The organism is Candidatus Hydrogenedentota bacterium, from assembly GCA_019695095.1.
In the GTDB taxonomy this organism is placed as follows: domain Bacteria; phylum Hydrogenedentota; class Hydrogenedentia; order Hydrogenedentales; family SLHB01; genus JAIBAQ01.
Window position 1 is genome coordinate 1 of sequence record JAIBAQ010000033.1, and the last position, 41326, is coordinate 41326.

36 protein-coding genes are annotated in these 41326 nt (G+C 58.4%); 25 read left to right on the forward strand and 11 right to left on the reverse strand.

Annotated elements, in window-relative coordinates; genetic code table 11:
• Positions 1-356: 356 nt before the first annotated feature.
• On the forward strand, positions 357-2024 hold the full coding sequence (locus K1Y02_07845) for a hypothetical protein (protein ID MBX7256260.1): 1668 nt from the start codon (positions 357-359) through the stop codon (positions 2022-2024).
• Between the two features lie 98 nt (positions 2025-2122).
• On the opposite strand, the gene K1Y02_07850 is transcribed toward K1Y02_07845, so the two are convergent.
• Together K1Y02_07850 and K1Y02_07855 are read right to left on the reverse strand one after the other, a co-directional pair.
• Complete coding sequence (locus tag K1Y02_07850; protein MBX7256261.1) at positions 2123-3655, reverse strand: long-chain-fatty-acid--CoA ligase; 1533 nt, start codon at positions 3653-3655, stop codon at positions 2123-2125.
• 95 nt (positions 3656-3750) lie between these two features.
• The gene (locus K1Y02_07855) at positions 3751-4470 is read right to left on the reverse strand and encodes a DUF1080 domain-containing protein (protein ID MBX7256262.1); all 720 of its coding nucleotides are present in this window, start codon (positions 4468-4470) and stop codon (positions 3751-3753) included.
• A 389-nt stretch (positions 4471-4859) separates the two neighbouring features.
• On the opposite strand from K1Y02_07855, the gene K1Y02_07860 reads away from it, so the two are divergent.
• Positions 4860-5828 carry an SGNH/GDSL hydrolase family protein gene (locus tag K1Y02_07860; GenBank protein MBX7256263.1) on the forward strand — a complete coding sequence of 323 codons (969 nt, stop codon included), beginning with the start codon at positions 4860-4862 and terminating at the stop codon, positions 5826-5828.
• Between the two features lie 45 nt (positions 5829-5873).
• On the opposite strand, the gene K1Y02_07865 is transcribed toward K1Y02_07860, so the two are convergent.
• Positions 5874-8162 carry a hypothetical protein gene (locus K1Y02_07865; protein MBX7256264.1) on the reverse strand — a complete coding sequence of 763 codons (2289 nt, stop codon included), beginning with the start codon at positions 8160-8162 and terminating at the stop codon, positions 5874-5876.
• A 13-nt stretch (positions 8163-8175) separates the two neighbouring features.
• Positions 8176-8988 carry an AAC(3) family N-acetyltransferase gene (locus K1Y02_07870; protein MBX7256265.1) on the reverse strand — a complete coding sequence of 271 codons (813 nt, stop codon included), beginning with the start codon at positions 8986-8988 and terminating at the stop codon, positions 8176-8178.
• A 227-nt stretch (positions 8989-9215) separates the two neighbouring features.
• Here K1Y02_07870 and K1Y02_07875 point away from each other — a divergent pair, with 227 nt between their 5' ends.
• The 3 genes from K1Y02_07875 to K1Y02_07885 all read left to right on the forward strand — a co-directional run bounded on the left by K1Y02_07875 (position 9216) and on the right by K1Y02_07885 (position 11084).
• Complete coding sequence (locus K1Y02_07875; protein MBX7256266.1) at positions 9216-9464, forward strand: hypothetical protein; 249 nt, start codon at positions 9216-9218, stop codon at positions 9462-9464.
• A gap of 157 nt (positions 9465-9621) precedes the next feature.
• The gene (locus tag K1Y02_07880) at positions 9622-10137 is read left to right on the forward strand and encodes a hypothetical protein (protein MBX7256267.1); all 516 of its coding nucleotides are present in this window, start codon (positions 9622-9624) and stop codon (positions 10135-10137) included.
• A gap of 53 nt (positions 10138-10190) precedes the next feature.
• The gene (locus K1Y02_07885) at positions 10191-11084 is read left to right on the forward strand and encodes a DUF1559 domain-containing protein (GenBank protein ID MBX7256268.1); all 894 of its coding nucleotides are present in this window, start codon (positions 10191-10193) and stop codon (positions 11082-11084) included.
• A 288-nt stretch (positions 11085-11372) separates the two neighbouring features.
• Here K1Y02_07885 and K1Y02_07890 read toward each other — a convergent pair whose 3' ends face one another.
• The 4 genes from K1Y02_07890 to K1Y02_07905 form a co-directional block, all read right to left on the reverse strand.
• The gene (locus tag K1Y02_07890; protein ID MBX7256269.1) at positions 11373-12752 is read right to left on the reverse strand and encodes a DegT/DnrJ/EryC1/StrS family aminotransferase; all 1380 of its coding nucleotides are present in this window, start codon (positions 12750-12752) and stop codon (positions 11373-11375) included.
• Positions 12753-12789: 37 nt separating this feature from the next.
• Positions 12790-15009, reverse strand: a complete 2220-nt coding sequence (locus K1Y02_07895) for a formylglycine-generating enzyme family protein (GenBank protein MBX7256270.1) — start codon at positions 15007-15009, stop codon at positions 12790-12792.
• Between the two features lie 53 nt (positions 15010-15062).
• Positions 15063-15968, reverse strand: a complete 906-nt coding sequence (gene xerD, locus K1Y02_07900) for a site-specific tyrosine recombinase XerD (protein ID MBX7256271.1) — start codon at positions 15966-15968, stop codon at positions 15063-15065.
• A 294-nt stretch (positions 15969-16262) separates the two neighbouring features.
• The gene (locus K1Y02_07905) at positions 16263-16934 is read right to left on the reverse strand and encodes an OmpA family protein (protein MBX7256272.1); all 672 of its coding nucleotides are present in this window, start codon (positions 16932-16934) and stop codon (positions 16263-16265) included.
• Positions 16935-17301: 367 nt separating this feature from the next.
• Between K1Y02_07905 and aspS the strand changes: the two genes are divergently transcribed.
• The 14 genes from aspS to K1Y02_07975 all read left to right on the forward strand — a co-directional run bounded on the left by aspS (position 17302) and on the right by K1Y02_07975 (position 32813).
• Positions 17302-19077, forward strand: coding sequence for an aspartate--tRNA ligase (aspS, locus tag K1Y02_07910; GenBank protein MBX7256273.1), 1776 nt, complete (start codon positions 17302-17304; stop codon positions 19075-19077).
• An 86-nt stretch (positions 19078-19163) separates the two neighbouring features.
• Positions 19164-20093 (forward strand): prolyl oligopeptidase family serine peptidase, encoded by a 930-nt coding sequence (locus K1Y02_07915; GenBank protein ID MBX7256274.1) that lies wholly within the window; start codon positions 19164-19166, stop codon positions 20091-20093.
• A 1096-nt stretch (positions 20094-21189) separates the two neighbouring features.
• Positions 21190-21552 (forward strand): hypothetical protein, encoded by a 363-nt coding sequence (locus K1Y02_07920; GenBank protein ID MBX7256275.1) that lies wholly within the window; start codon positions 21190-21192, stop codon positions 21550-21552.
• On the forward strand, positions 21549-23468 hold the full coding sequence (locus tag K1Y02_07925; protein ID MBX7256276.1) for a hypothetical protein: 1920 nt from the start codon (positions 21549-21551) through the stop codon (positions 23466-23468). Before K1Y02_07920 ends, K1Y02_07925 begins: the two co-directional genes overlap by 4 nt.
• A 62-nt stretch (positions 23469-23530) precedes the next feature.
• Positions 23531-23854, forward strand: a complete 324-nt coding sequence (locus K1Y02_07930) for a F0F1 ATP synthase subunit C (protein MBX7256277.1) — start codon at positions 23531-23533, stop codon at positions 23852-23854.
• A gap of 11 nt (positions 23855-23865) precedes the next feature.
• Positions 23866-24459 (forward strand): hypothetical protein, encoded by a 594-nt coding sequence (locus K1Y02_07935; protein ID MBX7256278.1) that lies wholly within the window; start codon positions 23866-23868, stop codon positions 24457-24459.
• On the forward strand, positions 24459-25520 hold the full coding sequence (locus K1Y02_07940) for a V-type ATPase subunit (GenBank protein ID MBX7256279.1): 1062 nt from the start codon (positions 24459-24461) through the stop codon (positions 25518-25520). The genes K1Y02_07935 and K1Y02_07940 overlap by 1 nt, the downstream gene beginning before the upstream one ends.
• Positions 25513-25833, forward strand: coding sequence for a hypothetical protein (locus tag K1Y02_07945; GenBank protein MBX7256280.1), 321 nt, complete (start codon positions 25513-25515; stop codon positions 25831-25833). Before K1Y02_07940 ends, K1Y02_07945 begins: the two co-directional genes overlap by 8 nt.
• A 4-nt stretch (positions 25834-25837) precedes the next feature.
• A complete protein-coding gene (locus tag K1Y02_07950; protein ID MBX7256281.1) occupies positions 25838-27628 on the forward strand; it encodes a V-type ATP synthase subunit A in 1791 nt (596 codons plus the stop codon).
• A gap of 45 nt (positions 27629-27673) precedes the next feature.
• Positions 27674-29062, forward strand: coding sequence for a V-type ATP synthase subunit B (locus K1Y02_07955; protein ID MBX7256282.1), 1389 nt, complete (start codon positions 27674-27676; stop codon positions 29060-29062).
• A 64-nt stretch (positions 29063-29126) separates the two neighbouring features.
• Positions 29127-29792 (forward strand): V-type ATP synthase subunit D, encoded by a 666-nt coding sequence (locus tag K1Y02_07960; GenBank protein MBX7256283.1) that lies wholly within the window; start codon positions 29127-29129, stop codon positions 29790-29792.
• Entirely contained in the window at positions 29792-30274 is a 483-nt protein-coding gene (locus tag K1Y02_07965; GenBank protein MBX7256284.1) for a PTS sugar transporter subunit IIA, read from the forward strand. Before K1Y02_07960 ends, K1Y02_07965 begins: the two co-directional genes overlap by 1 nt.
• A gap of 172 nt (positions 30275-30446) precedes the next feature.
• Positions 30447-31814 (forward strand): MBL fold metallo-hydrolase, encoded by a 1368-nt coding sequence (locus tag K1Y02_07970; GenBank protein ID MBX7256285.1) that lies wholly within the window; start codon positions 30447-30449, stop codon positions 31812-31814.
• 6 nt (positions 31815-31820) lie between these two features.
• Positions 31821-32813 carry a lysophospholipid acyltransferase family protein gene (locus tag K1Y02_07975; GenBank protein MBX7256286.1) on the forward strand — a complete coding sequence of 331 codons (993 nt, stop codon included), beginning with the start codon at positions 31821-31823 and terminating at the stop codon, positions 32811-32813.
• A 97-nt stretch (positions 32814-32910) separates the two neighbouring features.
• On the opposite strand, the gene K1Y02_07980 is transcribed toward K1Y02_07975, so the two are convergent.
• Positions 32911-33879, reverse strand: a complete 969-nt coding sequence (locus K1Y02_07980; protein MBX7256287.1) for a 2-oxo acid dehydrogenase subunit E2 — start codon at positions 33877-33879, stop codon at positions 32911-32913.
• Positions 33880-34003: 124 nt separating this feature from the next.
• Entirely contained in the window at positions 34004-35068 is a 1065-nt protein-coding gene (locus K1Y02_07985; protein ID MBX7256288.1) for a Gfo/Idh/MocA family oxidoreductase, read from the reverse strand.
• Between the two features lie 418 nt (positions 35069-35486).
• Here K1Y02_07985 and K1Y02_07990 point away from each other — a divergent pair, with 418 nt between their 5' ends.
• From K1Y02_07990 to K1Y02_08015, 6 genes are all read left to right on the forward strand, one after another.
• Positions 35487-36071, forward strand: coding sequence for a hypothetical protein (locus K1Y02_07990; protein MBX7256289.1), 585 nt, complete (start codon positions 35487-35489; stop codon positions 36069-36071).
• A gap of 2 nt (positions 36072-36073) precedes the next feature.
• Positions 36074-37186, forward strand: coding sequence for a hypothetical protein (locus tag K1Y02_07995; protein ID MBX7256290.1), 1113 nt, complete (start codon positions 36074-36076; stop codon positions 37184-37186).
• A 29-nt stretch (positions 37187-37215) separates the two neighbouring features.
• Positions 37216-37842 (forward strand): PHP domain-containing protein, encoded by a 627-nt coding sequence (locus tag K1Y02_08000; protein ID MBX7256291.1) that lies wholly within the window; start codon positions 37216-37218, stop codon positions 37840-37842.
• A gap of 14 nt (positions 37843-37856) precedes the next feature.
• Positions 37857-38534: a signal peptidase I gene (lepB, locus tag K1Y02_08005; GenBank protein MBX7256292.1), complete on the forward strand. Its 678-nt coding sequence runs from the start codon at positions 37857-37859 to the stop codon at positions 38532-38534.
• 254 nt (positions 38535-38788) lie between these two features.
• On the forward strand, positions 38789-39457 hold the full coding sequence (gene lepB / locus K1Y02_08010) for a signal peptidase I (protein ID MBX7256293.1): 669 nt from the start codon (positions 38789-38791) through the stop codon (positions 39455-39457).
• A complete protein-coding gene (locus K1Y02_08015; protein MBX7256294.1) occupies positions 39454-40260 on the forward strand; it encodes a UDP-2,3-diacylglucosamine diphosphatase in 807 nt (268 codons plus the stop codon). Before lepB (K1Y02_08010) ends, K1Y02_08015 begins: the two co-directional genes overlap by 4 nt.
• Here K1Y02_08015 and K1Y02_08020 read toward each other — a convergent pair.
• The gene (locus K1Y02_08020; protein MBX7256295.1) at positions 40183-41112 is read right to left on the reverse strand and encodes a protein phosphatase 2C domain-containing protein; all 930 of its coding nucleotides are present in this window, start codon (positions 41110-41112) and stop codon (positions 40183-40185) included. The genes K1Y02_08015 and K1Y02_08020 overlap by 78 nt on opposite strands.
• Between the last annotated feature and the right edge of the window lie 214 nt (positions 41113-41326).

Consider the following 41326-nt stretch of genomic DNA (forward strand, 5'->3'; position numbering starts at 1 on the left):
CAGGTAGCGAACGAAGCGACTCCAGAAACGTAGGGTAGGCCAGAACACGAAAAAGGGGGGTGCCCTTGTGCGGGAAAGGGATTTGGGCAGAGCGCCGGAGTCCGGTCTTGCATGCGCTGCGGGCCGGAGGGATGCCTCTGTACTTTTGACCTTTCGTACGTCCATAATACTTGGAAATTCCGGATAGGATCCGGGATTGGTGTGCGCGAAACAAAGGTAGACGCGTGACAGTAGCTGTGTTGGGGCTCCGGAAAGTACGCAATTCCGGCAGTAAGCGAGCGTGACGCGAGAATGCTTGGTATATCGTCCGCCGGTGATACCACGGCGGATCGGGTAACATGACAGAGAGGATAATCATGGGGCGTGGTAGTGTTCTGAAGGTCATGGCGATCGCGGCATTTGCGGGTATCCTCCCATTGTCGGCGTATGCTTGGGGACCAACCTCCAAGCGTGCCATCGTGGGAACTAGCTTCCAGGTGCTGGAGCAGTCCTTTAACAACCCCTTTAAGAATGTCAACGTGGACTATGAGCCGGACGTCATCCGAGGTGCGCTGGCCAATCTGGACGTGCTGGGCGGAGACGTTCCCCTGGGATCGAAGGCGGAAGTCGTCAATGCGATCGGTACCCAGATTCAACTGCTTCGCGAAGCGCGTAAATTTGGCGCGGGCAGCTACTTCGCATTTCGCATGGGAGTCCTGGCAGGTCTCGTTGCCGATGTCTGCCTTCCGTACGCCTACGAAAACGATGCCGCTTCGCAGCAGACGCTGGAGCTCATCGAAAAGGATATTGACGAACACATCACCGGATACACCTACCGTACGCGTCGCACGCGTCTCGAATACGTGCGAAACCCCACCTTGTACTTCACCAAGGCCGACGAACTGCACGGCGACGCGCGCACCTTAATCGCCTCGGACTACAAGCGCGGGCTGGGGTACGACGGATTCTTGAAGCAAGGCGGCCAGGTGTTCTTTAACGATGCCGTGCAGGCCGTATCCGATGTTTGGTACACCGTGCTGCTTCCCGAAGGCGACTCGGCGGACATAAAGCCTTCCGACCAGGCGTTGACCCGCTATCTGGTCGATCAGATTGAGTATCTGCTCAAGGTCAAGAAGAACGTGAAGGAGGCCGAGCGCGTCTACGACCAGTTTGCGAAGCAGCGGTCCACCCTGCTCGGCGATTATGAGCGTATCGCGGACGCGTTCTACGCTACCGGCGACAAGAAAGGCCGTGAGCGCGGCGTGTCGGAGTGGACATCGGCGCTGCAATACAGCGGAAACGAGCGTGACCGGATTCTCAAGAAGCTATCTCAGCATTACATGAGCGAAGGCAATCGCTTGTTTCAACTGGCTTCCAACAAGGATGCGCCCAACGATACGCTTCAAAACGCTCTAGGCAATTTCACGAAGGCCCTTGAGTTCGATCAATCGAATCAAGAAGCGGCAAAGATGATCAATAGCACGCAGGTCGCGATTACCGAGCGCGACCAGCGCTTGAAGCTCGCCATGGAAACCGTTGCCGCCGGTCAGAGCGTTATGAAGAAGGCCGAGATTGATATGACCGACAACCAGAATGAGCGGGCGCTCGCGAATTTCCGTACGGCCATTGTGGTGTTCTCGCAGGTTGGCGACGAGTTTAAGGAACAAGAAACCAGTGCCAACGAGGGCTCGGAAGAAGCCCGCCGCATGATCAACCGCATCATCAACAAAGTGCTCGACGAGGCGCAAGACCGTATTGACGAAGGTGACCGGCTTGTGTCTGACAACAAGTTCGATGCGGCCGTGGACGCGTATAAGGGTGTTCCAACGGTACTCAATGTTGTGCCTGATGACGCGCCGCGCACGCAGGGGCAACAGAAGGCAAAGCTCATTGAGCTTTCGCAGAACAAGGTGAAAGACGCAGAGACCGCCAAGCGCGCGTTTGAAGAGGCCGAGAAGGCACGCAAAGCCGCCGCTGAGGCCGCGAAGAATGCCCCGGCGGGTGCGGCTCCCGCAGCTCCCGCGCGGCCAGCGCCTCGCAGGTAGAGCCTAACTTTTGCGCATGAGGCGGGTTGTAAAGACCCGCCTCATCTGTTTTTTATCAAACCAATTGCAGGGACCAAGAACACTTACGGAGTCTGCTCTTACGAAGGTTTCCTGCGGCTGACCAAGTCGGCGAACATCTCGGCAATTTCTGGCTTCTTGATCTTGCCTGTCGCGGTCTTCGGAAGTTCATCCATGAACTCCACGAAGCGTGGACACTTATACGTAGCCAGATGCTGACGGCAATACTCGATGACATCCTGTTCACTCAAAGCAGAGCCGTTTGCCCGCTTCACGACCGCCAACACCTCTTGCCCCCAGCGCTCTTCATGCACGCCCACAACACAGCATTCCTCAACACCCGGCATAACGGAAAGAACATTCTCCACCTGAGCAGGGTAGATGTTCTGCCCGCCCCGGATAATCATGTCTTTCAGGCGGCCGACGATGTAGAGATAACCGTCTTCGTCGAAACGCCCCAAATCTCCGGTGTGTAACCAACCGCCTTTGAGGACTTCGGCGGTAGCCTCCGGGTCCTTGTAATACCCCTTCATCACGGTGGGGCCCGCGATGAGAATCTCGCCCACCTCGCCGACCGGAACTTCAAACCCGTCGTCGCCGACGATACGAATGGACGTGTAGCGCAGGGGCGGTCCAACACTGTCCCATCGAATCGGGTCGCGGTAGTCGGCAACCGCGCTCGCGCAGGTGGCTTCGGTCAGGCCGTATCCCATGATTAAGGGCTTCTTAAGGATTTCCTGGGTGGCGAGGTAAATGCTCTCGGGGAGTGGAGCCGCGCCCGACGCGAACAGACGAATCGAACTGATGTCTCTTGGCTCTGCCTGCATCATGCGGCACATAACCATGTAGATCGTGGGAACAGCGCTCATTACGGTAGCGCGATACTTCTCAATGAACGGCAGAATGGAAAGCGGCGCAAACTTGCGCGTCATGATGACCGTGGCTCCAGCGGACAAGGGGACCAGTACGGACGTCAACTGAGCATTTACGTGAAAGAGAGGCAGCACCATGAGAAAACGATCGTCGGGAGCCATGGGAATCACGTGCATCAACATGCGAGTATTTGACAGATAGTTCCGGTGAGTCAGCACGACTCCCTTGGGGGTGCCCGTAGTTCCCGATGTGTAGATGATCGCCGCCTCGTCCTCGGCCGTGATGGGTATTGCCGGAAATTCGGACACCGGCTCCAGCAGCACATCAAAGCAATCCAACCCTTCCGCGCCGTCGCCGGTGATGAAGATGTGCTTGAGCCTCGGAACCAGCTTCTTCGCGTGTTCGCACAACGGCGCGAAATCCGCGAGGGTCACGAGTGTCTCCGCGTCGCTATTGTCGAGTATGTAGGCGATTTCTTGAGGTTTCAGAAGCGGATTGACAGGAACCATCAGCGCGCCGATGCGCCCCAGTCCCAGCATCAGGTACACGAACTCGACACAGTTGCCGAGTACGATCAGTACTTTGTCGCCCTTCTTCACCCCTCTTGCGGCTAAGTTGACCGCAACGCGGTTCGCCATCTCGTTCACGAGCGTGTACGAGTATTCTTCACCGTCGCATATTAGAAAGGCCTTGTCTTTGAGCGAACACGCGCGCTCTTCCAGTAAGTGCGTGATAGTCACGGTGGTCAGTCTCCCCCTGGCTCAAGGGTCTCCGGATCGTGCACCGGATTTTCCTTGTTACGTCTATGTCAGTACGCTTCCGCGTTGATCCCGGTTTAAGGTTGCGCGGCTGCCGGAAACGCGCGCAGTCTCACATTTCGTATGGCACCCGTAGTCTGCCAAGTCGCGATTCCCAACGGGCACGACTTCTCGACTTCCCATCGAATGCCGATCTTCCGGCCTTCCGTCGATTCGTCAATCACGTTCTCTTCGTCAATCCATGCTTCAATCTTCTTCGGAGTGACCCGAAGACGGATGGAGTACCACTTGCCGTTCTCGAAATCCCGCCACGTGGCTGAGCCGTTTTCAGATGCGTCCATATGGTCGAAGGAGGATAGCCCCACCAACCTGCCACCCCAGCCACCGAGAATTAACGAACAGAAGTCGTCGTTGTACGGGAACGTCAAACCGCAGAAGAAATCCGAGCCTTCAACGCGCTTGGCCTCGAGTGTGATCTCGTAATTCATCTTCGCCAGCGGGCCCTTCCAGCGAATACCGGTCATGTCATTACCCGTACCGATCACGACCGTATCGCCTTCCAACGTTACTTTGCCCTGTCCATAGAAATCGGAAGTCTCCCAAGCCTTGCCCTCTTCAAACTGCCCTTCCGGCATCGTCTTTCCGTCTTTGTCGACGTTGCACTTCATCGTGAAGTCGATGGGCACCGACTTGGGCTTCTCGTCCTTCGCATAAACCGTCATACAGCAGGTCGTCACCGCGGCCAATGCAATTACCGCCCGGCTCACCGCCCTGCTCCGATCCTGACTTGCGCGCATACTGTTCTCCTTTATGGGCGCATCCACGCTGCCGCAGAGTCCCTTAACGGCCTCCCATCCCGCAATTCGCACCGGCGCTAATTGCTCACGTGCAAGACTTTGAGGTTATGCCATGAGGATTCCTCACGAGCACACTCTGTCTGTGGATATCCGCTCTGTTCTTTGCTGCAAGACTCTCATTTCCACTGGTTACAGAATATGTTCACGTGTGTTCGTGAGAAATCCAGACTATGATACTCCATTCGCATTCCCCGACACACACGCGCGAAGGTGCGGCTTACGCGCAGTATATTGTGATCAGTACAGTGAGAATTGACCATCCTGTAGGTGCAACCTCAGAATGCGCTCGGTCAGGCAGGAGTGCGGCGCTGCAACACCGGAGATCAGTCATGAGCGATTTGGCCAACGAATCCCGTACTCGGCGAACCTCGGCCCCCCGCATTGCCGTATTGGCCCTCGCATCCGCCGTCCTGATTGGCGGTGCGCTTGGGTATTACCATTACTATCTGTCCCGCCCAATTGGAAGTGGCCCGGCAGGGCCTTCCGTACCGCTGGAACCGTTTCAGAAGACATGGGGGGACGGCCCTGTCGTCTTGCTGGGATTGGGCGACAGCGTTACGGCGGGTTACGGCGCATCACCGGGACTCTCCTATGTTGAGCGATTGGCGAAGAATCCACCGGATGAATTCGCCGACATGCAAGGTCGTTCACTCGCGGCAGTGTTTCCAATGCTGACGCTGCGCAACGAGTCCGTGTCCGGAAGTACTTCCATAGACTGCATCGAATCACAGATTCCAAGACTCTCGCCGTTCGACGCGAACACCAGGGGCGTGGTCGTGGTGACGACCGGCGGGAATGACCTCATCCATATGTACGGGCGCATTCCACCGCGCGAAGGGGCGATGTATGGCGCGACGATGGAGCAGGCCAAACCGTGGATTGCCAATTTCGAATCGCGCATGCACACGATTCTGGAGCGCATCACCGCACTGTTTCCGGGCGGGTGTCACATCTTTCTGGCGACCATCTACGATCCGACCGACGGATCGGCCGATGCGCCCGCGGCGGGCTTACCGCAATGGCCGGACGGCGTGGCGATTCTCGCGGAGTACAATCGCATCATCAAGGCGTGCGCGGAGAAGTACTCCAATGTGCATGTCGTGGATATGCATGAGGCCTTTCTCGGGCACGGCGTACATTGCGCGCGGCCTTGGAAGCCCCATTACCGCAGCGACGACCCGCACTACTGGTACTACGATAATCTCGAGGACCCCAACGATCGGGGGTACGACGCAATACGCAGGTTGTTCTTAATGGAGATGGTCGAGGTGTATGCGCAGGGGACGCAACGGACGTAAGCAGCAATTCGTCGAATACCCAGATGCAAACGACTTGGAGTCCTGCTATTTCTTGTTGAACTCGATAACACGGGCCTCACGTGGAGCCAGGTGGAGGTCGAGCGTATAGTCGCCGCCCTTGTAGTATCCGATGAGCGTGCGAGCCGTGCCGTCGTTGGCGAAGATATCCGCATGACTTGGAATGGCGTAGTCTTTTTCCGGCAAGGGAATGGATACGCGAAGTTCTTGCCCCGTGATGCTCACGATAGCGACGGCTACGTCACCGTCGGGCGCGCGCCACGCTGACGCCATGACAACAGGGACGGTCTTGCGAGATTCTTTGAGATGCTCGCGTTGGCCAGCGTATATAGACAGGCGCGAAATATCGAGTTCGTCTTCAGGTGCATGAAATGAAGGGGGACGAAGGTACGCACCTCGCAAAAGGTACTTGCTCATCTCCCGGTGCATCCGCGCGAGCTTGAACACGAAGTTCATTTCATCACCACGCGAATCGCAGAGGTCGGGGCGATAGTTCGCGATCGACGGTTGTTGTCCCCACACAAACGTGCGTGCCTGTTCAAGCATGAACTGCCGCGAAAACTTCCTGTCGAGAAGTCCCAGGGGTTCCGCGGGCGCGAATTCTGCGGGCCACAACTCGTCATAAGGCGGCATGGTAAGCGAACCGTACGTGCCGAAGAACACCGCGTGATCGTGATACACGGCGTGGAAGAACGGAACGGGCTCCCAGAGGTCGCGAGCCATGAAGCGCTCGGTGCTGACCTGAAGATTGAGCATCAGGTCGAGGTAAGGGAGCCAGGCCTCGCCGCAACCCTCGCCAGCCAGCGCCACGGGTTTGGAAGGTTCGCACCTCGTGCGAATGTCCGCTTGCAGCATGCGGAATCCGTTCATCCAGTACGAGCCCCCGCCCAAGGGGTGGCCGTGCGTGGAGTCGTAGCAGGCTAAGCTTGAACACGCCTGATCCATGTAGATGCCATCGACGCCCAAATTCCGCACGGCCTTCTCCGCAATGCCTGCGTAGGTGTCGCGCCAAAAGGCTGTGCCCATGCACATCGATGCGCACGGGACGTTCATGAAGATGTTGTATACCTCGGGCCGTACGTGGCCCTCCGCGTCTTTGACGGCATACCGCTCGGCGTTCTGTGTCTTCCAGCTTTCCGTGGTCATACCCCATAGGCGCTGGTTCATGTAGACGATTGCGTGTACGCCCTTTGCCTGCGCGGCGGATAAGGCTCGCATGAAGGGCTCGTCGCCATCGCGCGGCGGCAGGTATTCGGGGAATCCCGCGTCGTAGGGGCAACCATGCCACCAGTGCCATAACACGCTGACCGGGAGTTGGGAGCGCTCGGAGAGGTCTACGGCAGGTTCCAACACCCCCGATGCTTTGCCACGGTTCCAAATCCAAATTCCAGTATCGGTGACCCACGCAGGCGTGACCCCGAGCTTTAGCCGGCTTTGCTTGGCCCAGGGCTGCTCGATGGCCCATGCGCGATACATCTCCGCGGCGGTGTACCAGTCGCCTTGGTACGCGCCAAGGATGACATCGTAGGGCATGGCATAGCGCGCGGCATCGGCCCCGCTCTCCGGGAGGTGGACGATCTCAACGCCAAGACTGCCTTTGCCATTGCCGAAAACGGCGAAGCGCTTCTGGCGCGTTTCCGAATCGTTGCAGGCCACATAGAGCCCGGCGCCTTCCCCGTCATAGAGCGCGAGGCATTGCATGGAGAGGATGCCCGGATATCCCCACTCGTTTCGTTTGGGAGTCCCATCGGCCCCATTCATGGCTTTGCGCGGCTGGCCGGTGAGTTCGCCCATCCACATCGGGACAACAAGAGTTTCGTTCGGTTGCGGCGCAATGTTCTCGATGTGCGGAAAGTGGACAGCTTTGATAGGAATGCCGGTGGCATTCTCGATGCGGAGCCGCCAACGGCTCATCGGCTGATCCTCAGCCAGCGCAATCGACGCGACGACCCGCAGGTCCGGAGCGGAAGCCAGGCCGAAGTCGGACCAGACCCATTCGAGCGTTTGCGGATCTCCGGACGAGCGGCCTGCCCTGAACGTCTTTGCGGTATCCGCGTCGAATCCCGGGACAGTAGCGTTCAAGGTATCGACGGACCAGAGTGGCGATTTGAAGGCGAGGTCAACGAATTCATGTCCGCTGCGCGGGTCCGCAAAGCCGACAAGACGCCCATGTTCCGGGTCGGCGGCGATACGGAGCGGATCGGCGAAGGCAAGCGTTGAGGCAAGGAGTAGGGCCGCGAGTAATAGGGCAAGGTAAAGACGACGTAGCCCAGGACAATCACACCAACGATAAGGACTGTTGCATGAATAAGACATTTCGCTTGCCTCGCTACGTCCGGTTGGCCTCGAACCAACGAATCGCATAATCGACTAATGCGCGTTGTCGCATGAGGACCGCAGCCGCTGCTCCCGCGTTGCCAAAGACAGCCTGTCCGGTCTCGTTAAAGGCGCGGCCGAGGGAATCAAAGTCACTCGAATCGCAGTTGAGACCGTCAAAGGAGACCCACACGCGTTGGTCATCCTTGCGTATCGGAGCCCATTGAGTCACGACTCGTTTGGCTGCGTAGTCCGCTCGATGCTCCGCGAGGTGGAGCGACGTGTTGTTTTCGTGTCCCACGCCAAGGAGAAGCACCCAGCCGTCAAGCTCGTAAATGCGGGCAAGGGGAGAGCCCTCGCCAAGCCCATAGGCGAGAGAATGCTCGGAAACGACGGCCGATGCATGCGGTCCTCGCGCCGCGAACGAAACATGCGGATGTGCGCTTCGGACCACGCCGGTTTGCTTGCGGAAACACTCCGGAATAGACCCCATGCTTCGGGTGGGCGTGAGATCGGGGTCGTATGCCGGTAGTGACTCGCGTATAACCGGCCACCATTCGCGGGGCACCGGCGGAGAACCCCACGGCGCAGGGTCCGAAAGATGTGTCGAGTGGGTTGGCATGACCAACGTGCCGGACGGCCCCAGTGCCTCTTCGAGCGCCAGAACCACCGCCTGGGCCGCACCACACACCCACCCTATACTGCCCATCGAAGAATGGACGAGCAGCACATCGCAGCGGTCAATTCCCAGTTCACGAAAGTCGTGCGCAAGGGAATCGACGGTGTTGGGACGGTTGGAGTGAATGACGACATGCTCTTCTGACATGGAACCTACCCCGTAAACCTCCATTGTACGCATAGTTGGACCACGTTTTGTATCGGCGAGACTTGGAGTGGGCGCAAAACGCAAGCTGCCGTTTTCGCCAATTCCGCGACTTTCATTCTGGGAAAGGATGGGGTATAGTGAATAGGGTGCGCAAATAGCGCGTCTAGTTGGATGTAATGCAAGATGGCTGTCGAGCCACCCTGTAGGTAAAGACCATGGAGGATACGATGCGAAATCACCCCACATCGCGACTGCTAGCCGGCGCGTTGCTGGTGCTTGTGGTGACCGCTCTGGGCTCGTACTGGATCGGAAGCACGGGCGGAACTCCCACGCCGATGGCCATGAATCTGGTGAAGGCCAACAGCGGTTCCGAGGTTCCTCAGCTTGCTCCGGGACAGCAAGTCGGCATGCCGCGGTTCATCGTGACGGACATTCAGACGCGGCCGTCTGCGCCCAAACCTAAACCCAAGAAATAACCCGGGGACTTCCCGGTAGTTTCGGAGATCTTTCGCGCTCGTGGACGATTCGGTTCACGGGCGCAGTTGTTTTTGGACGAAAGTTCACATTCGGGCGCTCCTCGGGTACCATGTCCTCCTGGCGACGTTGTACCGGAGATACAAGAGGGACATATCCATGGTGAACAGGCAATTGACACTTTCCCTGGTGACTGCGGTAGTCGCAGGCGCCCTTTCGGCAGTCGCAACGGTTTATCTGCTGAAGGGCTCGCCAGCCGAGGCGGCCAGCTATGGGCTGGAAGCCCCGGAGTTCCGTCTGGTGGACAACACCGGCGTGGTGCGCGGGCGAATCGGCGTGGATTCGGATGGCAATACGCGGATGACGCTACTGGATTCGAAAGGCGTGGCGCGGTTTTGGAGCGGTGTTACGGCGGATGGTACCTCCATCATCACGCTACGCGACAAGGAAGGGAAGCCGCGGTTTTTCATGCAAGTGGACGACAAGGAGCCGCTGCTCAGCATGCGTGACGCGAACGACAAGGGACGCATCTACATTCAAATCAAAGATCAGGAACCGTTGATAACCCTTCGGGACAAGAATGACCAAGGACGCATCTTCTTGCAGGTGACGGACCAAGGGCCGGTAATGTGGTTTGCCGACGAGAAGGGGGCGCCTGCGTTCACGCAGCGGTAGACGCGTCTGCGGAAGGCAGGCGAGAATTTCGGAGCGGAAGGAATAGAGAGCTAATGAAGGGGAAGCGAGGGTTCACGTTAATCGAATTGCTCGTGGTGATAGCCATAATTGGCATACTGGCGGCGATTTTGCTGCCGGCGCTGGCGCGCGCGCGTGAAGCGGCAAGGCGGGCGTCGTGTCAGAACAATCTGAAGCAAATGGGCCTTGCGCTGTTCATGTACGCGAGCGAACACAAGGGCCGGTTTCCGCAGCGGCAGGTGTTTCGGTACAACGGCCAGTTGCACCGCGACATGATGTTCAACGGACCCGCGATGATTCCGGAGTACATCAACGACTACAACGTGATTTGGTGTCCGTCGTGGGGCGCGAACGCGGACCCCGTTTCGCGATACGACGGCGGCAAAGGCAACGGCGACGGCGTCATCGAGCCTACGGAGATCGGTCAGGAACCGTATCACTACACGGGGTGGTTGCTGCTGGACGATGTGAACATACTGGGGCCATTGCTGGGAACTCTCGGCACGGGCATCAATGGCCGCCACGAGGAACCCGAGTTTGTGAATACGCCGTGGGGCGAGTTGGCTGCGGAGAACGTCGCGACGAACGGCGCGGCAAGCGACGAGGATTTCACGGTATCGGATGCGTTTGCGGGGACTCAAGTGAACAACGGCGATACAATCTACCGGTTGCGGGAAGGCATCGAGCGATTCCTGGTTTCGGACATCAACAATCCTGCAGCAACGTCAATGGCATCGAGCCAAATACCGTTGATGTGGGATCACGCCACGGTGAAGCCAATCGATTTCTCGCACGTTCCGGGCGGAGGCAACGTGCTCTATTTAGACGGACACGTGAAGTTCGTGCGGTATCCGGATACGCGGTTCCCGTTCACCATGGACAGCGCGCGCACTCTGGGGAGTTACAACAAACCGTTTGACGGAGTGTAAATCGATTCCGGCATAGAGTCGTTTGCGTTAAGCAATGAGAGGCAGCCTGCGGAGGCTGCCTCTCTTCATTATGGTCGTAACTTCTCATATCCGATGCAGTCGAGTTGCACTCGTACTTCGATGCACCGGACTACAAGAGATTTGAAATCTCAGATTTGAGTTCTGAGCTTCACGAAGCCAGAAGCAATGCACCGACCATCGCGAGAATGCGATGCTCTCGCGACAGCCTGGCATCTGAGCCTCAAGTGTCGAATCTCAGACCCTAAACCCCAGACCCTAGACCCTATCTTACAACCACGGCGCGCCCGACTTGTCTTCGGTGCAGCAACTCGAGAAGACCGCGTTCATTCGCGTCGCGAGGTCTTTACAATCGGCTGCCGAGTACCACTGGTTCAGGTTGATGTTGATTACGCGGTCGAACAGGTCATCGGCAACGGGACAATCGCCGCGGGCATATTCGACGTTGCCGCCTTTGGCCGCATAATGCGGGCAATGGAATGCGCAGCCGTGCTCCGTGGCCTTCGTCTTAAGCATGACGGGATACATGTAGCTGTAGATGTGCCAATCCGGACCCGCATTCTTGCCGCGCATACCGCAGGCAATACCAGCCTTCTGCAGGGACTTTACGAGGCGTTCGCCGAGCTCAAAGGTCTCGGGGAAGAACCGCAGCAGATAACCGATCTCGCCCTGAGGCTCGTTGGATTTCTGCGGCAGAATCTCTCTGTAGGTCTTCAAGTACTTGGCCATATTCTTCTTCACGGCGCGGAATCGTTTGATCATCGCGGGCATCTTGCGCATCTGCACGACGTCGACGGCTGCTTCGAGTTCCGACATGCGGTAGTTGGAACCGCAATAGATTTCACCTTCGTAGCGCGGCAGCGCGAATCGTTCCGGACGCCACAGTCCGCCGCATTCGGCGAGTGCATTGGCGCGATCGAAGAGGTGCTTGTCATTTGAGATGAGGAGACCGCCTTCGCCCGCTCCGACTATCTTATACGCGGCAATGCTGAAGATGCCGATGTCGCCAATGGTGCCAACGGGCTTGCCCTTGTAGGTCGCGCCGCAGGATTGCGCGCAGTCTTCTATGACAACGAGCTTGTGCTTGCGGGCAATCTTCATGATGGGGTCCATGTCGCAGACACCGCCCATGACATGCGTGGGCGCAATGGCAACCGTGCGTGGCGTGATGAGGGCTTCAAGTTTCTTGGGGTCCATGTGCAACGAATGATCGACGTCGCAGAAGATGGGTACGCCACCGGACGTTACCACGGACGCGGACGTGGCGAAGAATCCGATCGCCGGGCAGATGACTTCCGTGCCCGGGCCAACGCCCGCGGCGACCATCGCGCTGTGCAGCGCGCCGGTGCCCGAACTCGTGCCCAGCGCAAACTTCACTTTAAAGAGTTCGCGCGCGGCCCGTTGGAAGGCTTGCACCTTCGTTTCTTTCAGAGGCGAATAGTAGTTGGCGAAGAAAGGTCCCTCGCCCCAGTCTTCTTTGGCCACAATTGCGCGAATCTGTTTCAAGGTAGATTTCGACAAACCGAATCGCTCTGCGACCGACATGAATTCCTCGACGCCGATCTTCGGCTCGCCGCGGCGCGCCACGCGCGTGGTGGCTTGTTGACTGCCTGCGAGCGCCTTCTGTTCCTTCTCGCGAACCTTCTTCATCGTGTCCCCCTAGTCCGTGAGGCGCCCCCTGCGCCTTCTATTGCGGTTGAATGTCTTTTACACAACGGAATCCAATTGTCGCACATCGGTCGAGTCCGGGCCACATGCGGATAAACTTCGCATGAGAATCGCACGGTTGCGGACCAGAAGGAGCGTACCATCCGCTGCCCTTCGCGGTAAACCATGACCCGCCGCGCACCATAGCGAATCGCGTATGGCCGTCGTCGCGTTCGCTCTCGGTCCACTCCCACACGTTACCAGCCATGTGGTAGCAGCCGTATGGGCTGCGTCCTTCGGGCAGCGCCCGCACCGGCATGGGTCCCTTGGCGTCGCACACGCAAAACCGTGGATCGAACTCATTTCCCCACGGCCATTTTCGCCCATCCGTCCCTTGCGATGCGAGTTGCCATTCTGCTTCGGTGGGCAAACGCTTCCCGGCCCATCGTGCGTAGGCGCGAGCGTCGTCGATGTCGACATAGACCACGGGTAATTCCGCGATGTCCGCGGGAGGAGCGGCGCCGTGCCAATGCTTGAGGAAGTTCTCGCGATGCTTGGGCGTGTAGTGTGTCGCGGCAAGAAAGGCCGCGTACTGCGCGTTGGAGACTTCAGTCTCATCAATGTAGAAGGCCCGGACCGACACGTCGCCGAAGTTGTGGGTAATCGTGCCGTCAAACGGCGACCCCCAAAGATTGTCCCGCCACTTGCCGGGTGGTGTGCCGGGATCGGGGTAGCAACCGCATTCGCGGCGTTGGTGCGTGATGGTCATGCGAAAAGCGCTTACCGGGACAAGGACCATGCCATCGGGCACTTTGTTTGCGGGCGTATACGGTGTGGTTGCGATGGGCGTGGGGTCAATCACCGAGCGCCGGGCGTTGCGCTGTGGATTGGGTGACGGTGGCGTGGGCGGGCGCGTCCATGCGGCGCGCGATTCGGGTGTCGCGTTGGCGTGAATGACGGCGACACAGCCTAGCGGGGCGACTGTGGAGATAATGTGGGCAGAAGCGGCAGCCGAGGGCGGCTGCCCCACATTCGAAGAGGTGACCACGGGCGGCTGCGCCGCATCGGAAGGAGACACTCGTGCAGGTTCGCCGTTCCATGCGTCCCAGACGGTGTCGCCTTCTTGCAGCGGCACCGCGAGCGCTGGAACATCGGTGAGCGTTTTTCCAGGGGCGTAAAGGGTGTAGACGTCGATAGCGTCACCTTGCCAACGGTGCGCGTAGAGGCCGGGCTGGAGCGTTGGATAGAAGGGACCCCACGAATCGTTGGTGAAGACGGGCGCGTACCGTTTGAGGAGCGTTGATGCGCGCAGCCACGACGCACGGTCGGCGTCCGGCCACGGGTTGTACGTGCCGAAGACGTTCTCCCAGACGAGGACGCCGCTTCCGTTAAAGAAGGCCGTCTCGATTTCGCGCGCATGGGAGGTGTCCCAACGCCGGATTTGGTGCTGCATGTGGCGAGGCTCGATCCATTTGAGGTGGAGCATGCCGGGCGGCACAGGATCGTCGAGCCACTGCGCCCACGATAGATTGCAGACGGAGAGTTGAGCAATCTCCGGGTGAATCTCGGGAGCGAGAACGACACCCGGCTTGGCTGCGTCGAGAGCATTCCTCCATTCGGGACCCGCGCCGGTCATCGTATCGAGAAAGACTCCGTCGGCTTCGATATCACGAATCAGAGCGGCGACGATGTCCTGGTCGGGCATGTTTTCGCGGTGTGTGCCGGTATCCCAAGGATTGTAATCGATGAAGACCTTCACGCCGCGCGCACGAGCGCCGCGCACAAGGTCACGAAGGCCATCAAGTCCTCCGGGCATGTCACGGTACATATCGACTTGATTGCGGTCGTCGAAACCGAGGCGTGGATAACCCTGCCACAAGACGATGGCATCGTAGCCGCCAAACTCGCGTTGCCCGTCGCCTAGGAATGAATCAAGCGTATACGCGCCGGTATCGGGACTGTAAAAGGAACGGTCGTACATGAATGTGAAATGGCAGGTGAACGCGGACGAGGCCCATTGGAGGTCCGGGCGGTCGTAGATGGAACGGTCGAGTGTGGCTCGAATGCTTGCACGGTAGTCGCTGAGCGCCTGCAACCACTCCTCGCGCGATTGATCGGGTAGTGGCGCGGCGATGTAGTGAGGCGATAGGCGAAGCGGCGCAGCCTCTCCGAATACGGTGAGCGCGCAGAGAAGAAGGACGGCGAAGAGAAAGAATGGATGACATGGACAAGATATACGTGGCAGGGGGCGTGGGCACATTGGATTGCGAAGTCCTTCAGCGGGTTTTGGCTGTCAAGGTCCTTTCAATTCTCTCACGCTCTCGGATGGAATTGCTTGTGGGCGCGGCTAAGCCGGTCGGTGGTGACGTGCGTGTAAATCTGCGTGGTAGAGATATCGGAATGGCCCAGCATTTCCTGGACGGAACGCAGATCGGCGCCGTTATCGAGGAGGTGCGTGGCGAAGCTGTGCCGCAGCATGTGTGGCGTGACGTTCTGCCGAATGTTGGCGGCGCGTGAATAGCGTTTGACAACCTGCCACACGCTGGAGCGGCTCATGCGCTTGCCGCTCTTTCCGAGGAAGAGCGTGTCGGCTTTCACGGGGCCTTGATTACGTATCTCGATCCACGCGCGAATACGTAAGGCGGCTTGCGATCCGAGCGGCGCCAGCCGAACCTTGGAGCCTTTGCCTCGTACCCGCACAGCGCCTTCTTCGAGCGAGACGTTGCGCAAGGGGACGGTTGCGAGTTCGGAGATGCGCAACCCGCAGGAGTAGAACAACTCAAGGATAGCGGCGTCGCGAATGCCCTCAGGCTTCGAGAGGTCCACGGCGGCGATCATCCGCTCGATTTCGTCGTGGGAAAGCACGTGAGGCAAGGTCCGGCTCAGGCGTGGCGCATCGAAGCCTTCGGTGGGGTCAACGGTGACGATACGCTCGTCGCGCAGGAAAGCGTGGAACCGGCGGATGGCGCTCAGATGGCGCGCTGCCGATCGTGCCGATAGTCCGTTCTTTCGCAGTTCAATCAGATGGTCGAGAATCAGTTCGCGTGTGATCGTCGTGGGGTCGTCAACAGAACGGGACGCCAAAAACGTGACGTAGGCCGACAGGTCGGCGGAATACGCGTTTAGGGTGGCCTCGGCCAGCCCCGCCTCGAAGACGATGGACTCCATAAATCGGTCGAGGAGAGGGGAGAGCGGGGATGTTGGGTCTGTGGTGGTCATGAGGTGATTTTAGCAGTATTAGGAATAGATTACTAGGGGATTTTGGATTTTAGATTCTGGATTTTAGATTGAAGACAGGGGCCTGAGAGATTTGAAATTTCAAATCTGAGATTTGAAATTGGTGACTCACTGGACCCTCAGCGCATCGGTAAGCCGTGGAGTGAAAGCGAGTTGAGGCCGCCAGATCTCGGGCTGAAGATGGAAGATATAAGTGGAATTCCAATCGTAAACAAGGAGTAAAAAGAAACCGCCCCGGCGAGTTGCCTCACCGGGGCGGGATGTTTCTGCTATGCGCTAGTCTTTCATGGTGATGTCGAATTCGGCGCGACGATTGAGCTTGCGGTTAGCAGCACTGTCGTTCGCAACAGCCGGCTTCGTTTCACCAAGGCTTGTGGACGTGATACGGGCTTCCGCAATACCGTTCTCCACCATGTACTTCTTCACGGCGTCGGCGCGGCGCTGACCAAGACCCTGGTTGTACGCATCGCTTCCGAGGTCGCAGGTGTGACCCGTGATGGCGATGGTGTCATTCGGGTACTTCTTGAGTTCCGCGATGACCTTGTCCACTTCAACTTTACCTTCGGGCTTCAACACGGCCTTGTCGAAATCGAACAGGACGTTGTTGAAGAGCGTCTTCTCACGCTTCACCGGAGGAGGTGGAGGTGGAGGAGGCGGAGGAGGCGGAGGCGGAGGCGGCGTTGCCTGACACATGTTGTAGACTACGCCGCGGTTGCCCCACAGTTCCTCATCGTTGTTATTGGAAGCGGCTTCCTTGGGCCACCACCAGTAACCGGAACGCGGGCCTTTGTCGCAAATCGCCGCACCCGTGTCGGGTACAGCTTCAGGGGTTGCCCCGGTGTGACACCACCAGGACATGTCGTCCCAAACTTTGGGACCGCAGGTAGAAGCGGCTGCGCTGCCCGCGAGCAGCATCACCGCAACTACTGCAATGGTGAGATGTTTCATACTGGTCTTCTCCTTCTTCCGCTAGCAGAAAACGTTGCAGCTACCATTTAACCACAAAGAGGTTACGCTGTCAAGTTTGGCTGTCAGAACTGCGAAAACAGCGGAGCTTGGCATCTATTCTTGTGGCAAAACGGTTTGGCGCGTGGCGCCTTATCCAACACCTCGAATTTTACCATATCCACCAGCTTCGCACAAGAGCCGTCTATTGGGGAGCATAGCGCGTGCGCGTGGTTGCGCCAAGGCGTAAAGGCAGGCAATGCGGCTCGGTTTCGTGTGGAGAATTTGACAACGTGCGGTATGCTCAGTAGTATTCGCCGTTCAATTGTGGCGCGGAAATAAAGGCATTCTTCGCGCAGGAGACACAGCAATGCACCCCTTTCGTACTCAGACGTGTGGAGAGCTACGTCCGTCCGACGTAGGTAAAGAAGTCCGGCTCGCGGGTTGGGTTCACCGGAAACGCGACCATGGCGGCGTGATATTCATCGATTTGCGCGATCATTACGGATTGACGCAAGTTGTGGTGAATCCCGAGCAGGGATTTTTTGCGGACGCGGAGCAGGTGCGTCAGGAGAGCGTGATCATCGTAACGGGCACCGTGGTGGCGCGCACGCCGGAGACCGTGAATTCAAACCTTGCGACGGGCGCGATCGAAGTGGTTGCTTCGGGATTCCACGTGGAGTCTCTGGCGGAACCGACGCCGTTCCCGGTCAATCAAGAGTTGGAGTATCCGGAAGAGACGCGGCTGTCGTACCGTTTCCTCGATCTGCGGCGCGAGCGGTTGCACGCGAACATCCTCTTGCGCTCGAAGACGGCGCAGTTGGTGCGCGCGCACCTCACGGAGCGCGGTTTTACGGAATACCACACGCCGATCCTGACCAGTTCGTCGCCGGAAGGCGCGCGCGACTACTTGGTGCCAAGCCGCGTGTATCCCGGGCAGTTCTACGCGTTACCGCAGGCGCCGCAACAGTTCAAGCAATTGCTGATGATCTCGGGCTTCGACAAATACTTCCAGATTGCCCCGTGTTTCCGCGATGAAGATTCGCGCGCGGACCGGAGTCCCGGCGAGTTCTACCAGATCGATATCGAAATGAGCTTCATTACGCAGGACGATCTTTTCAAAGAGATCGAAATGCTGTTGGGGCGTATCTTCGGCGAGCTATCGAACAAGCGCATTCTCGCGAACCCGTTCCCGCGCATCGCCTATCGCGATTCGATGGAGAAGTACGGTTGCGACAAGCCGGATCTGCGGTTTGGAATGGAAATGATCGACGCGACGGACCTGTTCGGCGCGTGCGAATTGAAAGTATTCAGCGCCGCGGTGAAAGACGGCGGCGCGGTGAAGGTGATCAACGCGAAGGGCGTGGCGTCGCAACCGCGCAAGTTCTTCGACGACGCCGAAGCGTTTGCGAAGGGCGAAGGCGCGAAGGGGCTTGCGTGGATCGCATTGCGCGACGGCGAGATGAAAGGTCCGATCGTCAAGTTCCTGAGCGAATCCGAGCGCGCCGCATTGATCGAGCGGACCGGTGCGCAAGAAGGTGACGCGTTGTTCTTCGGCGCCGGCGCGCGCGACGTGACGAATGCGCTGCTGGGCAAGGTTCGCGTATATCTCGCGAACCAGCTTGGTTTGATCGACAAGAATCTCGCGGCATTCTGCTGGATCGTCGACTTCCCGATGTTCGAGTGGAACGAGGAAGAAAAGAAGATCGATTTCTCGCACAACCCATTCTCAATGCCGCAGGGCGGGCTGGAAGCGCTGGAGACGAAGGACCCGCTGGACATCCTGGCCTATCAGTACGATGTGGTGTGCAACGGGATCGAGTTGTCGTCGGGCGCTATTCGTAACCATCGGCCCGAGGTGATGATGAAGGCGTTCCAAATCGCCGGCTATCCGGAGGACGTGGTGAAATCGAAGTTCCCCGCCTTGTGGAAGGCTTTCCACTACGGGGCACCTCCTCACGGAGGCATCGCGCCCGGATTTGACCGCATCGTGATGTTGCTGGCCGACGAACCAAACATCCGCGAAGTGATCGCGTTCCCGCTGAACCAAAAGGCGCAGGATCTGCTGATGGGCGCGCCAAACCAAGTGACGCAGAAACAGCTCAACGAACTGTCGCTGCAGATTAAACAGCCGCCCCAGAAGTAATACCCATATTTGCATCTTCTTGTAGCGCCCGCCTTCCACGGCGGGCGTCTTCATTGCTGCATGAGCGGCATGTTGCGAGGTCTCGCATGAAACGGCTACTTCAGGCATTGGGACTCAAGCGGCGGCATTCGGTGATGCCGGATGCGGCTCGCTGGAAAGTGGTCGTACGCAGTTCGCTGGATAGAGCGCGGCAACCTTGCTTGTTCATCCCCGCCGCATCGACCGAGCCGCGGCCGCTGCTGGTGTACTTGCATCCGTGGCGACACGGATACGATTTCGATTCACGGCCATGGCAAGCCGAGGCTGCGCGACGACTCTGGCATTTCATCGCGCCGCATTTCCGAGGTCCGAACCGTCATGCGAAGGCGTGCGCCTCGCGGTATGCGCGGCAGGATGTGTTGGATGCCGTCGCGTATGCGCAGAAGGCGACGCACGTAGATGCGGCGCGCATCTACCTGGGCGGCGTGTCGGGCGGCGGACACATGACGCTGGTGATGGCAGCGGAAACGCCTCATCTGTGGGCGGCAGCATCGGCGTGGTGTCCGATTTCGGACCTGGCGGAGTTCTATCGCGAAAGCGCGGCGCGCGGGGCGAAGATCCATCGTCATATTCGACGCATTGTGGGTGGCATGCCCGGGGAATCGCGCAAAGTGGATGAAGCGCTGCGCTATCGCTCACCGGTGTATCACCTGGCGGGCGCGGCGGATGTGCCGCTGGACATCAATCACGGCATACACGACGGTCAACCGAAGGGTGTCGGGATTCAGCACAGTGTGTGGGCGTTCAACACGCTCGCATCGAATGTGGGCGCGGAGATCGTAGCAGACGACGCGTTGGCTGCTTTGAGGCGCGGCGAATCGATCGATGGTGTGGAAGACGCGTCGTACGGACGCGCAATCCACTTGCGGCGCTGCGCGGGGTGCGCACGACTGACGATCTTCGATGGCGGCCATGAAGATTTGCCGGGCGCTGCGTGCGAGTGGCTGGCGGCGCATGCCAGGAAAGATTTGCACTGAGACTATTTCGCGGCGAACAGATGCCGCATCGCGTGTGTAACGGCGGGCATTGCGGCGTTGTAGTGTAGGCAAGGTGTTGATGTGGAGGTTGCGGGCATCAGGGCCTTGTTAGATAGCCGTAGGAAGTACGAACCGAGCACAGAGGTCGGTTACGGGTTTCCTCTGTTGACCGATAGACTGCAATTTGTGTCGGCGCGATTGAGTGCCGACACAAATTGCCCACGTGCAAGATGAGTTCGTGAGAATTCCGGGATAAGCATGCGACGATGCGGGGCGCGCAAATCCTTCGTGCCGAAGGAGGGCGCCAAGTATCGCGGAAGTCTGATACAGAAGGGTGCAGTATGCGCGCCCCAGTCGCATGAAGACTTTGTGGAGCCCGGCTCGCACCGGTGACAAATTCGAGGGATAAACAGGTCCAGGCCCCCTGCCCTTTGTCTTGTGCGCGGAGTCGGGCTCCACATTAATTCCAGTTCCTTTATAAACGCACGCAACCCTTCTGTGCAACCGTGTGATTCCGCCGGCGCTGTGCACATATCCTTCTCGCACGTCATGGTGTCTTCTTGAGAACCCCTTATCGTTGCGGCTGCGGTAACTTCGCGCACTTCACACTTATATGGGAGCGGAATCGTGCTACGCCCGATTTCTCACGAACATCTCCCGCAACCCGCGCGTCCGCGAGACTTGTGGTGAAAAACAAAGCGGTTCTCCCAAAGCAGAGTGTGTTCGCGAGAAATCCTCATGACATAACCTCAACGTTTTGCACGTGAGCAATTTGCGTCGGCGCTCAATCGCGCCAGTGCAAATTGCGGACTACACGTCGCGGCGTCCGATGGCAAGCGACCTAACGGAAGGTAAGAACTGATACCGCTGTATCGGATTCGTCGTAAACCTCGTGAATGCGGAAGTTGCGGAAGCACTCACAGGCACTTGGGATATGCCTGGACTTGACATACGCACCACGGATTTGCCAAACTCCCGATTCTAAGCCGGGCATGTAGGGATGCAAGCCTGGGGAAGTACTTCTTTTGGTCAAAACGCTGCGTGGGTTCGCCACCCTTGGCTGACACCATAGACAGGCAACCTTTTGCGGAGAACCGTGGAAAAGACAGGGGCAAGCGTTAGTTCCGCCTTGTCGGCGATAGCGCAACACGAGCAGTTTCTTCTGGCCAAGCAAGATGAAGCGGATGGCCAGGCGGAAGCCATTCTAAAAGCGGCACGGATTGAGGCGGCTCGAATCGCCGAGGAATCGGCTACCTCGCTATCCGCGGAAGTCACCCGGATCCAGCGCGATGCGGAGACGCAACGCGAGGCTCAGCGCCTTCAGCGGATCAAACAAGCGCAAGAAAAACTTGAGCGCATGCGGAAGGACGCGGAAGCGAAAGCGCGCATAGCGGTTCGCAGCGTCGTTGCGCTCGTATTACCACCCACCGGACAACGAGCTGGGGACCATACCCGATGATCGCCAAAATGGAACGCCTTGAGATTGTGTGCATGCGCGAAGCCATGCCCGGAGTGGTTGGATTCCTGCAGGATCAGGGCCTATTGCACGTCGAAGAAGTCCCCCTTGCGCAGGACGCCGCTCCCGGATTCCTGAAGCGCGTCGCTTTGGAGCCGTCCCAGCAGCAGAAGGCGGACGCCCTCGAGACCCAGCATCGGACCCTCAACGAGGTGATCCCGCTGCTGTCGGCAAAGCCGCTTCCTCAGTACGTGACGGCGGCAGGAAACAGCCTTAAGTCAAAGACAGACCAAGAGTTAGAAGAAATGGCGCGGGGCTGGGTGCGCGAACTGCGCGCATTGACCCGGCGTCGTTTGAACGTGCAAGACAATCTGGAAGTCCTTTCCAGTTTCAAGAAGACCCTTGAATCGATAGCCCCGTTGTTGGGTGGCCGCCCCGTGGTGTTGGGCAAAGACGCCCGCGCGTTCGTCCTGAAGGGCGACGTGGCCCGAGGGTTGGAGCGGCTGGAAGAACGCCGCAAGGGCGAGATTGGCGCGGATAGCCGCTTGTTCAGCCACAAGGTTTCGCGGAACGTCGTGGCGGGCGTGTTGACGTACCCGGCATCGCGCAACGAAATTGTGGCGCGCATCTTCAAGGAAGAGTTGATTCCGCCCGTGGAACTCCCCGAGAAGGATCTCCGCGGGGCGTCGATCCAGGAAGTGATTCAGAAGCTCGATCTGGCGATCGCGAAGCACAAATCGAGCGGCCAGGAGTTGGAAGGCCGGCTCTTCAATTACTCGAAAGAAATAGGGGCCGAGTTGCTCGCGTACGAAGCGAAGATCTCGGATGAACTATCGCAATTGACATCGATGGGCAGTTTCGCGCAAAGCGCGATGGTCGGGGTAATCCACGGCTGGGCGCCGAGCGACATGGTCGGCACTCTCACCGCCCGCATCGAGAACAAGTTCCCGGGCCAGGTGCTAGTCAGCCACCTCCCGATAGACAAGATCGACGTGCACGAGATTCCGACATTCCTGCGGAATCATCAATTGCTCAAGCCGTTCGAGACGTTGCTGATGATCTTCAAGCCGCCTACATACGGCACCATCGACCCGACCGGGCTTGTGGCAATCTCGTTTGTGATTTTCTACGGGTTCATTCTTGGCGATGTTGGATACGCTGCTGTCGTTGCGTTGTTCGGTCTTTTCATGAAGCGCAAGTTCGGCCATATCGATATCCTAAGCAACATCGGCACCGTGGCGTATTGGATGGCCGCGTCATCCGCCGTGTTTGGTGTGGTGTTCGGCGAATACTTCGGCGACCTTGGACACAAGTTGCTTCACTTGCCGGTCTTTTTCCATCGCGGACATGATGTGACGACGTTGATGCTCTGCGCGATAGCGTTTGGGGCAATTCACATTCCCCTCGCGCTTGTCCTCGGAATTTGGGCCGACTTCAGCCATCACCATGCGAAGCACGCCGCAGAAAAGCTTGGGTTGCTGCTCGGCCTGATTGCCATTGGCATATTCGCGATGCAGTTCTTCAAAGTGGCGCCGTTCACGGCCTTCCCCTTCACGATCGTTGCGGTCGCGCTTGTCGTCATCTTCTTGGGGCTGCTGGTATGGGCATCCGGCGCCATGGCCCCGGTTCTCGCCTTGGAAGTGGTATCCCTTCTGGGCAACGTCCTTTCCTACTGCCGTCTTATGGCGCTCGGACTGGCCGGTGTACTAATCGCGGACCTTGCCAATCAGACCGCCCACGGAGTGGGGCTGATCATCGGGATTCCGCTGGCCCTGCTGATTCATACGTTCAATATCGGTTTGAGCATGTTTAGCCCAACGATCCACTCGTTGCGTCTGAATTATGTTGAGTTCCTGCCAAAGTTTTATCGTCCCGAAGGAAGAAGTTACCAACCGTTCAAGAAGGAGGCACTATGGTGACGGTTCTGAAGCATAGGAGCGGAGTGAGAGTCGCACTGGCCGGGTTGGCCATCGCGGTTCTGATGTTGGCCGTTGGGCCATTGTTTATCCCGGCGCACGCGCAAGAAGGCGGCGCGGAAGGCACGACAGCGATCGAAAAAGATCGCCAGGCCGGTAGCGTGGGCTACGGTTTGCGCGCTCTGGGTCTTGCCGTTGGCGCGGGCATCGCAATTGCCGGCGCAGGTCTCGGAACGGGCCGTGCGCAGGCGTCGGTAGGCGCAGGCGGTACGGGCGCGATTACGGAAAAGCCCGAGCTGTTCGGTAACGTGCTGCTTCTGTTCGCGATTCCCGAAACGATCGTCGTGTTCGGGTTCGTTATCGCGATTATGCTCCTGATGCGAATCTAGCGTTTCATCCCATGCAGCAAGCCTTGATGGATACCATGGCGCGCCTGACCGCGCAGCAGTGCGAGGATAAACTCGCCGAAGCGCGGCAGAAGGCGGACGCCATTATCGCGGACGCGAAAGCGAAAGCGGAGAGCCGTCGCACAAAAGCGTTGGAGCAGGCGCACGCGGAAGCGGAACGTCTGGCGAAACGCGCGCTGGAATTGGCGATGCGGGCCGCGGAAAACGAGACCATGACCATGGAACATGCCGTGGCCGATGAAGTATTGGTTTCCGCGGGCGTCGAGTTGGAGCGCTTGGCGAAGAGCGAGCGCTTCCCCGGTATTCTGGAAGGGATGCTGGCCGAATTGGTCGCGTACGCGCCAAAGACCGGCATTATCCTGGCGCCATCGGCGCACGTAGAGGTTTGCCAGGCGTGGATCCAAAAGCAGGGTTTGAGCGGTTTGAGCGTACAGCCCGACCCATACCTTGCCGACGGTGTCGCGTATCAAGACGCGGAGCATACGTATCGAATCACCAACTCGCTCTCGGCGCGGTTCGCCAAGGTCCAAAATGAGGCGCGGCGAATCTGTCTCGAAACGTTGTTTGGCGAAAAGGTGGGGCACTGATGGAAAACACGGACGCGCTCGCGCCCTACATGAACTCCCGCATTTGCGGGATGCGGAGCCGGTTGCTGCCGCGCGCCGAGTTCGAGAATTTGCTCGACTTGGGCGATGCGGGCCGCGTAGCGGATGCGCTGCTGTCGGGACCGTATCAACAGGAAATGGCGGAGGCGCTGACCCGGTATCACGGGGCCGACGCCGTGGAAGACGCCGTCACCCGCAATCTCGTGGCGACGTTTAACACGCTGTACGGCCTGACGCAGGGTTACTTGCGCGAGCTGACGCAGATCTTCCTGCTTCGATGGGACTTGATTGCGGTGAAATCGCTGCTGCGCGCGCGACGTCACAACCTGGACGAAGCGACGGCCTCGATGGGGCTCATGCCCGGACCGAGCATGACCGTGGCAGTCCAGAAGTCGTTTCTGGCTCACGACTCCATGGAATCCTTGATTGGAGCGTTGGCTTCGTGGAAGCCGTCCTTGTGCGGCGTTCTTGAAGAGGCGCTTCCGGCGTATCAGGCGGCGAACGAGGTGACCCCTCTTGAAGAACGGTTGGATCGCGAGTATTTCGTAACGAGCGTGAAGACGTTGCGCGCGGCGGAAGACGACGACGCGAAGATTCTGCGCACCGCGCTGCAAATGGAGATCGACCGGATCAACATGCGGACGATCTTCCAGCTTAAAGACCCGAGTCTTGGAGCGGATGCGCTCGCGGAACGGTTGCTGCCGCACGGATTGTTGCACGCGAGCACGTTGCAGAACATGGCGACGGCCCGCGACGCGCAGCACGCAGCGGAACTCCTGAGCGGAACGGCCTACAAAGAGATGGCCGACCGCTTCTTCATGTTCGTGCAGACGATGCGGTATTCGCCGCTGGAACGGTTGTTCGATTCGTTGATTATTCGCCACCTGAAACGCGAGTCGCGGGTACACGTGATGAGCATTGCGGTGCTGATGCACTACACGTGGCTGAAGTACAACGAGGTCGTGAACCTCCGGCTGATAGCGCGCGGCGAAGCGAGCAAGCTGCCGCGTGGCCGAATCCGTGAGGAGGTTGTCTATGCCTAGTGTAGCGGCGCTGGCGAACGGCGCGCTGGCCCTGAAGCTGACGCTTGCGGGATTGCCCGTGCAGACCGTGCAGGACGTGCAAGATGTGGAAGAAACGCTGGGCGGGCTCCTGGAGAGCGATGTCAGCGTGGTGGTGGTTCAGGAAGATTTCCGGAACCAGTTTTCAGAATGGTTCATCGAGCGGATGAAACGCCGCAAAGGCGGCCCGCTTGTTGTCTATTGTCCCGGGTTTGAAGAAGAAGAATCGGATGTGGACGCCTATTTGAACGCCGTGTTGAAACCGGCGATAGGCTACGAAATCAGACTGGAGTGACGACATGCCCGCAACGGAACAAAAGCAGGTTGGGTCGCTAACGCGTATTTCGGGGCCGATGGTATCGGCGAGCGGAATGCTCGGAGTGGCCATGGGCGAGATTTTGCGCGTCGGCAAGATGGGCCTCATGGGAGAGGTCATTCGAATCGACAAAGACACGATCTTCGCGCAGGTCTTCGAGGACACCCAAGGGATGTACCTGGGCGAACCCGTCGTGCCTACGGGGCGGCCCCTGTCTGTTGAATTGGGACCGGGACTGCTGGGCTCGACGTTCGACGGTATTCAACGTCCTTTGATTACCCTGCAAGAACAATCCGGCAATTTCATCGACCGCGGGTTGACCGCGGTGGCGCTGAACCGCACCAAGAAGTGGCAGTTCACACCCAAAGTGAGCGTCGGTCAAAAGGTTGTGGCCGGAGATATCCTGGGCACAGTCCCGGAGACGAGCACCATCGAACACAAAGTGCTCGTACCTCCCGGAAAATCAGGTACGATTGCCGACATCGTCGGGAAGGGTGAATACACCGTCGAAGAGACGATTGCGACGCTGGATGACGGCACAAAGCTGACGATGATGCACTACTGGCCGGTGAAGCGTCCGCGCCCCGTGTTCAAGAAGGAACCGTGCGACCGCCCGTTCCTGACCGGTCAACGCGTGCTTGACACGCTGTTCCCGATCGCACTGGGCGGTTCGGCGATTGTGCCGGGCGGGTTCGGAACGGGTAAGACCGTTGTGGAACAGACGCTCTCCAAGTACTGCAACGCCGACATCATCATCTACGTGGGTTGCGGCGAGCGCGGTAACGAGATGGCCGACGTGCTCGACGAATTCCCGCACTTGAAGGATCCGAAAACGGGCGACTCGCTGATGAATCGCACCGTGCTGGTCGTGAATACGTCGAACATGCCCGTGGCCGCGCGCGACGCGTCGGTCTACACAGGAATCACGCTGGCCGAATACTACCGCGACCAGGGCTATGACGTGGCCCTCATGGCCGACAGTACCTCGCGCTGGGCCGAGGCGTTGCGCGAAATCTCGTCGCGTCTTGAAGAAATGCCCGGCGAAGAAGGGTATCCGACGTACCTCGCGGCGCGTATTTCCGAGTTCTACGAACGCACCGGCCGCGTGACGTGCCTGAGCTCCGATTCGGGTGGGGATCACCCGCGGCACGGTTCGCTGACGATCGTGGGCGCGGTGTCGCCTCCCGGCGGTGACATGTCGGAACCTGTGACGCAAACGTCGCAGCGCGTGGCTGGCGCCCTCTGGTCGCTGGACGCGTCGTTGGCCTACCGCCGTCACTATCCGTCGGTGAACTGGAATCGAAGCTATACGCTGTATTTCAAAGAACTCGATCCGTGGTTCGAGGCCAATGCGCCGAAGAACTGGATGAAACTGCGCCAAGGGATTCAGACGCTGTTGCAGCGCGACGGCGAATTGCAGGAAGTGGTGCAGTTGGTTGGACCGGACGCGCTTCAGGATCAGGAACGCCTGATTCTGGAAGTGGCGCGTATGATCCGCGAAGTGTTCCTGCAGCAAAACGCGTTCTCGGACGACGATGCGCATTGCTCACTTGAGAAGGCCGGCGCGCTGATGGAAGCGTTGATCGAATTTGCGGAAGCCGCCAAGCACGTCATAGAACAGGGCGTGACGCTGAATCGCGTGTTGGAACTGCCGTCGCGCGAAGCTATCGCGCGGTTGCGCGAAGAGCCCAATGCCAAAGTAATGGCGCGCCAGAAAGTCGTATTGGAAGAGATGAGGCACGCCCTCGCCGATCTTACCTCCAGAAAAGGATAACGAGGCATGGAAACGACGACGAAGAGTCCTGCAGCCAACCCCAATATGCTCCACAAGGAGTTTTGGGATCTCAATTACATTTCGGGACCGCTGGTGTTCCTGGGCAACGGCGACCGTTTCCCGACCGGCGCCATCCTCGACTTGGTCATGGAAGACGGTTCGTCTCGCCAGGGCCAGGTGCTGGAAGCCAGCAAGAAGCATGCGGTCGTGCAGGTGCTGCAGGGAACGCAGGGCCTCGACATCAAAGGCGTCTCGGTGTCCTTGAAGAAGGAATCCGCGCGCGTTGGTGTGGCAAAAGACATGATTGGGCGTTCGTTCAACGGAACGGGCGATCCCATCGACGGTCTGCCCCCGGTGATCGCGGACAAGGAACTGGATATTACCGGTACGGCTATCAATCCCGTGTCGCGTGATAAACCAAACGATTTCATCGAAACGGGCATCTCGACCATCGACGGGTTCAATACGCTCGTGCGCGGCCAGAAGCTGCCGATCTTTTTCGGCGCCGGTCTGCCCGCAAACGAAGTCGCGAACATGATCGTGCAGCAGTCGTCGACGAAGGGCGACAGCGAAGAGTTCGTGGTGGTGTTCGGCGCGATGGGGTTGACCGAGCGCGAAGTGGGTTACTTCCTCCGGTCGTTCCAGGAAGGCGGACAAGGCTCCCGCGTGGTGTCGTTCATCAACAAGGCGAGCGACCCGGCCATCGAACGTATCTTCACGCCGCGTTGCGCACTGACCGTTGCGGAGTACCTGGCCTTCGAGCATGACTACCAGGTGTTGGTCGTGCTGACGGACATGACCAGCTACTGCGAAGCGTTGCGCCAGATTTCGAGCGCACGTGAAGAAATCCCCGGCCGCCGCGGTTATCCCGGTTACATGTACACCGACTTGTCGACGATCTACGAGCGCGCTGGGCGTATCCGCGGGAAAAAAGGCTCGGTGACGCAAGTACCGATGCTGACCATGCCGGACGACGACATGACGCACCCGATTCCCGACTTGACGGGGTACATCACCGAAGGGCAGATCGTGTTGTCGCGCGGACTGCACCGCCAGGGTGTGTTCCCGCCGGTCGACTTGCTGCCGTGCCTGTCGCGATTGATGAACAACGGTATCGGCGAAGGCCGCACGCGCAAGGATCACCGCGCGCTCGCGAACCAGCTCTATTCGTGCTACGCGCAGGGTTGCGACGTGCGCAAGCTGATGGCCATCGTCGGTGAAGACGCGTTGAGCGAAATGGATAAGAAGTATCTGCGGTTCGCGAACCAGTTCGAAGCGCGCATGATCGGCCAGCGGGAAACGCGGCGCACGATCGAAGAGACGCTTGGACTGGGCTGGGAACTGCTTGGATATCTTCCGAAAGAAGAACTCACGCGCGTGTCCCGCGAGTTCATCGAAATGTATTATCCGAAGAACGCGGAAGCGTCCGCCTGATTTCGCGGTACAATTGAGTTAACGGATATCGGTCAGTTGCCGGTAAAAAGGAATACGGAATCCCATGGGCCTTGACAACGTATCCCCAACCCGAATGAACTTGCTGGCGCGTAAAGCCCAGATCAAGCTGGCAGCGGGCGGCGTGGCGTTGCTTGAGGGCAAGCGCGAGGCGCTGCTCAAGGAGCTGATTGCGCGGGCGCGCGAGTTGCGAGCGTTGCGCAAGCAGCTACATACCCGCGGACGCGCCGCAGTCGCCGCGGTAGCGATGGCGCGCGCCGTGCGCGGCACCCCGGAAGTCTATAGCGCGGGCTATGCGGGACGGCGCGCCGTTCAGTTGAGCGTCAAGACGGAAAAGGTGTGGGGCCTGCGTTTGGGCGGCATCGACCAGACCAACGTCGTGCGTACGCCCCAGGAAAGAGGCCTGGGCCTTCTGGACACCTCGTCGCTGATCGTCGAAGCTTCGGAATCGTGCGAAAAGATGCTGGAACACCTGTTGGTGTGCGCTCCTAAAGAGCAGAACCTGCAAATTATCGGCGAAGAAGTGCGCACGGTGAGCCGTCGTATCAACGCCCTGACCGAATACCTGTTGCCGAAGCTGCGCGAAGAAATGCGCATGATTGCGCGCGTGTTGGATGAACGCGAACGCGAGGATACGTTCCGGTTGAAGCGCATCAAGAAAAAGATGGCTGATATGAAGGCGGCGGAAGAAGAGGCGGGAGTGTCCGTATAATGCGCCTGGGCGAATTGCTTCACGAAGACGTCGTCAAGTTGCACCTGCAAGCGAGCACCAAGCAGGAAGCCATCGAGGAATTGGTGGACGTCTTGATTGACGCGCACGAGATTCCCTTCTCGATGCGGAGTCACATCCTTGAAGTGATCACCGAGCGCGAGGATCAAGCGAGCACGGGCATGGAGCACGGCGTCGCGATTCCGCACGGCGCGTCAGACCGCATTGAAGACACGATTGCCGCGCTGGGGATATCGCCCGAGGGCATCCCGTTCAACAGTCTGGATGGGGTGAGTGCGCGTATCGTGGTGCTGTTGATCACGCCTCGGCGCAACTACCAGGGGCAGGTGGCGACATTGGGGGGGATTGCCCACCTTTTCCAGAACGCGAAGTTGCGCGAGCAGTTGCGCGCTGCGCCCGACACCGATTCGGTGCTGCGGGTCATTCGTTGGGAAGAGAGCAAGGGCGGCGTGCCCAGCATGTGAGTTGGCGTTGGCGGTCTGAACCGCTGTGCCACTTCCGATCCAATGGGGGCCGATCCCGCTTACAGACGGTGAGCGCCCGCGTCTCCCGTTGGGATTCGAATCTTCAATCTTTCCTTGATCCGAGCCGTGTTAGTATCTACACTAATTGCCCGCGAATTCATTGGAGCATATCTTGAGTACGGTGACATTTACGGCGATCGGCGGCGGTTCGGAGATCGGCGCGAACAGCTACGCGATTGCGGTGGACAATCAAACGATTTTGCTTGATTGCGGCATGCATCCCAAGAAGGAAGGCTTGGAGGCATTGCCGGAGTTTGGCATTCTGCGGAAGTCCCCCGAAGCGGTCATCGTATCGCATGCCCATATCGATCACTGCGGTGCAGTGCCCTACCTTCTCAAAGAGCATCCGTCCGCTTTCTGCTATGCGACCCAACCGACGGTCAACATCATGGATCGCATGCTGCACAACAGCGTGTCGGTGATGACGACCATGGCAATCGAGCGGGGGATTTCGGAGTATCCGCTTTACGGACACGCAGACGTTGACTACGCGATTCGGCGCTCCTACGGGCTGGCCTACGAACAGGAATTCGAACTGGGTCCAAGCAGTCCGTTTCGAGCAAGCTTGCACCACTCCGGTCACGTACTGGGTGGCGCGTGCATCTTGTTGAATGCGGCGGGTCACACGCTCTTCTATACCGGCGACGTGTGCATGTCGCACCAGGAACTCATGGGCGGACTGACGCTGCTCGACGAATCCATCACCGTGGATACGTTGATTATCGAGAGCACGCGCGGGACGCATGAGAACGGGCATACGATTTCGTTCGAAGCCGAAGTTGAACGGTTCGGAGAGGAAATTCGAAAAGTCCTGGAACGTGGCGGTTCTGTATTGGTGCCGTCGTTCGCGCTGGGGCGCACCCAGGAATTGCTCAACATCATCTCGCGCTTGCAGGAGTCCGGAATGGTGCCCGACGCGCCGGTCTACGCATCGGGACTCGGACGAGCCGTATACGAAGTCTACAACAAGTATTCGCACTACCTGCGGCCCGACAAGACGCTGCGGCCGTTGTGCGAGTACCGGCGCATCGGCGACGTCTGGGAACGGGACGTGCGGCGTCAGTTGCTGGATAGTCCGGGCATCATCGTGGCAACGTCGGGCATGATGATCGAAAACACGCCCTCAAGCCTGATTGCAATGGAAATGGCGGCGCACACACACCACGGGATCTTCTTCGTGGGGTACTTGGACCCCGATACGCTAGGTTACAAATTGCTGCGCGCGGAAAAAGGCGACCGGCTTACCTTTGAGTTGAAAGGGCCTCAAGTGCCCGTGCGCCTCGAGAACAGGCAGAGTTTCAGTTTCAGCGCCCACGCGACGCGAGAGGATCTGTGCAAGCTGGTGGATCATGTCACGCCGAAGAACATCATCTTCGTGCATGGCGATGCCGATGCAATTTCCTGGATGCACGAAAACACGGCCAGCGTGTTTCGCAAACACGTACCCGCCATCGGCCGCCCCATCGAATTGAAGGATTAAGGCGGCATGGCCAGGAGTCGCAATGCGGTCGTAGAGTGGTTTCTCACGACCGCAGGGATCGCGCTTTCCAGCCTCACCCGCATCCTTCCCCTATCCACGTGCCGAGTATTGGGCCGATTGGCGGGCCGAATGGCCTATGTGCTGGTGCCGCGCGTGCGCAAGGTGACGATGGAAAACCTCACATTGGCATACGGCGACACGCTGTCGAAAAAAGAGAAGCGGCGCATTGCATTGGCGGCCGCGGAAAACGTGGGAATCGTCGGTGCGGAGTTCTCGCGCATACAGGATTTGTCGAATGAAACGATAGCGGAGTGGGTGCGGATAGAAGGACTGGAGCATCTCCCGCGTAACCAGGGCGCCCTCATCATTGGCGCACACCTGGGCAACTGGGAGTGGATGGCGTCCGTGCTCTCGTGTCTGGGCTTCAGGATGGCGGAAATTGTTCGCCCCTTGGACGATCCGCGCATGAACCGATATGTGGTAAAGGTGCGCGAATCGCGCGGCGTACGCACAGTGCCGAAGACTCGCGCAGGAAAAGAACTGATCCGCTTGTTGAAAGAAGGTTGGGTGGTCGGCGTGTTGATCGACCAAGCTCCGAGAGACAGCGCAGTCCCCGTGACGTTTTTCGGGCAGCCGTGTTGGGCCACGATTGCGCCTGCATTGGTTGCGGCGCGAGCAAAAGTGCCGATAGTCAGATTGACTTTCGTGCGCGATACTTCGGGAACGTACACGTTAAACCTATCCCCGCCAATCGAATTGACTTCCTTCGACGAAAAGAAGGTCGACTTCGCGGCGATTTCCCAGCAGTGCCAAGACCTGGTTGAGCAAGCGATTCGTGCGCACCCGGAGCAGTGGTTGTGGTTGCACCGCCGCTGGAAGAAACGACCCAGATTGGAGCAGGAGTGGGCCGCGCGGATGGAAAAGAAGGGGGCAGCAGATACCTCGGCGACAGCGGAGGCCGGCTGTCCCACTGATGAGAGCACCGGGAGCCAGGTCTGAAGAATCTCAATTTGAAATCCCGGATGCAATCCGTCCCCCGCCAATAGACGATGCTTTTTCTGTCAGCGATCCAAAATCCGAAATCCAGACCCAAATCCTAGATCGGATCGCCGGGCTTCCATTCGAAGATCTTCTCCGGATGGTCCACGTAATCGCGCATGTAGTCGGCGAAGGGGAAGATGTCGCCACCGTCGAGTGCGCGATGGTCGAAGGACACGCACACATTCATGCAGTGCCGAGGCATTAGTTGCCCGTTGATATACCTTGGCAATATGCGCGTATGACCAAGGCCCCACATGAACACGGACGGATGGGGGACGACTGTCACCGTTTGCCACCCTTTGACCGCACTGCCGATATTGGCGACGACGCTCGTAAAGCCGACGACTTCCTCCGGCTGGAGGCGTTGTTCGACGGGGACTTCCAGAAGCTCGGGATCGATGGGTTCGGGCCACAGCATCGATTTCAAGTAGAGGAATCCAATACTGAACGAAGACGGATCGAGTTCCCTGGCGGCCAGGCCGAGATACTTTCGCGCGCACCGCCGGTAAAGCTCGTTCATGTCGGTGCGGCGGGCCTTGCGCGTCAGGTCGCGCATTTCGTTCGCAATGCTGAAAATATCCTTATGGTGCGCGTTGCGCATGCCGGGGGTCATGACGCCGCGTTTCGTGTGGACGGTGAATCCGAGGTTGATGTCCTCGGCCTCGTAAAAAATGCCGCCGTTGCGGAACGGGGTCCATTCAAGGAACCCGTTCAGACACGGCACGTGGTATATCACGTGGGAAATGGTCTTGAGGTAGAACGCGGAAAGGTTCTTGTGCAAGGCCATGGTCGTAAGCTGTTCCGGGGTCAGCTTACCGGAGGAAGCTTTGATTTCCTTGATTCTGCGTTCGCCATATTCCACAACGGGGGTGATGTCGATTTCGATGTTTCCGGCGGCGTGAGGTATAAGGCGCGCGGACTTGGAAAGTACGTAGGCAACCCCCTGCCTCTGAAACGTCAGGGGACGAATGCGACGCAGTTTAATGTGTTTCTTGGCAAACGCGATGTTGAAATCTCGAAACATGACTTACTCAATACCCGTTGAAAGCCGTTCCATTACCGAATACTCCTTGGCAAGAGGGAATTCTCAACCTAGCAAAACACCCTTTCCATTGGACTATAGTCCAATCGTCCTGGTTTCAGATAAGTCAGCGTCGTTTAAGGACTTCCCCGACCGCAATCGCCCGGCCAATCTTGCCGGACTTGTAGACGGCCACCGCGACGTCCACGGCATGGCGTGCGCTCGACAAGGGGATGGCAGGCTCCGTACCGGTTCGGATGGCCCTGACCAAATCCTCAATGAGTAAGGTATGCCCATCCGCGCTGAGCGCCATGGGGTCCTTGGCTGTAGAGTCCGCTTTCGCCTTCCCGCCAAAGCGCGCCATCATGCGCGCGCGTTCGGAGGAGGTACCCATTTCATAGGATTCTAGAAGTTGCGCATTCCGGATGAAACTCCCCTTGGTGCCAAACATGTAAATGCGCTGGGCGCGCTCGGGCACGGCGCAGGTAGTCGTAAACAGAGTGCCCAGGGCGCCCCTTTCGAATTGGAGTATCGCCACCGTCTGGTCCTCGGCTTCGATGGCATGATTGTGCACCTTGTAGAACCCGGCGACGCTCTGAACGGGCCCGGCAAACCAGCACATGAGGTCAAGTGTGTGAATGCCCTGGTTCATGAGGCTGCCTCCGCCATCCCAACGCCACGTGCCGCGCCAGACGCCATGTACGCCCGCAAAGTAGCTGTCAAGCCGCAGCCAGGGAAGCTGAGCGTGCACCCCGATAACCGTCCCCATCTTTCCCGCGAGAACAGCCTTGCGCAGTTGGGCGTTACAGGGGTCCATGCGCGCCTGAAAGATGCATCCGCATTTGATGCCTGTGCGGGCCGCGGCGCGCTCAAGCTTGGAAATGCGTTGCGGGGTCACGTCGACGGGTTTTTCCATGAGTATGTGCTTACCCGCGTTCGCGGCTTCGATGCCGAAATCGGCGTGAGTACCGCTTTCCGTAACGATACTTACGGCGTCGATCGTCGAGTCGCGCAAGACGTCGCGCCAACGCGGATAGGGCTTCACGTCGAATTCCCTTACGGCCTCCTGAAGGCGTTCGGGATCGTGGTCGCACACGCCCGCGAGTTCCGCGTTCTTTGTGTTGAGCATAGCGCGGCAGTGGTGAATTCCCATGCCGAGTCCGACGACGACAAATCGAAGTTTGCGTGCCACGGTTGCGCACTCCCCTCTTGAAGAGCTTATCCCGCAATTTGCTCCGGCGCATTTGGGCGCCGGCGTAAATTGCCTACGTGCAATACCTCGAGGTTATGCCATGAGGATTTCTCACGAACACACTCTGTTTACAGAGAGTTGCCTCCTTATTCGCCGCAAGTTTCGCAAATGCAACTGCTACGAAAGAGTCTCCAGTGTGTTCGTGAGAAATCCGGACCATCCCCCCGAAACGGATGACCCATGATAAGACTTCTATGTGACGAACGCGAATGATATGGGCAGTCAATTCGGCACGAGCTAAAGCGCGCGACTCCCCGGCAAGCACCTTTCCCTATGCAACGCGCCGTCGAAAATTGCCCCCAACCCTCGGCAGCCGCTACAATGACGAGCTTGACGGAATTCCAGAGGTGATAGTTAGATGGCAGACAAACCTGGTTATGTGAACTACTTCGAGGTCCTCGAATTGCCGGAAGACGCGAAGCCGGGCGAGGTGCGCAAGAACTACAAGCGCAAGATGAAGGACCTGTTGTTCGAGATCGGCGGCGTGGAGATTACGGAAGAGAAACGCGCTCGTTATCTTCTCGAAATGGCGAAGCTAAATGCCGCGTTGTGCGTATTGCGCGAAAACGACGTGCGCGATGAGTATTGGAGCGCGCGAAACGATCTCATGGCGTTGGAGGATCGGTGGGCGGGCGCCGTCGCCGAGAAAGCTCCGAATGCGGAAGACCTCCGGAAAGAGTATGACACGAAGATCCGCGATTTCCTCGCCAAGTACGTCGAAGAATTGATGCTCGCGGCGGGCCGCGACAAGGAATGCGTGGAGGCGAGTCAGTGGGACTCCAACCACGAACGCCACGCCTCTCGAATCTTGAGGCATTACCGCCATGTGCTATACCACCAGATTCTGGAGCGTCTACCCTTTACAGAGGTGACACCGCCCCATGTCGATTGGACGGAGCGCGGTAAGTTCGTTAAATCGGTCTTGGCAGGGGAGGTGCGCTAATCGTGGGACTGTTTCGTAAGAAAGCCGTAACCGCTCATAAGGTGGTTGACTACGAAAAGCTGGCGAAGGCCTTGGCAAAGGCCGTTTACGACGGCGATATCGTGAACTTTCGCCTGCTGTTCCTGCCATTCTCGCCCGCGCGCGAGGAATCGAGTGAGCGGTTCGAGTCCGAGAAGTACGCCTATCTTCTTCCGGATGCGGACACGGAAGGAACGCGCGCGTTCAGGGACGTGCTTGCGCTCGTCAAGCAGGACAAGATCTGGAGTCATATCCTGAGCGAACTCAAGGCTAACCGGCCCGCGCAGATGCCGTGGGAGTTGATTCTCGCGCTGGGCGACAATGCCGTCCGCACGGGAAAGTACACCAGCGCCGCGCAATGCTACGAGATGTTGCGTGTCCGGCCGAAGCTCCAAGAAGAGTTCTTTGTCCAGGCAGACGAGTCTCTTGAAGCAGGCAAGATCGACAAGGCCGTGTCCGGCTACGTCGTCGCAACCGGGCTCGAGTACAACTACGCGGCTTTCCCCGAACCCCTGCCAATGGTATTGAACTTCCAAACGCATGCGCTGATGCTCCACGGAGTTTATCCGGAGAAACCCGAAGACTGCGTCGCGTTGCAGGAACCCGAGTCGTTTGTCCGGACTGCGCTGACATACTTGCTGGGCGACAGCAGGGCGGCCGCCAGGCTGGAAGGCCGGCCGCTCAACACACGGCTGGCGTTCCTGGAGCAGCTTGTTCGCTACCGCGACCCAAACTGGCCGGACTTCGTTCATCGCTATCGCGAAGCCTGTAAGAAAATGACCGAATTCGACAAGCGCATTTCTCAGGCGAAGTCTGAAGCGGGACGGGGTGCGAGTCTTGCAGATGAGATTGCGGAACTTCTGGGTGACGACCCGAGTACAATTCCCGCGATGCTCCTGGGCCGCAGTATTCCGTCCGGGGAATGGTGGCAGTACATAAAAGAGTTAGCTTTTGTGCACCCGCCGTCCGTGTTGTTTGTGTCCCGGCAGCTTATCGGCCCCAAAGAGATTGTTGTTCCCCGGTACCGCGGCGATTCCCCGGTACCGCGGACGCTGGGTCTGCTGGCCGGTCCGGATGGGAAACCGACTCTGTCCTAACTCCTTGGTGAAATTGGAGAAACACGCTCTTGGCGCTGCTCATAGACCTGCACCTCCACACGAGCCGCTATTCCCGTTGCAGCGTCATTCCGCCCGAACGGCTAATCGACCAGGCCGTAAATGCCGGCTTGGATGGGGCCGTAATCACCGAGCATCATGTACAATGGAGCTTGGACGAGTTGGAAGAACTGCGAAAAGCATCCAGCCATCCGGGATTTCTGTTGCTGGCGGGATTCGAGTACACGTCCCGCAAGGGAGATCTGCTCATTTATGGCGTGGATGCCCAGGAGGTAAGCCGGTTCGAGCCGTGCTGGCCACCGGAGCAGGCCGTAGCGCTGGCAACCGAACTGGGTGGCGTGTGCATCGCGGCGCATCCGACGCGGGCCGGACTTGGTTTCGACACGGGTATCGCCCAATTGCAGTTGGCGGCACTTGAGGTGCGTAGCGTAAACCTGCAACCGCATGAGCAACGGATGGCGGTGAAATTGGCGGAAGCCATTGGAGCGAGACAAGTTGCGTGCAGCGACGCACACACCATCCAGGATGTCGGGCGTTTTGCGACCGAATTTGATATGGTTATACGGGACATAACGGATTTGCGTACTGCGTTGACGCATGGTAGATTTCGAGTGGCGGAACATCGCGTGTCCGCATAAAGGATGGAATCAGCGTGAGTGCAAGCGACCCTAGGGACGGGGCTGCTGCTCCGGTTCAGCCGCAACAGACGGCATCTCAGGAAGTGAAACGCGAGGTCGTCGAATTCGTCAAGACGGTCGCGTGGTTTTTGCTTCTCTTTTTTCTTCTCAAGAGCTATGTGATTGAAGGCTATGAAGTGCAAGGGCCTTCCATGGAACCTACGCTCATCAATCAAGAACGAATCCTCGTCTTGAAGTTTCCGCATTGGTTGAGTCAGAAGAGTTGGTTCAGCGGAATCGATGCGATCAAGCCCGGTGATATCGTCGTGTTCGACAGCACCGATGAGGCGCACAAGCGGTATGTGAAACGTGTAGTAGCCGAAGGCCCGAAATACGACGTCGGCAACACGGTCATCGCAAGCAAGGAAGGGGACAGCCCTGGCGAGACTGTGCCCGTCCAAATCAAGACAGGTCAGTTGTTTGTCAACAACCGGCGTGTGGATGAAACCTACCTGCCCAGAGAAATCGGCGAACCGTTTCAGTCGACCGAACGCGACGAGGTGAAGTTACGCGCTGGCGAATATTACGTTCTTGGCGATAACCGAAGAATCAGCAAAGATAGCCGTAACTTCGGGCCAATAGACGACCGGCGCGTCATCGGCAAAGCGATCCTGCGTTTTTGGCCTCTCAGCAAGTTCGGCCTCCTGAATTAGTCCGTGATGTGAACCGGAAAAACTGAGCGCCAGCGCAAAGTCCGGTTCGGCTATTTTCAAGTACTTACCCACGGGCATGCGGTTCCATTTCGGTCCCGACTCGGGCTCGGTGCCTCCAAATCCCACGCCCGAGAGGCGTTTTCAGGTGGAATATGATATGGTACTCCGCACAGGTACCAATTTGCGCCCTATGCCGCTTTTGATGTTGGCAGTCCAGCGCAAACCAATACGTGTGAAATAGGACGATTTCCAGAGTGACTCCCACTAACCCTCTGCCCGAAGCTTCCGCTCCCCATCTGCCCGCTTCTTCGGAAGCCAAGCGAGAGGCCGTGGCGTTCGTCAAGACAGTCGCCGGTTTCCTGTTGTTGTTCTTTGTGCTTAGGACCTTTGTAATCGATAGCTACGAGGTTCAGGGCGCTTCGATGGAACCAACGTTGACGAACGGTGAGAGCATCCTCGTGCTTAAGCTTCCTCATGTTTTGAGTCACAGCGGTTGGTTCGATGGAATCGAGGCACTCAAGCCCGGCGATATCGTAGTTTTCAAGAGTAAATACGATGCCGACGCGCGCTATGTGAAGCGCGTGGTCGCGAAAGGCCCCAAACTCGACGCAAGCAACACCGTCATCGCAGGAGTAAAGGGTGAGTCTTCCGGCGAGCAGGTCTCCGTGGCCATCAAGACACAACAGCTTTTCGTCAATAACCGGCTTGTCGAAGAAGACTATCTTCCGTCTGAAGTTCACGAACGATTCCTCGCAACAGACCGTGACGAAACCAACTTGCGCGCCGGCGAATACTACGTGCTTGGCGACAATCGCTGCCCGAGCAAAGACAGTCGCAGCTTCGGTCCCGTCGACGATCAAGAAGTGATCGGCAAAGCCATCCTGCGGTTCTGGCCGCTGAGTAAGTTCGGCGTGCTCAAGTGAACACGATCTTCTTCTCCGACGTTCACCTCAATGTCGCTGAGGACGGTAGGGAACGAATGGCGCAGTTTGCGCGGTTTCTTCGCCGTATTGATCCCGCGTGCACCGAACGTGTGGTGGTTGTGGGCGATTTGTTCGACTTCTGGTTCGAGTATGAGCACGTCATCTTCTCGGGATACTTCGATGTTCTCCGCGCGTTTGCCGATCTTGCGGATGCGGGCGTCGAACTGTACTTCTGCTGTGGCAATCACGATTTCTGGGCGGGCCGCTTCCTAAGGAACCATCTCAAGTTCTCTATTCACACCAGTCCGCTAACCCTTCAACTGGGTCCGCATCGCGTTCAATTGGTGCACGGAGATGGAATCGATCCCAAGGACCGGGGTTACCGCGTCTATAAATGGATCGCGAGGGCGCGGCCGGTGGTGTGGCTGTTCAGTCTGCTGCATCCCGATTGGGCCATGGCGCTGGCACAGGCAGTGGCGCGCGGCAGCCGGCACATGTTCAAGGCGGACGACGTCAGCCAGGGATCGCAGGTCAGACCGCTGCAAGCCTACGCGAAGGCGACGCTTGCCAAGGGCGATGCGGACGTCGTGATGTGCGGGCACTCGCACTATCCCGTCATGGAAGAACACCCAACACCCTCAGGCGCGGGACTCTACATCAACACAGGGGATTGGCTCTTCCACCGCTCCTACGTGGAGTGGGATGGCGAACGGTTTTCGATTCGTTCATTTGAAGAAGGGGAAGGTTCCCTTGGCCCACCACGCGCCGCCCGTGAAACACAACACGCCGTAGAGCAGCACTAGGAAGAACCAGAACAGATTCGCTCCGCGCTTCTTGGAGAAGGCGAGCAACCTGCGGCGGATCACGGTCAATAAGCTGGGAGATATATCAGCGACAATCACCGTGATGTTGTCGCGGCCGCCATTGTCGTTGGCAAGATCTATCAAGCGGTGCGCGATATCCGCCGGGGCGCTCCCGTTGGCGAAGACGTTGAGGATTTCAGAATCCTTCGCCATGTTGATAAGACCGTCGGTGCACACAAGCAGGGTATCGCCAGGCACGACGTGCCAAATATACGTGTCGATATCGACTGCGGGGTGCGTGCCTATGCTTCGAGTGACCACATGGCGCCGCATGTCGGACTCCGCTTCGGCCTTGGTCATGAGCCCCTGCTTCACCTGTTCGTCGACCCAGGAATGGTCTTCAGTCTTGGCGATGATTTCGCCGTCACGCAGGTGATAGCACCGGGAATCGCCGACAGTGCCAATGTAGACTTTTCTAGGCGTGACCACTGCGGCAATCAGGGTTGTGCCCATGGGCCGCCCTGATGTGATGAGATCCTGATTGGTGCGGAAAATGGTCTCGTTTGCCCTGCGAATGCCTTCGCGAATGACGGGGAGCAATCCCTGGTCTTCTTCCGCGTCTGCGGCCGGAGCGGGAGGAACCTCCTTCAGGATGTCCTTGATAACGGACACGGCGAGCTTGCTGGCGATCTCACCACCCTCATGACCGCCGAGTCCGTCGGCGACGCACAGGAGCGCCCCGTCTCGAAACAACTGTAACCCCGGCGTGTCTTCGCGAAACACGCCGTAGAAGTCTTCGTTGTTGCGCTTACGCTTTCCGATATCCGTCTGGGCTGCTATGTCAATTCGCATGGATGTCCCCGCGACCTACGAGCGAACGATACCAAAGCGGCCCGGTGTGTGGCAACCCCCATACAGCATGCTAATGCACCCAAGCGGCGAATCCTGCACAGACGAGGGGAGAAGGACGGATGCGCTGGCTTAGGAAGACCGGTACTCTTTTGTGGGCGCTCGCTTGAAACTGACCGCCGCGGAAACACGGTTGATACGAAATTGGCCTAAACGG

Coding starts and splice junctions, on each gene's coding strand:
- K1Y02_07845 (MBX7256260.1), top strand. CDS start 357: ATGGGGCGTGGTAGTGTTCTGAAGGTCATGGCGATCGCGGCATTTGCG.
- K1Y02_07855 (MBX7256262.1), bottom strand. CDS start 4,470: ATGCGCGCAAGTCAGGATCGGAGCAGGGCGGTGAGCCGGGCGGTAATT.
- K1Y02_07860 (MBX7256263.1), top strand. CDS start 4,860: ATGAGCGATTTGGCCAACGAATCCCGTACTCGGCGAACCTCGGCCCCC.
- K1Y02_07865 (MBX7256264.1), bottom strand. CDS start 8,162: ATGTCTTATTCATGCAACAGTCCTTATCGTTGGTGTGATTGTCCTGGG.
- K1Y02_07870 (MBX7256265.1), bottom strand. CDS start 8,988: ATGTCAGAAGAGCATGTCGTCATTCACTCCAACCGTCCCAACACCGTC.
- K1Y02_07875 (MBX7256266.1), top strand. CDS start 9,216: ATGCGAAATCACCCCACATCGCGACTGCTAGCCGGCGCGTTGCTGGTG.
- K1Y02_07880 (MBX7256267.1), top strand. CDS start 9,622: ATGGTGAACAGGCAATTGACACTTTCCCTGGTGACTGCGGTAGTCGCA.
- K1Y02_07885 (MBX7256268.1), top strand. CDS start 10,191: ATGAAGGGGAAGCGAGGGTTCACGTTAATCGAATTGCTCGTGGTGATA.
- K1Y02_07890 (MBX7256269.1), bottom strand. CDS start 12,752: ATGAAGAAGGTTCGCGAGAAGGAACAGAAGGCGCTCGCAGGCAGTCAA.
- K1Y02_07895 (MBX7256270.1), bottom strand. CDS start 15,009: ATGTGCCCACGCCCCCTGCCACGTATATCTTGTCCATGTCATCCATTC.
- xerD (MBX7256271.1), bottom strand. CDS start 15,968: ATGACCACCACAGACCCAACATCCCCGCTCTCCCCTCTCCTCGACCGA.
- K1Y02_07905 (MBX7256272.1), bottom strand. CDS start 16,934: ATGAAACATCTCACCATTGCAGTAGTTGCGGTGATGCTGCTCGCGGGC.
- aspS (MBX7256273.1), top strand. CDS start 17,302: ATGCACCCCTTTCGTACTCAGACGTGTGGAGAGCTACGTCCGTCCGAC.
- K1Y02_07915 (MBX7256274.1), top strand. CDS start 19,164: ATGAAACGGCTACTTCAGGCATTGGGACTCAAGCGGCGGCATTCGGTG.
- K1Y02_07925 (MBX7256276.1), top strand. CDS start 21,549: ATGATCGCCAAAATGGAACGCCTTGAGATTGTGTGCATGCGCGAAGCC.
- K1Y02_07930 (MBX7256277.1), top strand. CDS start 23,531: ATGTTGGCCGTTGGGCCATTGTTTATCCCGGCGCACGCGCAAGAAGGC.
- K1Y02_07935 (MBX7256278.1), top strand. CDS start 23,866: ATGCAGCAAGCCTTGATGGATACCATGGCGCGCCTGACCGCGCAGCAG.
- K1Y02_07940 (MBX7256279.1), top strand. CDS start 24,459: ATGGAAAACACGGACGCGCTCGCGCCCTACATGAACTCCCGCATTTGC.
- K1Y02_07945 (MBX7256280.1), top strand. CDS start 25,513: ATGCCTAGTGTAGCGGCGCTGGCGAACGGCGCGCTGGCCCTGAAGCTG.
- K1Y02_07950 (MBX7256281.1), top strand. CDS start 25,838: ATGCCCGCAACGGAACAAAAGCAGGTTGGGTCGCTAACGCGTATTTCG.
- K1Y02_07955 (MBX7256282.1), top strand. CDS start 27,674: ATGCTCCACAAGGAGTTTTGGGATCTCAATTACATTTCGGGACCGCTG.
- K1Y02_07960 (MBX7256283.1), top strand. CDS start 29,127: ATGGGCCTTGACAACGTATCCCCAACCCGAATGAACTTGCTGGCGCGT.
- K1Y02_07965 (MBX7256284.1), top strand. CDS start 29,792: ATGCGCCTGGGCGAATTGCTTCACGAAGACGTCGTCAAGTTGCACCTG.
- K1Y02_07975 (MBX7256286.1), top strand. CDS start 31,821: ATGGCCAGGAGTCGCAATGCGGTCGTAGAGTGGTTTCTCACGACCGCA.
- K1Y02_07980 (MBX7256287.1), bottom strand. CDS start 33,879: ATGTTTCGAGATTTCAACATCGCGTTTGCCAAGAAACACATTAAACTG.
- K1Y02_07990 (MBX7256289.1), top strand. CDS start 35,487: ATGGCAGACAAACCTGGTTATGTGAACTACTTCGAGGTCCTCGAATTG.
- K1Y02_08020 (MBX7256295.1), bottom strand. CDS start 41,112: ATGCGAATTGACATAGCAGCCCAGACGGATATCGGAAAGCGTAAGCGC.